The sequence below is a fragment of the Pseudomonas sp. MWU13-2862 genome (genome assembly GCF_023242495.1).
In the GTDB taxonomy this organism is placed as follows: Bacteria; Pseudomonadota; Gammaproteobacteria; order Pseudomonadales; family Pseudomonadaceae; genus Aquipseudomonas; species Aquipseudomonas gingeri_D.
Genome location: NZ_JALMEZ010000006.1, coordinates 1 through 57671, shown reverse-complemented (window position 1 = coordinate 57671; position 57671 = coordinate 1). Strand labels below are relative to the sequence as shown.

General features: G+C 61.2%; 56 protein-coding genes (1 of these 56 running past the window's edge). 20 read left to right on the top strand and 36 right to left on the bottom strand.

The annotated features are described in order from the left end of the window. From M5C56_RS12625 to M5C56_RS12565, 13 genes are all read right to left on the bottom strand, one after another. Positions 1-201, bottom strand: the 5' portion of a protein-coding gene (locus M5C56_RS12625) for an LD-carboxypeptidase (protein WP_103495816.1). Its footprint begins 756 nt before the window's first position; the window shows 201 of its 957 coding nt (coding positions 1-201); it begins with the start codon at positions 199-201; its stop codon lies off the left edge, out of view. A gap of 3 nt (positions 202-204) precedes the next feature. Continuing rightward, the gene (lipA, locus tag M5C56_RS12620) at positions 205-1230 is read right to left on the bottom strand and encodes a lipoyl synthase (protein ID WP_103495815.1); all 1026 of its coding nucleotides are present in this window, start codon (positions 1228-1230) and stop codon (positions 205-207) included. Position 1231: 1 nt separating this feature from the next. Then, positions 1232-1882, bottom strand: a complete 651-nt coding sequence (gene lipB / locus M5C56_RS12615; RefSeq protein ID WP_103495814.1) for a lipoyl(octanoyl) transferase LipB — start codon at positions 1880-1882, stop codon at positions 1232-1234. Next, positions 1882-2157: a DUF493 domain-containing protein gene (locus M5C56_RS12610; protein WP_103495864.1), complete on the bottom strand. Its 276-nt coding sequence runs from the start codon at positions 2155-2157 to the stop codon at positions 1882-1884. Before M5C56_RS12610 ends, lipB begins: the two co-directional genes overlap by 1 nt. Positions 2158-2253: 96 nt before the next feature. Further along, positions 2254-3417 carry a D-alanyl-D-alanine carboxypeptidase family protein gene (locus M5C56_RS12605; RefSeq protein ID WP_103495813.1) on the bottom strand — a complete coding sequence of 388 codons (1164 nt, stop codon included), beginning with the start codon at positions 3415-3417 and terminating at the stop codon, positions 2254-2256. 181 nt (positions 3418-3598) lie between these two features. Further along, positions 3599-4615, bottom strand: coding sequence for a septal ring lytic transglycosylase RlpA family protein (locus M5C56_RS12600; RefSeq protein WP_103495812.1), 1017 nt, complete (start codon positions 4613-4615; stop codon positions 3599-3601). Next, on the bottom strand, positions 4615-5625 hold the full coding sequence (gene mltB, locus M5C56_RS12595) for a lytic murein transglycosylase B (RefSeq protein WP_103495811.1): 1011 nt from the start codon (positions 5623-5625) through the stop codon (positions 4615-4617). The genes M5C56_RS12600 and mltB overlap by 1 nt, the downstream gene beginning before the upstream one ends. Before the next feature lie 17 nt (positions 5626-5642). Next, positions 5643-6746: a rod shape-determining protein RodA gene (gene rodA / locus M5C56_RS12590; protein WP_177099602.1), complete on the bottom strand. Its 1104-nt coding sequence runs from the start codon at positions 6744-6746 to the stop codon at positions 5643-5645. Between the two features lie 38 nt (positions 6747-6784). Beyond that, positions 6785-8671: a penicillin-binding protein 2 gene (mrdA, locus tag M5C56_RS12585; RefSeq protein ID WP_103495810.1), complete on the bottom strand. Its 1887-nt coding sequence runs from the start codon at positions 8669-8671 to the stop codon at positions 6785-6787. 9 nt (positions 8672-8680) lie between these two features. Beyond that, positions 8681-9148 carry a 23S rRNA (pseudouridine(1915)-N(3))-methyltransferase RlmH gene (rlmH, locus tag M5C56_RS12580; protein WP_040071182.1) on the bottom strand — a complete coding sequence of 156 codons (468 nt, stop codon included), beginning with the start codon at positions 9146-9148 and terminating at the stop codon, positions 8681-8683. Between the two features lie 9 nt (positions 9149-9157). Further along, positions 9158-9652 carry a ribosome silencing factor gene (rsfS, locus tag M5C56_RS12575; RefSeq protein WP_103495809.1) on the bottom strand — a complete coding sequence of 165 codons (495 nt, stop codon included), beginning with the start codon at positions 9650-9652 and terminating at the stop codon, positions 9158-9160. A gap of 70 nt (positions 9653-9722) precedes the next feature. Continuing rightward, positions 9723-10397: a nicotinate-nucleotide adenylyltransferase gene (nadD, locus tag M5C56_RS12570; protein ID WP_247263181.1), complete on the bottom strand. Its 675-nt coding sequence runs from the start codon at positions 10395-10397 to the stop codon at positions 9723-9725. Between the two features lie 16 nt (positions 10398-10413). Next, a complete protein-coding gene (locus tag M5C56_RS12565) occupies positions 10414-11685 on the bottom strand; it encodes a glutamate-5-semialdehyde dehydrogenase (RefSeq protein WP_103495807.1) in 1272 nt (423 codons plus the stop codon). Positions 11686-11866: 181 nt separating this feature from the next. Between M5C56_RS12565 and M5C56_RS12560 the strand changes: the two genes are divergently transcribed. Beyond that, the gene (locus tag M5C56_RS12560; RefSeq protein WP_103495806.1) at positions 11867-12553 is read left to right on the top strand and encodes a DNA-3-methyladenine glycosylase; all 687 of its coding nucleotides are present in this window, start codon (positions 11867-11869) and stop codon (positions 12551-12553) included. Positions 12554-12587: 34 nt separating this feature from the next. Then, on the top strand, positions 12588-13904 hold the full coding sequence (locus tag M5C56_RS12555; RefSeq protein ID WP_103495805.1) for a bifunctional DedA family/phosphatase PAP2 family protein: 1317 nt from the start codon (positions 12588-12590) through the stop codon (positions 13902-13904). On the opposite strand, the gene M5C56_RS12550 is transcribed toward M5C56_RS12555, so the two are convergent. The 5 genes from M5C56_RS12550 to M5C56_RS12530 form a co-directional block, all read right to left on the bottom strand. Next, positions 13898-14131, bottom strand: coding sequence for a cold shock domain-containing protein (locus M5C56_RS12550; RefSeq protein WP_103495804.1), 234 nt, complete (start codon positions 14129-14131; stop codon positions 13898-13900). The two genes, M5C56_RS12555 and M5C56_RS12550, sit on opposite strands and share 7 nt — an antisense overlap. 101 nt (positions 14132-14232) lie before the next feature. Further along, positions 14233-14481, bottom strand: a complete 249-nt coding sequence (locus tag M5C56_RS12545) for a cold-shock protein (protein WP_103495803.1) — start codon at positions 14479-14481, stop codon at positions 14233-14235. 184 nt (positions 14482-14665) lie between these two features. Continuing rightward, positions 14666-15256: an LON peptidase substrate-binding domain-containing protein gene (locus M5C56_RS12540; protein ID WP_103495802.1), complete on the bottom strand. Its 591-nt coding sequence runs from the start codon at positions 15254-15256 to the stop codon at positions 14666-14668. Between the two features lie 10 nt (positions 15257-15266). Next, positions 15267-15983, bottom strand: coding sequence for an LrgB family protein (locus tag M5C56_RS12535; protein ID WP_103495801.1), 717 nt, complete (start codon positions 15981-15983; stop codon positions 15267-15269). A gap of 2 nt (positions 15984-15985) precedes the next feature. Further along, positions 15986-16342, bottom strand: a complete 357-nt coding sequence (locus tag M5C56_RS12530) for a CidA/LrgA family protein (RefSeq protein WP_103495800.1) — start codon at positions 16340-16342, stop codon at positions 15986-15988. A gap of 163 nt (positions 16343-16505) precedes the next feature. Between M5C56_RS12530 and M5C56_RS12525 the strand changes: the two genes are divergently transcribed. From M5C56_RS12525 to M5C56_RS12515, 3 genes are all read left to right on the top strand, one after another. Continuing rightward, positions 16506-16961: a MaoC family dehydratase gene (locus M5C56_RS12525; protein WP_103495799.1), complete on the top strand. Its 456-nt coding sequence runs from the start codon at positions 16506-16508 to the stop codon at positions 16959-16961. Between the two features lie 102 nt (positions 16962-17063). Next, the gene (locus M5C56_RS12520) at positions 17064-18782 is read left to right on the top strand and encodes a C13 family peptidase (RefSeq protein WP_103495798.1); all 1719 of its coding nucleotides are present in this window, start codon (positions 17064-17066) and stop codon (positions 18780-18782) included. A 27-nt stretch (positions 18783-18809) separates the two neighbouring features. Then, the gene (locus M5C56_RS12515) at positions 18810-19451 is read left to right on the top strand and encodes an NAD(P)H-binding protein (RefSeq protein WP_103495797.1); all 642 of its coding nucleotides are present in this window, start codon (positions 18810-18812) and stop codon (positions 19449-19451) included. A 130-nt stretch (positions 19452-19581) separates the two neighbouring features. Here M5C56_RS12515 and M5C56_RS12510 read toward each other — a convergent pair whose 3' ends face one another. From M5C56_RS12510 to M5C56_RS12495, 4 genes are all read right to left on the bottom strand, one after another. Beyond that, positions 19582-19869, bottom strand: coding sequence for a YceK/YidQ family lipoprotein (locus tag M5C56_RS12510; protein ID WP_103495796.1), 288 nt, complete (start codon positions 19867-19869; stop codon positions 19582-19584). After that, entirely contained in the window at positions 19862-20494 is a 633-nt protein-coding gene (ubiX, locus tag M5C56_RS12505) for a flavin prenyltransferase UbiX (RefSeq protein WP_103495795.1), read from the bottom strand. Before ubiX ends, M5C56_RS12510 begins: the two co-directional genes overlap by 8 nt. Continuing rightward, a complete protein-coding gene (gene mpl / locus M5C56_RS12500; protein ID WP_247263173.1) occupies positions 20491-21840 on the bottom strand; it encodes a UDP-N-acetylmuramate:L-alanyl-gamma-D-glutamyl-meso-diaminopimelate ligase in 1350 nt (449 codons plus the stop codon). The genes ubiX and mpl overlap by 4 nt, the downstream gene beginning before the upstream one ends. Positions 21841-22051: 211 nt before the next feature. After that, positions 22052-23968, bottom strand: a complete 1917-nt coding sequence (locus M5C56_RS12495) for a sigma-54-dependent Fis family transcriptional regulator (protein ID WP_103497280.1) — start codon at positions 23966-23968, stop codon at positions 22052-22054. Between the two features lie 293 nt (positions 23969-24261). On the opposite strand from M5C56_RS12495, the gene M5C56_RS12490 reads away from it, so the two are divergent. From M5C56_RS12490 to M5C56_RS12450, 9 genes are all read left to right on the top strand, one after another. Next, entirely contained in the window at positions 24262-25782 is a 1521-nt protein-coding gene (locus M5C56_RS12490) for an aldehyde dehydrogenase family protein (protein ID WP_103497281.1), read from the top strand. A 245-nt stretch (positions 25783-26027) separates the two neighbouring features. After that, positions 26028-27398 carry an ethanolamine permease gene (gene eat / locus M5C56_RS12485; protein ID WP_152741724.1) on the top strand — a complete coding sequence of 457 codons (1371 nt, stop codon included), beginning with the start codon at positions 26028-26030 and terminating at the stop codon, positions 27396-27398. A 180-nt stretch (positions 27399-27578) separates the two neighbouring features. Continuing rightward, the gene (locus tag M5C56_RS12480) at positions 27579-28973 is read left to right on the top strand and encodes an ethanolamine ammonia-lyase subunit EutB (protein ID WP_103498206.1); all 1395 of its coding nucleotides are present in this window, start codon (positions 27579-27581) and stop codon (positions 28971-28973) included. Then, positions 28970-29800 (top strand): ethanolamine ammonia-lyase subunit EutC, encoded by an 831-nt coding sequence (gene eutC / locus M5C56_RS12475; RefSeq protein WP_103498205.1) that lies wholly within the window; start codon positions 28970-28972, stop codon positions 29798-29800. The genes M5C56_RS12480 and eutC overlap by 4 nt, the downstream gene beginning before the upstream one ends. Positions 29801-29903: 103 nt before the next feature. Beyond that, positions 29904-30362, top strand: a complete 459-nt coding sequence (locus M5C56_RS12470) for a GNAT family N-acetyltransferase (RefSeq protein ID WP_103498204.1) — start codon at positions 29904-29906, stop codon at positions 30360-30362. A gap of 284 nt (positions 30363-30646) precedes the next feature. After that, a complete protein-coding gene (locus tag M5C56_RS12465; RefSeq protein ID WP_103498203.1) occupies positions 30647-31303 on the top strand; it encodes a DedA family protein in 657 nt (218 codons plus the stop codon). A gap of 4 nt (positions 31304-31307) precedes the next feature. Further along, positions 31308-32147, top strand: coding sequence for a zinc-dependent peptidase (locus tag M5C56_RS12460; protein WP_103498202.1), 840 nt, complete (start codon positions 31308-31310; stop codon positions 32145-32147). A gap of 198 nt (positions 32148-32345) precedes the next feature. Further along, positions 32346-32873: an inorganic diphosphatase gene (ppa, locus tag M5C56_RS12455; RefSeq protein WP_100941554.1), complete on the top strand. Its 528-nt coding sequence runs from the start codon at positions 32346-32348 to the stop codon at positions 32871-32873. Between the two features lie 228 nt (positions 32874-33101). Further along, positions 33102-33857: an XRE family transcriptional regulator gene (locus tag M5C56_RS12450; protein ID WP_177099259.1), complete on the top strand. Its 756-nt coding sequence runs from the start codon at positions 33102-33104 to the stop codon at positions 33855-33857. Positions 33858-34280: 423 nt separating this feature from the next. Here the strand turns inward: M5C56_RS12450 and M5C56_RS12445 are convergent, their stop codons facing one another. The 3 genes from M5C56_RS12445 to M5C56_RS12435 form a co-directional block, all read right to left on the bottom strand. Next, a complete protein-coding gene (locus tag M5C56_RS12445; RefSeq protein ID WP_103498200.1) occupies positions 34281-35363 on the bottom strand; it encodes a hypothetical protein in 1083 nt (360 codons plus the stop codon). A 254-nt stretch (positions 35364-35617) separates the two neighbouring features. Continuing rightward, positions 35618-36067, bottom strand: a complete 450-nt coding sequence (locus M5C56_RS12440; protein WP_103498199.1) for a hypothetical protein — start codon at positions 36065-36067, stop codon at positions 35618-35620. Beyond that, complete coding sequence (locus tag M5C56_RS12435; RefSeq protein ID WP_247263174.1) at positions 36064-37590, bottom strand: hypothetical protein; 1527 nt, start codon at positions 37588-37590, stop codon at positions 36064-36066. Before M5C56_RS12435 ends, M5C56_RS12440 begins: the two co-directional genes overlap by 4 nt. A gap of 205 nt (positions 37591-37795) precedes the next feature. Between M5C56_RS12435 and M5C56_RS12430 the strand changes: the two genes are divergently transcribed. Then, entirely contained in the window at positions 37796-38950 is a 1155-nt protein-coding gene (locus M5C56_RS12430; RefSeq protein WP_103497675.1) for a GGDEF domain-containing protein, read from the top strand. On the opposite strand, the gene M5C56_RS12425 is transcribed toward M5C56_RS12430, so the two are convergent. From M5C56_RS12425 to urtA, 9 genes are all read right to left on the bottom strand, one after another. Beyond that, the gene (locus tag M5C56_RS12425) at positions 38947-39960 is read right to left on the bottom strand and encodes an AAA family ATPase (protein ID WP_247263175.1); all 1014 of its coding nucleotides are present in this window, start codon (positions 39958-39960) and stop codon (positions 38947-38949) included. The genes M5C56_RS12430 and M5C56_RS12425 overlap by 4 nt on opposite strands. Positions 39961-39963: 3 nt before the next feature. Continuing rightward, complete coding sequence (locus M5C56_RS12420; protein ID WP_103497674.1) at positions 39964-41007, bottom strand: aliphatic amidase; 1044 nt, start codon at positions 41005-41007, stop codon at positions 39964-39966. Between the two features lie 15 nt (positions 41008-41022). Then, positions 41023-41367, bottom strand: a complete 345-nt coding sequence (locus M5C56_RS12415) for a zinc ribbon domain-containing protein (protein WP_103497673.1) — start codon at positions 41365-41367, stop codon at positions 41023-41025. Positions 41368-41397: 30 nt separating this feature from the next. Beyond that, positions 41398-42627: a formamidase gene (fmdA, locus tag M5C56_RS12410; protein WP_103497672.1), complete on the bottom strand. Its 1230-nt coding sequence runs from the start codon at positions 42625-42627 to the stop codon at positions 41398-41400. 253 nt (positions 42628-42880) lie between these two features. Next, on the bottom strand, positions 42881-43570 hold the full coding sequence (gene urtE, locus M5C56_RS12405; protein ID WP_103497670.1) for an urea ABC transporter ATP-binding subunit UrtE: 690 nt from the start codon (positions 43568-43570) through the stop codon (positions 42881-42883). 10 nt (positions 43571-43580) lie between these two features. Beyond that, the gene (urtD, locus tag M5C56_RS12400) at positions 43581-44339 is read right to left on the bottom strand and encodes an urea ABC transporter ATP-binding protein UrtD (RefSeq protein WP_103497669.1); all 759 of its coding nucleotides are present in this window, start codon (positions 44337-44339) and stop codon (positions 43581-43583) included. After that, positions 44336-45523, bottom strand: coding sequence for an urea ABC transporter permease subunit UrtC (gene urtC / locus M5C56_RS12395; RefSeq protein WP_103497668.1), 1188 nt, complete (start codon positions 45521-45523; stop codon positions 44336-44338). Before urtC ends, urtD begins: the two co-directional genes overlap by 4 nt. A gap of 10 nt (positions 45524-45533) precedes the next feature. Beyond that, a complete protein-coding gene (gene urtB, locus M5C56_RS12390; RefSeq protein ID WP_177104652.1) occupies positions 45534-46451 on the bottom strand; it encodes an urea ABC transporter permease subunit UrtB in 918 nt (305 codons plus the stop codon). Positions 46452-46542: 91 nt separating this feature from the next. Then, positions 46543-47787, bottom strand: a complete 1245-nt coding sequence (urtA, locus tag M5C56_RS12385) for an urea ABC transporter substrate-binding protein (RefSeq protein ID WP_103497667.1) — start codon at positions 47785-47787, stop codon at positions 46543-46545. A 317-nt stretch (positions 47788-48104) separates the two neighbouring features. Here urtA and M5C56_RS12380 point away from each other — a divergent pair, with 317 nt between their 5' ends. Together M5C56_RS12380 and M5C56_RS12375 are read left to right on the top strand one after the other, a co-directional pair. Then, a complete protein-coding gene (locus tag M5C56_RS12380; RefSeq protein WP_103497666.1) occupies positions 48105-51482 on the top strand; it encodes an ATP-binding protein in 3378 nt (1125 codons plus the stop codon). Next, entirely contained in the window at positions 51457-52140 is a 684-nt protein-coding gene (locus tag M5C56_RS12375; protein WP_103497665.1) for a response regulator transcription factor, read from the top strand. Before M5C56_RS12380 ends, M5C56_RS12375 begins: the two co-directional genes overlap by 26 nt. A gap of 70 nt (positions 52141-52210) precedes the next feature. Here M5C56_RS12375 and M5C56_RS12370 read toward each other — a convergent pair whose 3' ends face one another. After that, entirely contained in the window at positions 52211-52651 is a 441-nt protein-coding gene (locus tag M5C56_RS12370; protein WP_103497664.1) for a hypothetical protein, read from the bottom strand. Further along, positions 52651-53979 (bottom strand): hypothetical protein, encoded by a 1329-nt coding sequence (locus tag M5C56_RS12365; protein WP_247263176.1) that lies wholly within the window; start codon positions 53977-53979, stop codon positions 52651-52653. Before M5C56_RS12365 ends, M5C56_RS12370 begins: the two co-directional genes overlap by 1 nt. A gap of 481 nt (positions 53980-54460) precedes the next feature. Between M5C56_RS12365 and M5C56_RS12360 the strand changes: the two genes are divergently transcribed. From M5C56_RS12360 to M5C56_RS12350, 3 genes are all read left to right on the top strand, one after another. After that, on the top strand, positions 54461-55915 hold the full coding sequence (locus tag M5C56_RS12360) for a hypothetical protein (RefSeq protein WP_103498963.1): 1455 nt from the start codon (positions 54461-54463) through the stop codon (positions 55913-55915). 478 nt (positions 55916-56393) lie between these two features. After that, on the top strand, positions 56394-56741 hold the full coding sequence (locus tag M5C56_RS12355; RefSeq protein WP_103498962.1) for a hypothetical protein: 348 nt from the start codon (positions 56394-56396) through the stop codon (positions 56739-56741). Positions 56742-57296: 555 nt separating this feature from the next. Further along, a complete protein-coding gene (locus M5C56_RS12350) occupies positions 57297-57644 on the top strand; it encodes a hypothetical protein (protein ID WP_218227283.1) in 348 nt (115 codons plus the stop codon). The last annotated feature ends 27 nt before the right edge of the window (positions 57645-57671 follow it).

Sequence of the window (57671 nt, the reverse complement as noted above, 5' to 3'; positions counted from 1 at the left end):
GGCCAGGTAACCGTCCCGTTGCGAGACACCCGGAAAGATCCGCAGCTCATAGCCGCGGGCCTGAACCCACGCCTGCGCCCTGAGCACGTCAAGGGCAGCAGGACCGGCCGGGGCGATCAAACCGATCACCCCGCCCTGCCGTAGCGCCGGCACCGCGCTCTGGACCTGATAGGAAGCCTGCACGGGTCGACGACGGTTCAAGGGTTACGCTCCCAGCAGTTCAGCCTTGACCAGCTTGGCCTGCTCGTCGGCATGGTAGGACGAACGCACCAACGGCCCGGAAGCCACGTTCTTGAAGCCCATCTTGTAGCCTTCCTCGGCGAACCAGGCGAAGACGTCCGGGTGCACGAAACGCTGCACCGGCAAGTGGCTGCGGGACGGCTGCAGGTACTGGCCGAGGGTCAGCATGTCGATGTCGTGCTCGCGCATGCGCTGCATGACTTCGATGACTTCCTCGTCGGTTTCGCCCAGGCCCAGCATCAAGCCGGACTTGGTCGGAATGTGCGGCATCATCTGCTTGAAGCGTTGCAGCAGGGTCAGCGACCACTGGTAGTCGGAACCCGGGCGCGCGGCCTTGTACAGGCGTGGCACGGTTTCCAGGTTGTGGTTGAACACATCCGGCGGCTCGGCGGCGGTGATTTCCAGCGCGATGTCCATGCGCCCACGGTAGTCGGGGACCAGGGTCTCGAGCTGCACGTTCGGCGACAGCTTGCGGATCTCGCGGATGCAGTCGGCGAAGTGCTGGGCACCGCCGTCACGCAGGTCGTCACGATCCACGGAGGTGATCACCACGTACTTCAGGCGCAGGTCGGCGATGGCAATGGCCAGGCTTTGCGGCTCGTTGACGTCCAGGGGCTTCGGCCGGCCGTGGCCGACGTCGCAGAACGGGCAACGACGGGTGCAGATATCACCCATGATCATGAAGGTCGCGGTACCGCCGCTGAAGCACTCGCCCAGGTTCGGGCAGGAAGCCTCTTCACAGACGCTGTGCAGCTTGTGCTTGCGCAGCAATTGCTTGATACGGTCGACTTCCGGCGAAACCGGGATGCGCACGCGGATCCAGTCGGGTTTCTTCGGCAGTTCGGTGGTCGGAATGATCTTCACCGGGATACGTGCGACTTTCTCGGCGCCACGCAGCTTGACGCCGGTTTCGACTTTCGCACGGGCCGGGCGCTCGGAAACGTCCAGCGCCGGGATCAGGGTTTGCACAGCGTCTTGCGCAGTAGTCATATCAATCGATTCCGCCCGTGAGGGTCGTCTGCTCAGCATAGTCGAGGTGTTTGACGAGCTGCGCGCGCAGCCGGGCACTTACCTCGGCAAATTCAATCGGTCCTGTGTGGTCGCGCAGCTGGGTCATCGCCAGCCCCGCATAACCGCAGGGGTTAATCCGTCGAAACGGCCCAAGGTCCATGTCGACATTCAGCGCCAGGCCATGGAACGAACAGCCGTTGCGAATCCGCAGGCCCAAGGAGGCGATCTTCGCCCCGTCGACATACACGCCGGGGGCGTCGGCCTTGGCCTCGGCGTTCACGCCATAGCCGGCCAACAGATCGATCAGGCAACGCTCCATCCGGCTGACCAGTTCGCGCACGCCAAAACCCAGGCGGCGAACATCCAGCAACAGATAGGCCACCAGTTGGCCGGGGCCATGATAAGTCACCTGGCCGCCGCGATCGACCTTGACCACCGGAATATCTCCCGGCAGCAGCACATGCTCGGCCTTGCCGGCCTGGCCCTGGGTGAACACCGACGGATGCTGCACCAGCCAGATTTCGTCCGGTGCGTCCGCGTTCTTGCGCCCATCGGTAAAACGCTGCATGGCATGCCAGACCGGCTCGTAAGGGGTCTGGCCGAGCTCGCGAAAGCCCAGCACACCGCCCATCACAGCACCATGTGCACGAAACCGGTGGCCCGCAACTCGCTGTTGATGTCGTACAGCTGGTCCTGGCCAGTGGCCACGATATGCAGCTGGATCGTGGTGTACTTGCCGTTGGTGCTCTGGCGCTCGTCCACCCGGTTATCGTTGATCGTGGCGTGTTTCTTGACGATCTCGAGGATCTTGTCCTTGTTGCCCACACCCGTGTCGCTGATGACCTTGACCGGGTAGTCGGTAACGGGGAATTCGATTTTCGGTGCTTTTACTTCAGTGTCTGTCATGACAATAACGGCCTCGTAAGCCCAGGCAACGGACATACCTCACGCCCGGGTCAGGCGCGAGGTACGCAAATCGACACTTTCTGTTAGCGGTCGACCTCAGTTGAACATGCCGTAGAAGAACATACGGATGCTGTCCCACAGGCGACGGAAGATACCACCTTCCTCGACCGCGTCCAGCGCGATCAGATCGGCGCTGTGTACCACTTTGTCGTCCAGTTTGACTTCGACTTTACCGATCACGTCACCCTTGGCAATCGGTGCGACCAGTTTCGGGTTCATGGTCATGCTGGCGGCGAGCTTCTTCAGCTGGCCTTTAGGCATGGTCATGGTCAGGTCTTCGGCCAGGCCGGCCTTGACCTGGTGGGTGGTGCCTTTCCAGACCGGTGCCTGGGCCAGTTCGGTGCCCTTCTGGTAGAAGGTCTGGGTTTCGAAGAAACGGAAACCGTAGGTCAGCAGCTTCTGGGTTTCAGAAGCACGTGCCGATTCGCTGTTGGTACCGAACACCACGGCGATCAGGCGCTGGCCGTCACGTACCGCCGAGGCCACCATGCAGTAACCGGCCTCTTCGGTGTGGCCGGTTTTCAGGCCGTCGACCGTTTTGTCGCGCCACAGCAGCAGGTTGCGGTTAGGCTGCTTGATGCCGTTCCAGAAGAACTCTTTCTGCGAGTAGATCGCGTAGTGCACCGGGTCGAGACGAATGATCGCCCGAGCCAGGACCGCCATGTCGTGAGGCGAAGAGTAGTGATCCGGGTTCGGCAAGCCGGTCGGGTTCATGAAGTGGCTGTTGGTCATGCCCAGTTCGCCAGCCGTCTTGTTCATCATGTCGGCGAACGCGTCTTCGCTGCCGGCGATGTGCTCGGACAGCGCCACGGTGGCGTCGTTGCCGGACTGGATGATGATGCCGTGCAGCAGGTCGCTGACGGTCACCTGGGAACCGACCTTGATGAACATCCGCGAGCCGCCGGTGCGCCAGGCGTTTTCGCTGACGGTCACCATATCGTTCTCGCCGATCTGCCCGCGACGGATTTCCTTGGTCGCGATGTAGGCGCTCATCAGTTTGGTCAGGCTGGCCGGGGGCAGGCGCTGGTCGCCATTGTTCTCGACCAGCACGTTGCCGCTGGCGGCATCCATGAGTACATAGGCTTTGGCGGCCAGTTGCGGCGAAGCCGGCAGGGCCATGTCATCGGCGGCCCAGGCGGCAGGCGCAACGATCAGGGGTACAAGCAGGCACAAACGTTTGGCAAAGGTGGTGATGTTCATCCGTCTCTCGAAATCGCTAATGGAAACTTGCCCTCGCGGGCAAAAATAAATCCGGCAGTTTTCCAACTGCCCCGTGTCAGGTTGCTCGCTCCACCACCCTTTCCAGGCTTTTATTATCAAACGAACCAACAACCCAGGACCCGGCCCCTGAAAAGCAGCCTAATCCACAATTGTGCCTGTGTTACTCCGACGTCACCAGACTTGGTGAACCGAGATTGGCCAGACGTACGCTGTTCTGCACTTGCTGGACCTCACCCGGCGTGCCGATCGGCCCCATCCGTACCCGATGCAGGGTCTGCTGGTTGCGCACGATCGAGCTGACGAAGACCGGCGCTTTCACCATCGAGCTTAGCTTCGACCTCAACAGTTCGGCAGCGTCCGGGTTGGCGAAGGCGCCCACCTGGAGATACTGGCCAGAGGCTGGTGCAGAACCGTTTTTTTTTGCGTCAGCCTGTACGGGCACAACGTCGGTGGCGTGTTGCTGCGGTGGCGGCGTCCACTGCTCGATCGTCCCGGTGGACGCGGTCAGGGCTGGAGCCTGGGACTGCGCCACTTGCGGTTCGTTGAGCATCAGCGGCGCCGGCCGCCCCTTCTGGGCCCACCATTCCTGCGGGTCGATGCCCTCGACCTTGACCCGCGCCGTGCCGATCTCGGCATAACCGAGCTTTTTCGCGGCGGCGTAGGACAGGTCGATGATCCGATCCGAATAGAACGGCCCGCGGTCGTTGACCCGCAAGATCACGCTGCGGTTGTTGTCCAGGTTGGTCACCCGCACATAGCTGGGCAACGGCAGGGTCTTGTGCGCGGCACTCATGCCATACAGGTCATAGACCTCGCCATTGGCGGTGTTCTGGCCATGGAACTTGGTGCCGTACCAAGACGCCGTGCCCTGGGCCACGTAGCGCTTGGAGTCGGTCAGCGGGAAATAGGTCTTGCCCAGCACCGTGTAGGGGTTGGCCTTGTACGGCCCGGTGTGCAAGGTCGGCGTGGCATCCGGGATCCGCGACACATCGACGTCCCACCACGGCGCGCCGTCTTTATGGGCACGGTTGATGTCCAGGCCCGGCTTGGCGCGGATGGCATTGGAAGAGGACGACGACTGGTAGGGCGAGCGGCTGGTCGAACAACTGACCACCAGCACCGCCAACGCGGTGTAAGCCAACAGCTTCAGTGGTTTTGGAATCGGCAAAGCCTGCATTACTTGACGCCCCGTGCTTGGACCAACAGGTCAGACAGCTGATGCACGGCCATGGCGTACATTACGCTGCGGTTATAGCGCGTGATCGCATAAAAATTCTTCAGGCCCATCCAATATTCCGGGCCATTGTCGCCGTCCAGGCGAAACGCCGTCACTGGCATATCATCGCGCAACGCATCATGACTCGACCAGCCCAGCGCCCGCAACTCCCCAACGGTCTTGACCGGCTCGAGACCCGGGCTCAGGCCCTGGTCGACCTGGTCGCCGCGCACATCCGCGCGGCTGACCACCAGTTCCCCGGCGACCCAGCCGTGGCGCTTGAAATAGCTGGCCACGCTGCCGATGGCGTCGTCGGCGTTGGTCCAGATATTGATATGGCCGGTGCCGTCGAAATCCACCGCATAGGCGCGAAAACTGCTCGGCATGAACTGCGGCAGGCCCATGGCTCCGGCGTAGGAGCCCTTGAGGCTCAGCGGGTCGAGCTGCTCTTCACGGGCCAGCAGGAGGAATTCACGCAACTCCTTGCGGAAAAAATCGGCCCGCGGCGGATAGTCGAAGCCCAGGGTCGACAAGGCGTCGATCACCCGGTAATTGCCGGTGTTACGGCCAAAAAAGGTTTCCACGCCGATGATCGAGACAATCACCTGGGCCGGCACGCCGTATTCCTGCTCGGCACGGGCCAGGGCCGCTTCATGCTGGCGCCAGAAGTCGACGCCGCGGGCCACCCGCGCCTCGGTGATAAAGATCGGCCGGTATTCCTTCCACGGCTTGACCCGTTCCGCCGGGCGGGAAATCGCGTCGAGAATGCTCTGCTTGCGTTCGACCTGACGGAACACCTCCATCAGTTGCTCACCGGCAAAGCCGTAGTCGCGGGTCATTTCCGCGACGAACTGGGCCACTTGCGGCGAACCTTCGTAGTCACCGGCCAGCGCGCCCGTTCCTGCCCCCAGACAGCCGACCAGGCCTATCCAGGGCGCACACCGAGCCGCCCAACCGCGCAATACTTGCATTGAATTGTTCACCTTGCTCAAACCTGTGCGATCCACTTGCGGTGGGTATGGATCGACATCAAAACCCCAAACGCTGACAGCAGTGTCACCAGCGAAGTTCCGCCATAGCTAATGAATGGCAACGGTACCCCCACCACCGGCAGCAGACCGCTGACCATACCGATGTTGACGAAAACATACACAAAAAACGTCATGGTCAGGCTGCCGGCCAGCAGTTTGCCGAACAGCGTCTGGGCCTGGGCGGTAATCACCAGCCCGCGCCCGATCAGCAGCAGGTAGAGCAGCAGCAAGGCGCAAATACCCACCAGGCCGAACTCTTCGCCCATCACCGCGATAATGAAATCGGTATGGCTTTCCGGCAGGAAGTCCAGGTGCGACTGGGTGCCCAGCAGCCAGCCCTTGCCGAATACACCACCGGAACCGATGGCGGCCTTGGACTGGATGATATTCCAGCCGGTGCCCAGCGGATCGCTTTCCGGGTCGAGGAAGGTCAGGATCCGCTGTTTCTGGTAGTCGTGCATGATAAAGAACCACATGCCCACCGCCACCGGTATAGCCGCCGCCAGTACGCTGATGATCCAGCGCCAGCGCAGGCCGCCCATGAACAGCACGAACGCACCGCCGGCCAGGACCAGCAGCGAGGTGCCGAGGTCGGGCTGGCGGACGATCAGGATAAACGGCACGCCGATCAGCATCAGGCTGATGGCCACGTGCTTGAGCTGCGGCGGCAGGGTGCGCTTGGACAGGTACCAGGCGATGGTCGCCGGCATCAGGATCTTCATGAATTCCGACGGTTGGAAGCGGATCACCCCGGGAATATTGATCCAGCGCGTGGCGCCCATGGCGTTGTGCCCCATGACATCCACCACCACCAGCAGCATCACCCCCAGCACGTAGGTCAGTGGCACCCAGCGCGCCATGAAGCGCGGTTCGAGCTGGGCGATGACGAACATCGAGACCAGGCCGATGCCGAAGGAGGTGGCCTGCTTGATCAGCAGGTCCCAGCTCTTGCCGCTGGCCGAATAGAGGACGAACAGGCTACCGGCCGCCAGGGTCAGCAGCAGGACCAGCAAGGGGCCATCAATGTGCATGCGTTGCAACAAGGTGGCCCGGCGGCGCATCACATCTTCACTGGAGAGGATGCGGTCGAAATTGGCGATCAAGGCATCACCTGCAAGGGGGTTGAGTCGGCATATTCGGGTTTGAGCTTGCCATCCGGGCCGAGCAACCAGGCGTCCATGACCTGGCGAACCACCGGCGCGGCGACGCCGGAACCGGACTCACCGTTCTCGACCATCACCGCCACGGCAATTTTCGGGTTGTTGGCCGGGGCGAAGCCGACGAACAGGGCGTGGTCGCGATGACGTTCCTGGACTTTCGAGCGGTCGTACTTCTCGCCCTGCTTGATCGCCACGACCTGGGCGGTCCCGCTCTTGCCGGCGATCAGGTACTGCGAACCGACGGCCGCCTTGCGCGCGGTGCCACGGGCACCGTGCATCACTTGCTGCATACCATGGCTGACCTTGTCCCAATCCGCCTGGTTACGCAGGACGATGTCCGGCATCGGGTCTTTATCCAGCGGTTTCTGGCCTTCGATGGTCTTGGCCAGGTGCGGACGGTTCCACACGCCCTTGTTCGCCACCAACGCCGTGGCCTGGGCCAGTTGCAGGGGCGTGGCCTGCATATAGCCCTGGCCGATGCCGAGGATCAGGGTTTCGCCGGGGAACCAGGCCTGGCGCCGGGTGGTGCGCTTCCATTCGCGCGAAGGCATCAGCCCCGGCGATTCCTCGAACATGTCCAGGGAGACCTTCTGGCCCAGGCCGAACTTGTTCATGTAGGTGGACAGCCGGTCGATGCCCAGCTTGTGGGCCAGGTCATAAAAGTAGGTGTCGTTGGAACGCATGATCGCCGTGTCCAGGTCCACCCAGCCATCGCCGGTGCGGTTCCAGTTGCGGTATTTGTGATCGTAATTGGGCAGTTCGTAGTAACCGGGGTCGAAAACCCGCGTCGTAGCGTTGACCACGCCGCTGTCGAGTCCGGCAATCGCCACCGCCGGCTTGATGGTCGAACCCGGCGGATAAAGGCCGCGCAGCACCCGGTTGAACAGCGGCCGATCGATGGAGTCGCGCAACTCGGCGTAGGCCTTGAAGCCGATCCCGGTGACGAACAGGTTCGGGTCGAAACTCGGTTGGCTGACCATCGCCAGCACCTCGCCGGTGGCCGGGTTCAGCGCTACCACGGCGCCACGGCGACCGCCGAGGGCTTCTTCGGCGGCTTCCTGCAACTTGATGTCCAGACTCAGGACAATGTCCTTGCCCGGCACCGGGTCGGTGCGCTTGAGCACCCGCAGGATACGCCCGCGGGCGTTGGTCTCGACTTCCTCGTAACCCACCTGGCCATGCAGCTCGGCCTCGTAGAAACGCTCGATGCCGGTCTTGCCGATATGGTGGGTGCCGCTGTAGTTCACCGGGTCCAGGGCCTTGAGCTCCGCTTCGTTGATCCGCCCCATATAGCCCACCGAGTGCGCGAAGTGCGCACCCTGGGGATAATGGCGAACCAATTGCGCGACCACCTCGACGCCCGGCAGGCGGAACTGGTTCACGGCCACCCGGGCGATCTGCTCTTCGGTCAACTCGAACAGGATCGGCACCGGCTCGAACGGCCGCCGGCCCTGGCGCACGCGTTTTTCGAAAAGAACACGATCTTCCGGGGTGAGCTGCAGGACCTCCACCAGCACGTCCAGCACCTGGCGCCAGTCCCCCGAACGCTCACGGGTCACGCTCAGGCTGAAGCTGGGCCGGTTATCCGCCACTACAAGGCCATTACGGTCGTAGATCAGGCCACGGCTGGGCGGAATCGACTGGACATGGACGCGGTTGTTTTCCGACTTGGTCGAGTGATAGTCGTACTGGATCACCTGGAGGAAATACAACCGGGCGATCAGCACGCCGATCAGCGCCACCACCACAATTGCGCCGACCACGACACGGTTACGCACCAGACGGGCGTCTTTCTCGTGGTCCTTGAGGCGAATCGGCTGGGTCATTCGGCAGGCTTATTTATGGTAAGGATGCCCGGACAGCACGGTCCAGGCGCGATACAGCTGTTCACCGATCAGGATCCGCACCAAGGGGTGCGGCAAGGTCAGCGGCGACAGCGACCAGCGCTGATCGGCCCGCGCACAGACTTCCGGCGCCAGCCCCTCGGGACCGCCGACCATGAAGTTGACCGTGCGCGAATCCAGCCGCCAGCGATCCAGCTCGACCGCCAACTGCTCGGTGCTCCACGGCTTGCCATGGACCTCCAGCGTGACGATCCGCTCGTTCGGACCGACCTTGGCCAGCATCGCTTCGCCTTCCTGACGGATAAAACGCGTCACGTCGGCGTTCTTGCCCCGGGTATTGAGCGGAATTTCCACCAGTTCCAGCGCCAGTTCGGATGGCAGACGCTTGGCATACTCGTGCCAACCCTCTTCCACCCACTTGGGCATGCGTGAACCGACAGCAATCAGGCGCAGGCGCACAACGCCACCTTATTCCTGGTCTTTGTTGAGCTTGATGAAATGCTCATGGGTGTTTTCCGGGCTGTGGTGCGCGGCGCTGGCCGAACGGCTCTGCTCGGCACCCTGCCACAAACGCTCCAGGTCATAGAACTGGCGAGCGCTGGCGGTCATCATGTGGACGATCACGTCGTCCATATCCAACAGTACCCAGTCGCTGTCACCCTTGCCTTCTTCACCCAGCGGCTTGATGCCCAGGGCCTTGACCGCTTCGCGGACCTTGTCCAGCATCGCGCCGATCTGGCGGTTGGAGGTACCGGTGGCGATGATCATGAAGTCGGTGATGCTCTGCTTTTCACGAACGTCGATCACCAGGATGTCCTGGCCCTTGACGTCTTCCAGGGCGGCTACGGCAATCTTGACCAGCTCTTCACCCTTGAGGGGCTCACCGCTGAGGACTTTCTCCGGCAGCGGAGCACTCTTGAACGTGCCTTTGCGCTTTACTTTGTTTACGTCGTTGTTGGTCATAAAAAACTCGTTTTGCTCATATGTTCGGGCGCTTCAATACACGACTATTCGTGCTTTCAAGCGCGCCGTTTCAGTTCGACGCACGGTACAGCCCGTGCGCATCGATATAGGCCAGGACCGCGTCAGGCACCAGGTAACGTACCGACTTACCGCTGGCCAGCAGTTGACGGATCTGGGTGGCCGACACCGCGAGAGGTGTCTGCCAGACGAATGTAATATGCCCGCCAGGCCCCGGCAGGGCCTTCGGGTCGCTGACCGACCGCGCGGCCAGCAGATTGCGCAAGGCATCCGGCGGTTCGCTGTCGGCATCCGGGCGTTGCAGCACCAGGATATGGCAATGCTGGAGCAATTCTTCCCAGCGGTGCCACGTGGGCAGGCCGCAAAATGCGTCCCAGCCCAACAACAAGAATAACTGGTCCTCGGCGGCCAGCTCGGCGCGCATCAGTTCCAGGGTGTCGATCGTGTAGGACGGCTTGTCCCGTTGCAGCTCGCGGTCGTCCACCACCAGCGGGCTGACGCCGGCCACCGCGCAATCGACCATGGCCAATCGATCAATGGCCGAGACCTGCGGTGTATCCCGATGGGGCGGCCGGGCACTGGGGGTCAGGCGCAACTCATCGAGGTCCATCAGCTCCGCGACTTCCAGGGCACTGCGCAAATGGCCGATGTGCACCGGGTCGAAGGTTCCGCCGAGCACGCCAATGCGCCGGGGCGGAACCTGGCGCGGGCTGACGACGGCTGGCAGACGTTTACTCACTCGCTCAGACCGCGGCCTGACCGCGCAACTGCCCGTCGCCGACCACGATGTACTTCTCGCAGGTCAGGCCTTCCAGCCCTACCGGGCCGCGGGCGTGCAGCTTATCAGTAGAAATGCCGATCTCGGCACCCAATCCGTATTCGAAGCCGTCGGCGAAGCAGGTCGGGGCATTGAGCATCACCGAACTGGAGTCGACTTCGGCCATGAAGGCCCGGGACTGCGCCAGGTTCTCGGTGACGATGGCGTCGGTATGGTGCGAGCCGTAGTGGTTGATGTGCTCGATGGCCGCGTCCAGCCCGTCGACCACCCGAATCGACAGGATCGGCGCCAGGTATTCGGTGCTCCAGTCTTCTTCGCTGGCGGCGATGGCCTCGATCACCGCCCGGGTCCGCTCGCAACCGCGCAGCTCGACGCCCTTGGTGCGCAGGCGCTCGGCCATGGCCGGGAGAAATTCGGCGGCGACCGCCTTATCCACCAGCAAGGTTTCCATGGCACCGCAGATGCCATAACGGTAGGTCTTGGCGTTGAAGGCGATGTCGCGGGCCTTCGCCAGGTCGGCGTGGGCGCTGACATACACATGGCAGATGCCGTCCAGGTGCTTGATCACCGGCACCCGCGCCTCGCGGCTGACCCGCTCGATCAGGCCCTTGCCACCGCGCGGCACGATCACGTCGACGTACTCGGGCATGCTGATCAGCGCCCCGACGGCGGCGCGGTCGGTAACTTCCACCACCTGCACCACGGCCGCCGGCAGACCGGCTTCGTCCAGGCCGCGCTGGATACAGGCGGCAATGGCGCGGTTGGAATGAATGGCCTCGGAGCCGCCGCGCAGGATGGTCGCGTTACCCGACTTGAGGCACAGGCTGGCCGCATCGATGGTCACGTTCGGCCGCGACTCGTAGATGATGCCGATCACGCCCAGGGGCACGCGCATCTTGCCGACCTGGATCCCCGAAGGCCGGTAGCTCATGTCGCGGATCGCCCCCACCGGGTCCGGCAGGCTCGCCACCTGGCGCAGGCCGACGATCATGCCGTCGATGCGTTCAGGGGTCAGGGCCAGACGTTCAACCAGAGCCGGCTCCAGGCCATTGGCACGGGCGGCGGCCAGATCGAGTTCGTTGGCGGCACTCAGCTCGGCGCGGGCAGCGTCCAGCGCGGCGGCGGCGGCCAGCAGGGCGCGGTTCTTCTGCGCGGTGCTGGCACGGCCGATCACGCGGGAAGCCTCGCGGGCAGCGCGACCCAGACGGGTCATATAGTCGAGAACGGACTCAGTCATGGCTCTTAAGGGGGACTTGGCAAAGAGGAAAGCGGCCGATTATAGCTGTCGCGTCGCCTCACGGACAGCGGTGCCGGGCGGATGGTCGAAATGGAGGACAAATAGTCGCTGTTCAGACGCGATTAAGGCATAAAACGTTATGCTTGCCCCTCGATCAGCCATCAACAGTCTCGCGCCCACGATGTCCAGCCCTACCCCTGCGCCCTTGCCGAACGCCCTGCCCGACGCCTTTTTCGACCGTGATGCGCAGCTGCTCGCCCGTGAATTGCTGGGCAAAGTCGTCCGCCACAAGGTCGGCGATCTCTGGCTGGCAGCGCGGATTATCGAGACCGAAGCCTATTACCTCGAGGAAAAAGGCAGCCATGCCTCCCTCGGCTATACAGAAAAGCGTAAGGCTTTGTTTCTGGATGGCGGACATATCTATATGTATTACTCCCGTGGCGGCGATTCACTGAACTTCAGCGCCCACGGGCCTGGCAACGCGGTGCTGATCAAATCCGCTTATCCGTGGGTCGACGAGCTCTCCGGGCCAGCCAGCCTGGCGCAGATGCTGCTGAACAATCCGGCGACCAATGGCTCCGCGCGCCCGACACAGAAGCTGTGCGCGGGGCAGACCCTGCTGTGCAAGGCCCTCGGACTCAAGGTGCCGATGTGGGACGCCAAGCGCTTCGACCCGCAAGGGCTGGTGGTCGAAGATGTCGGCACCCAGGTGGCGCAGATCATCCAGACCACCCGCCTGGGCATTCCCGGCGGGCGTGACGAACACCTGATGTACCGCTTCGTCGACGCCAGCCATGCAGCGTATTGCACACGGAACCCGCTGCGGCGTGGGCAGGTCGAAGGTCGCGATTATTTACTGCTCGGCTGAATGCTTTTATCTGGCCTGAAAAAGGAAGTCACTCATGGGCCCTTGGCTCGATAGCATCACTGGCTGGCTGACCGCCAACCCACAATGGCTGGGCCTGGCGATTGTCATCGTCGCCTGCCTCGAATGCCTGGCCATCGTCGGCAGCATTGTGCCGGGCACGGTCACGCTGTTCGCCATCGCCGTACTGGCCGGCAGCGGCGCCCTGCCCCTGGGTGAAACCCTGCTGCTGGGGTTTATCGGCGGTTTCCTCGGTGATGTGATCTCCTACACCCTGGGCCGCCGCTTCCACCAGAACATCCGGCGCCTGCCGGGACTGCGCAGTCACCCGCAGTGGATAAGCGGCGCCGAAGGCTATTTCCAACGCTACGGTATCGCCAGCCTGCTGGTGGGACGCTTTATCGGTCCATTGCGCCCGATGCTGCCGATGATCGCTGGCATGTGCGATATGCCGTTGCCGCGTTTTATCGGCGTCAGCCTGATCGCCGGTGCCGGTTGGTCGGTGGTCTACCTGCTGCCGGGCTGGGCCACCGGCGCGGCCATCCGTCTGCCCCTGCCCGAAGGGTTCTGGTCACAGGCCAGCGTGGTCGCCCTCGGGCTCGTCGCCCTGATCGGGCTGTGCATCCATTGCAGCGTGAAGCGTCATCCCCGTACCACCCTGCTGATTTCAGGCTTGAGCCTGGCGTTGCTGATTGGCCTGTTTATCGGCTACCCGCACCTCAAGGCCTTCGACCAGGGCCTGATGGCGCTGGTCCAGGAACATCGCGACCAGGCACTGGACGTGGCGGCGGTGATCGCCACCCGTCTCGGTGACTTCCGCATCCAGTTCATCGTGGCCGGTGTACTCACCGCGCTGCTGTTTCTCGCCCGCCAATGGCGCCAGGGGCTGTTTTTCGGCGCCACCCTGGCGGTGACGGCACTGGGCAATACCGCCGCCAAATACTTCTTCGCGCGGATCCGCCCGGAAGTGCTGGCCGAGCCGATCACCAGTTTCAGCATGCCCAGCGGCCATAGCTCCGGTTCGTTCGCGTTCTTCCTGATGCTCGCAGTATTGGCCGGGCGCGAACAACCGCCACGGATGCGCATGACCTGGCTATTGCTCGGCTGCCTGCCAGCGCTGGTGGTGGCGTCATCACGGGTGTATCTGGGCGCACACTGGCCCACCGACGTCCTGGCCGGCGCCCTGCTCGCCATCGCGGTGCTCGCCGCCAGCCTGAGCCTCAGCCAGCGTTTCATGCCACTACCGGCCATGCCACCCCGGGCCTGGTGGCTGATCCTGCCGGCGGCCGTGGCGATCTATGGGTTTCACGCGCTGTGGCATCTGCAGCATGAGATCGGCCGATACGCCTATTGAAACGTTCCGGACCAATCGCTTTCCACGACCTCAAGATTGATGGCATAGAACTGGCCATCCGCACCCTGGACGACGTCATAGACCACCGTGTCGCCGGCGCGCAACTTCGGCCCGCCGTCGGCAACGGATTTCACATGAAAGAAAAGCTCGCGCCCGTCCACATGTGCGGTGATCACGCCGATCCCGCCCCGGGCGGCGTCATAACGTTCTTCGCCGTGCTTATCCATGACTGTTTCTCCCAAAAAGGAAGACGCGCGCCTGAACGCCGAACGGATAAAGTCCGGTCGTCCAGAGGATGTTTGGACAGCTGTCTCTTCGTCGCAGAAGCTCAAATCACTTGAACGTCGTCCGCCTGCAGACCCTTCTGCCCTTGAACAACTCTGAACCTGACTTTCTGCCCTTCGGCGAGACTTTTAAAACCGCTTCCCGTGATGGACTTGAAATGCACGAAAAGATCCGCGGTTTTATCATCCGGCGAGATAAACCCGAACCCTTTCGCATCATTGAACCACTTGACCGTACCTTCTTTGTGTCCGGAGTGCGGCGTGTGTTCCTTGTGTTCCGTATGCTCTGACATTTCCAATATTCCCAGTCACTGAATGACGCAAAGCTCGTCCGTGGACAACATTCGTCCTGCGAGCTTTCCATATTTCTGCCGTTCAATCCTGGATCCATTGCGCCTGTCGGCGCTACTGTCATTTCTGACAGGTTTTCAGATTATTTTTATATAACGGTTATTCCATGTCATTACATGGGCCCACTCAAGCAAACAACTCGCCTTGCAATTCGTCCAATAACACCTGAATCGCATCCAGGCGCTGTTGAGGATCATCCAGTTCCAACAGGTCGATCTTGTCCAACTCGGAAAACGGCAGCAGATAGGCCAACTGATTGGCCAACGATTGCTGCCCGGTCGCTTCGGCCCCCATGTTCAGGGCCGCGACCATCGGGTGTTCGGCCAGCGCCTTGAGCAGGGCCACCAGGTCTTCGTCCTCGTCCTGCAACGGCTGCTCGGGAACCTCATCCAGCCACTCGACCTCGGCGACCGTCAGCTGATCGCGTTGCAGCTCACTGCTCAGCACGCGGAAACGCCGGCCGCCTTCGACCCGAATGCCCAGCAAGCCGTTGTCCTGCTGCTGGAAATCGCGGATCAACGCTTCACAACCGACCAGGGCAAAGCCCTCCGGCGCATCGCCGACCTCCTGCCCCTCGAGAATGCAGACCACGCCAAAACCGCTGCCCTGTTTCATGCAGCGACTGATCATGTCCAGGTACCGCGCCTCGAAAATCTGCAAATCGAGGATACAACCGGGAAACAGCACGGTGTTCAGGGGAAACAACGCCAGGCTCATAACGATTTCCTTAAACCACCAAAGTTACCGCCAACGGCAGCAAGACTGCCGTGGCCACGCCCATCAGGCTCATCGCCAGCGCCGCGAAGGCGCCGCATTCTTCACTTTCCTGCAAGGCGACCGAGGTCCCCACCGCATGGGCGGTCATGCCCAGGGCCATGCCCCGGGCTTCCGCTGCATGCACACCCAACCGCGTCAGCAACCAGGGCCCGGCAATGGCGCCGATGACCCCGGTGATCAACACGAACACCGCCGCCAGCGCCGCGACGCCACCGATCTGCTCGGCCACCAGCATGGCGATGGGTGAAGTCACCGACTTGGGCAACAGGGTCATCAGGATCATGTGATCGGCCCCGAACAGCCAGCCCAGCAACACCCCCAGGCCTGTCGCCAGTATCCCGCCAATCACCAGCGTAGTAAAAATCGGCCAGAACAACTGCCGGATCCTCCGCAGATTCAGGTACAGCGGCACGGCCAGCGCCACCGTGGCCGGCCCCAGCAGAATACCGAGAATCTCGGTGCTCTTGCGGTACTCGGCATACTCCAGGCCACAGAGCAACAGGATGGCGACCACCAGCACCATCGAGGCCAGGACCGGTTGCAGGAACACCCAGCGGGTCTTCTCGAAACCCGCCAGCACCAGTTGATAGGCGCCAAGGGTAATACCGATGCCGAACAGCGGATGATGGATCACCGACGCCCAGGCCCCCTGCCAGTCGAAGTTCATGGTTACTCTCCGCGCCGGGCGTGGCGCTTGATCAGGGCGTTCATCAATACCCCGACAAATGCCATGGAGATCAACACCGACAACACCAGTGCCCCAGCAATCGCCCAGAAGTCCGCGGCGATCTGCCTGGCATAGACCATCACGCCCACCGCCGGCGGCACCAGCAACAGCGGCAGATAACGCAACAAACTGGAGGCCGCCTCACTCAACGGCGCACTGACTTCGCCACGCACCATCAGAAACCCCAGCAGGAACAACAGGCCGATAATCGGCCCCGGCAACACCGGCACACACAAATGATTGAGGGCGGTGCCGAGCAACTGAAACAGCACCAGCCAGGTCAGGCCGCGTAACAACATCCGAACTCTCCCCTGAAGATGCCAGCATTATAAGCACGCCCATATAGCGCCATTCACCAAAGGTAGGGTGCCTTGACCGGGCACATGTCCCATGATGATCTACAGTGGATGCCAAGGGCTGCAACCCGAGGCCCGATAACTCGATAGACCAAGGAGTGTGTCAATGCCCTATGTACCTGTAGCGCAGCTCAACGATTATGTCGGCAAGGAACTCGGACATTCCGAATGGCTCACCATCGACCAGGCGCGGATCAACCTGTTCGCCGAAGCTACCGGCGACTATCAGTTCATCCATGTCGACCCGGTCAAGGCCGCGCAAACCCCGTTCGGCAGCACCATCGCCCACGGTTTCCTGTCGCTGTCGCTGATTCCAAAACTGATGGAAGACATCTTCATCATGCCCGAAGGCCTGAAGATGGCGGTCAACTACGGCCTGGACAGCGTGCGCTTCATCCAGCCGGTGAAGGTCGACTCGCGGGTGCGCCTCAAGGTCGAACTGACCGAGGTCACCGAGAAAAAACCCGGCCAATGGCTGCTCAAGGCCACTGCCACGCTGGAAATCGAAGGCCAGGAAAAACCCGCCTATATCGCTGAACCGCTGTCACTCTGCTTCGTCTGATCCGTCGTACTCACGAAACAGAGTGCACTCTGTTTCGTGCAGGACACTGGACACGCCATATTGCTACGGCATACTCGGTCCCCTAATTATCCGGATCCCGTTATGCGCCCACTCGTACCCCTTGCTTTGACCCTGCTGCTCACCGCCTGCGGTGATGGCGAATCGCTACTGCCGCCGGACGCTCGTCTGCCGGACGGCGGTCGCTATCGCGGCGAAGTGATCAATGGGCTGCTGCAAGGCCAGGGTCGCATCGACTACCCCAGCGGCAGCTGGTACGCCGGCCAGTTCGACCATGGCCAGTGGCAAGGCGACGGCGAGTGGCACGGCAGCAATGGCGAGGTCTACAAGGGTCAGTTCCAGCAGGGCCTGTTCCACGGCCAGGGCACCTTGACCGTGCACGACAGCGTCTACACCGGTGGCTTCAAGCAGGGCCGGCGCGATGGCGAAGGCACGCTCAAAGAAGCCGGCATGACCTACCGCGGCGAATTCAAGGACGACCAGTACTCGGGCCTCGGCCATCTGGAACTGGAAGACGGCAGCCAATACCAGGGCGAGTTCGCCCACGGCAAGCCCAACGGCGAGGGGCAGCGCAGCGATGCCAACGGCAACCTGTTCACCGGCCACTTCGTCAACGGTCAACTGGAAGGGGTTGGCACCTTCAACAGCGCCGACGGCGACCAGTATGCCGGCGGTTTCAAGCGCAACCAGCTCAATGGCAAGGGCCGCTACGAAAATGCCGATGGCGATGTCTGGATCGGTGAATTCAAGGACGGCGTACTCAGCGGCAAGGGCCAACTGATCGGCGTCGACGGCAGCCACTATCGCGGCGAATTCAGCGAGTGGCGCTTCAACGGCCAGGGGCATTTGACCCTGGGCGACGGCAGCGTCTATATCGGCGAGTTCGCCAGCGACACCTATAACGGTCGTGGCAGCCTGACCCTGGCCGACGGCAGTGTGCAAAGCGGCACCTGGACCAACGGCCAGCGGGTCCGCGATGCCGACGGCAAGCTGCTGCCCGACCTGCTGGAGCTTGGCCTGCTGGCCCAGGGCCCGCTGCTGGACAAAGCCCTGGCCGCCGTGCCGGCCTCTACCCCGGCGATCGAACTCTACAGCCTGGTACTGGCCGGCGACGGCAAGCAAAGCGTATTCATGCGCGAGGCCGATTACGTCAACCAGATGCTCGCCACCCGCTTCGGCGCCTATGGCCAGATCAGCCTGGTGAACCATCGCGACCACCTGGGCGATCGGCCGATGGCCACCCGCGAGAACCTGCGCCGCGCCGCCCAGACCCTGGCCGAGCGCAGCGGGCCGGAAGACCTGATCTTCATCTACCTGACCAGTCATGGCACCCATGAACACGAGTTCGTGCTGGATCAGCCACGCCTGGAACTGGCCGACCTGCCGGCCGATGAACTGGCCTCGGCGCTGGCACCGCTGAAAAACCGCGACAAGGTCATCGTGATTTCCGCTTGTTACTCCGGCGGCTTCATCCCGGCGCTCAAGGATGAAAGAACCCTGATCATGACCGCGTCCCGCGAGGACCGGGTTTCCTTCGGCTGTTCCGAGGAAGCGGATTTCACCTATTTCGGTGACGCCCTGTTCGCCCAGGCGCTGAACCAGACCGACGACCTGCAGCAAGCCTTCGCCCTGGCCAAGGCCCATGTCGCCGAGCGCGAGCAGGCGGATAATTTCGAGGCGTCGGAACCGCAGATCTGGGCCCCCAAGGGCGTGCTGGCACATTGGCAAGCGTTGCGTAAACAACAGGCACGAAAAGCGTTGCAAAGCGCTTCGCTAGACAGCAAGACTGCCAAGAGCAACTAAGCTGAACTGTATCAAGGGAGGTCTTTTATGTACTTGACGCCTCAGCATATCCTGCTCGCTGGAGCCACCGGCCTGACCGGTGAACATCTACTTGACCGCCTGCTCAACGAGCCGACGGTTACCCGTGTACTGGCACCCTCGCGCCGACCGTTGGCCGAACATCCGCACCTGGAAAATCCGGTGGGCGATCCAGCGATTTTCCTGCCGCAGTTGAGTGGCCGTGTGGACCTGGCCATCTGCTGCCTGGGCACCACCATCAAGCTGGCGGGTTCCGAGGAAGCGTTTCGCGCCGTGGACCATGACATGGTCGTGGCCTTTGGCAAGCGCGCACGGGAAATGGGCGCGCGGCACCTGATCGTGGTCAGTGCCATCGATGCCGATCCAAAATCCAAGGTGTTCTACAGCCGGGTCAAGGGCGAGATGGAACAGTCACTGCGGGCGCAGAACTGGCCGCAGCTGACCATCGCCCGTCCTTCGTTGCTGCTGGGAGAGCGGGTCGAGCCGCGCCTGGCGGAACAGTTGGCGGCGCCGCTGTCGAAACTGATTCCGGGGAAATATCGCGGTATCGAGGCCTGCCAGTTGGCGCGAGCGCTGTGGCGCCTGGCGCTGGAAGAGCAGGATGGGGTGCGGATTGTCGAGTCGGACGAATTGCGTCGGCTGGGCAAATAGCACCACCCTGCGTGAAGAGCAATGGAATGCATACCCTGTGGGAGCGGTGCTTGCCCGCGAAGACGGCGGTGAGGCCACTAAAAGCTTCGCGGGCAAGCACCGCTCCCACAGGTTAGGTTGTCACTCGGAGCTACAACCCGCCCGTCGCCTGATACCCCACGCCCAATACCGTCAACACCGACAGCGGCAACAACAGCGTATCCAGCAACGCACTGGCAGGCAGATCCACCCCGGGATAACTCGGCGCCTCTGCCCCAAAGCGGTCATAAGCGCAACAACCACCCTGCAACGCATACAGATCCAGGCGCATCCCCGAATACACTATGGGTGCTCCTGCCTTGCCGGCGTCCAGGGTCCGCGCGGTCGCACAGCCGGCCAGTTGCAGCGCCAGCAGCAGGTACAGCAGCGGCCTACTCATCACTGCTCAAATGGTGTTCGCCCCAACGCGGCAGCATGTCCTGGGGGATATTCAACAGGTTGAGAATCCGCGCCACGACAAAATCCACCAGGTCATCGATGGTCTGCGGCTGATGATAAAAGCCCGGCGACGCCGGCAGGATGGTCACGCCCATATTCGACAGCTTGAGCATATGCTCCAGATGAATGCTCGAATACGGCGCCTCGCGCGGCACCAGGATCAACTGACGGCGCTCCTTGAGAGTGACATCCGCCGCCCGTTCGATCAGGTTGTTGCAGGCCCCCGTGGCAATCGCCGACAAAGTCCCGGTGGAACAGGGCACCACCACCATCGCCGCCGGCGCGCCGGAGCCCGAGGCCACCGGCGACATCCAGTCTTCCTTGCCATACACCCGGATCTGTCCGGCCGCCGCGCCGGTATATTCCGTGAGGAAAGCCTGCATCATCTGCGGCTTGGCCGGCAGCGCCACATCGGTCTCCGTGGCCATGACCAACTGCGCGGCCTTGGAGATCAGAAAATGCACCTCGCGGTCCTCGCGCACCAGGCAGTCGAGCAGGCGCAGGCCATAGGGCGCGCCGGAAGCGCCGGTCATCGCCAAAGTGATGCGTTCCGGTCCGTTGTTCATTGCAGCGCCTCGGCCAGTTTGCCGTGCAGGCCGCCGAAGCCGCCGTTGCTCATGATCACCACGTGGGTGCCGGGTTTGGCCTGGCTTTTCACCCGTTCGATAATGCCTTCCAGGGAATCGCTGACGATGGACGGCACCGAGCACAGCGCCGCGGTGGCACCCAGGTCCCAACCGAGATTGGCCGGCGCATACCAGATCACCTGATCGGCCTGGACCACGCTGTCCGGCAAACCGTCGCGGTGGGCACCGAGTTTCATCGAGTTGGAGCGCGGCTCGATAATCGCGATCAGGGGCGCATCGCCGATTTTCTTGCGCAGGCCATCCAGGGTGGTGGCGATGGCCGTCGGGTGGTGGGCGAAGTCGTCGTAGATCGTCACGCCGTGGACCTCGGCGACCTTTTCCATCCGCCGCTTCACGCTCTTGAACGCGCTGAGGGCGGCAATACCCATGGCCGGCACCACACCGACATGCCGCGCCGCCGCCAGGGTGGCCAGGGCATTGGCAACGTTGTGCTGGCCGGTCAGGTCCCACTCGACCGTGCCTTGGGCCACGCCTTCGAACATCACTTCAAAGCGCGAGCCGTCTTCACTGAGCAGCTTGACCTGCCACTGACCGCCGGCGCCGGTGGTCTGCACCGGGGTCCAGCAGCCCATTTCGATCACGCGCTGCAAGGCCGGCTCGGTGGTCGGATGGATCACCAGGCCTTCGCTCGGGATGGTCCGCACCAGATGGTGGAATTGCCGCTCGATCGCCGCCAGGTCCGGAAAAATATCCGCGTGATCGAACTCCAGGTTGTTCAGGATCGCAGTGCGCGGGCGGTAGTGGACGAACTTGGAGCGCTTGTCGAAAAAGGCGCTGTCGTACTCATCGGCTTCGATCACGAAGAATGGCGTGCTGCCCAGGCGGGCCGATACCGAAAAGTTCTGCGGCACGCCGCCGATCAGGAACCCCGGGCTCATGCCGGCGTGCTCCAGCACCCAGGCGAGCATGCTGCTGGTGGTGGTCTTGCCGTGGGTGCCGGCCACGGCCAGGACCCAGCGGCCTTGCAGCACATGGTCCGCCAGCCACTGCGGGCCGGACACATAGGGCAGGCCCTTGTTCAAGACGTATTCGACCGCCGGATTGCCACGGGACATGGCATTGCCGATCACCACCAGGTCCGGGGCCGGATCGAGTTGTGCCGGATCGTAGCCCTGGGTCAGCTCGATGCCCTGGGCCTGGAGCTGGGTACTCATGGGCGGATAGACGTTGGCATCGGAACCGGTGACGTGATGGCCCAGTTCCTTGGCCAGCACGGCCATCGAACCCATGAACGTACCGCAGATACCCAGAATATGAATGTGCATAGTCGACCTCGTAAAACGTGGTCGCAGGTTAGCCCAGGGCGGAGGAAATCGCACCTGGTGTTTCTGGCTCAAGGACGCCTTCGCTGGCAAGCCAGGCTCCTACAGTTATGCGCCATACGCACCATGGCGTTACAACACAAATCCTGTAGGAGCAGGGCTTGCCCGCGAAGGCGTCAGTACAGGCACACTTGTACTAGAGACCAAAGCAGGCCTAGCGAGCGATCCCGTGCTTGCGCAGCTTGCGATACAGGGTGTTGCGGCTGACCCCCAGTTGCTCGGCTGTATGGGTCATGTGCCAGCGCTGCTGTTCCAGGGCATTGAGCAGGGCCAGGCGCTCGGCGTCTTCGAGGGGATGTCCGCACGGCTCATCAACCGCCACCGCGACCAGACTCGGCCGCGCCTGACGGATCAGCACCGGCAGGTCCTCAAGCCCGATCCGACCGTCCTCGCACAACGCCGCCAGCGTGCGCAACACCGTACGCATCTGCCGCACATTGCCTGGCCACTCGAATGCCAGCAACGCCTGACGCGCGGCGGCGTCAATCAATACGGGTTGATCGCCAGCCTCCTCCGCCAGCAGGAAATCCAGCAACTGCGATTTATCGCAGCGCTCGCGCAGCGCCGGCAAGGCAACTTCCAGCCCATTGAGCCGGTAGTACAGATCCTCGCGGAAACTGCCATCGCCGACCCGCTCCATCAGGTTACGGTGCGTGGCGCTGATAATCCGTACATTGACCGCCTCCGGCTCGCCGCCGATGGGTACCACCTGGCGATCCTCCAGCACCCGCAGCAAGCGGGTCTGCAAGGCCAACGGCATATCGCCAATCTCATCGAGAAACAGCGTGCCACCATCGGCCTGCTGCAGCTTGCCGCGCATGCCCTCCTTGCGCGCGCCGGTAAAACTGCCGCCGCGATAACCGAACAGTTCACTTTCGATCAGACTCTCGGGAATCGCCGCGCAGTTGAGGGCGACAAAGGCTTTCTCGGCACGCTGGCTGGCCTGGTGCACCGCCTTGGCGAAGGCCTCCTTGCCCGAACCGGTTTCGCCATTGATCAGCAAGGGCACATCGCGCTCGAAGACCCGTAGCGCCCGACGAAAATCCGTCTGCAAGGCCGGATCGCCCAGGCAGATGTTGGACGGCTTCGGCCGCTCCAGTGGTGCCGGGGTCGGCGCCAGCACCTTGGGCACGCTGCGTGGCTGACCGCGCAACACCGCGAACAGGGCACGGCCGTCACGGGTACGCAGTGGCCAACTGGCACTGGCCTGGGCACTGGCACGACCAAGCAGTTCATCCAGCGAGCAATCGAAGAACGCCTCCACCGGCTGGCCCAACAAACCGCTGCGCCCCTGCCCCAGCAGGTTCAGGGCACTCTGGTTGACGGCACTGATCCGACCTTCGCCGTCGAACGCCAACAACCCTTCGCTGAACAGCCCCACCGACTCGGCCTGCAAATGAAAACGCAGCAGCCAATGGTTGTCGTAATGCCGAAGGAAATAGCAGCTCTCGATCATCTTCGCCGAGAGATTGACCAGCGCCATGGTGTGGAACTGGCTCTGGCGCGACACGTCCGGACGGGCTGAGGACACGTCGAGCACCGCCATCAATTCGCCATGGGGATCGAAGACCGGGCTGGCGGAGCAGGTCAGGCCGGTGTGGCGACCACGAAAATGTTCATCCTGATGAATGGTCAGGGACTGGCGCTCCACCAGGCAGGTGCCGATGCCGTTGGTGCCTTCGCAGGCCTCGCTCCAGTCGGCGCCGAGCCAGAGGCCGGCGCGCTCGAAGATCTTGCGTTCGGCGGGCGCGGTGACACAGTTGAGGATCACCCCGCGGGCATCGGTGAGCAGCACCGCGTGGCCGGCACCGGAGAGCTGCTGGTGCAGGCTGGTCATTTCATTACCGGCAATCTGCAGGACCTGACGCAGGTGCTCGCGGCTTTCCAGCAGGCGACCGTGTTCAAGCACGGTGGGCGCGATGCTCAGCGAGGGGTCGAGGTGATAGTCCTCCAGGCAACGCAGCCAGGAGCGGGCAATGGACGGATCACTGCCGGGACCGCCCGGGTGGGCCTTGCCCTGGGTCACGGTCAGCACCTGCTGGGCATGGCGACTCAGATGGTTGTTCTGCATTTCTTATTATTCTCCCGACCTGTAGGTGCGGATGGATGACCAGCATCCTCCAGCGCCACGAGCAATGCAATCACCCCGCGACCGCCGAGTCACAGGCTGTGCCAATCACGGTACAAACTGTCACCCTGGCTGTGTCATCCCTGTTGCAACACCCCCGCCATCTGCCACCGGAGACACCCGGCAACCGCTCTGGAACCCGGACCTCGACGCACTGGCCCGACCTTTGCTCTACGCTTATGAAGCGCTCAAGCGCGTACTCCCTTATAAGCACAATAGCCAAGGAGACACACACCATGCGTTACGCCCACCCTGGTACTGCCGGCGCCATCGTTACGTTCAAGTCCAAGTACGGCAACTACATCAATGGCGAATTCGTCGCGCCTGTCGACGGCCAGTATTTCACCAACACCTCCCCGGTCAATGGCAAGGCCATTGCCGAATTCCCCCGTTCCAACGCCAAGGATATCGACAAGGCCCTTGACGCCGCCCATGCCGCCGCCGATGCCTGGGGCGCCACCTCGGTCCAGGCGCGCTCGCTGGCCCTGCTGAAAATCGCCGACCGTATCGAACAGAACCTCGAACTGCTGGCCATCACCGAAAGCTGGGACAACGGCAAGGCCGTGCGCGAAACCCTCAACGCCGACATCCCTCTGGCCGCTGACCATTTCCGTTACTTCGCCGGTTGCCTGCGGGCCCAGGAAGGCAGCGCCGCGGAAATCGACGGCAACACCGTGGCCTATCACATCCATGAACCGCTGGGCGTGGTCGGGCAGATCATCCCGTGGAACTTCCCGATCCTGATGGCCGCCTGGAAACTCGCTCCGGCCCTGGCCGCCGGCAACTGCGTGGTACTCAAGCCGGCCGAGCAGACTCCGCTGGGCATCACCGTGCTGATGGAACTGATCGGCGACCTGCTGCCACCTGGCGTGCTGAACGTGGTGCAAGGGTTCGGCAAAGAAGCCGGCGAAGCCCTGGCCACCAGCAAGCGCATCGCCAAGATCGCCTTTACCGGCTCGACTCCGGTCGGCTCGCACATCATGAAATGCGCGGCCGAGAACATCATCCCGTCCACCGTGGAGCTGGGCGGCAAGTCGCCGAACATCTTCTTCGCCGACATCATGAAAGCCGAGCCGAGCTTTATCGAAAAGGCCGCCGAAGGCCTTGTCCTGGCCTTCTTCAACCAGGGCGAAGTCTGTACCTGCCCGTCCCGCGCCCTGATTGAAGAGTCGATCTACGACGAGTTCATGCAAGTGGTGATGAAGAAAGTCGAGCAGATCAAACGGGGCGACCCGCTGGACACCGACACCATGGTCGGCGCCCAGGCTTCCGAGCAGCAGTTCGACAAGATCCTCTCCTACCTGGAAATCGCCAAGCAGGAAGGCGCGCAGTTGCTGACCGGCGGCCAGGTGCAGAAACTCGAGGGCGATCTGGCCACCGGCTATTACATCCAGCCGACCCTGCTCAAGGGCACCAACAAGATGCGCGTGTTCCAGGAAGAAATCTTTGGCCCGGTGGTGAGCATCACCACCTTCAAGGACGAAGCCGAAGCCCTGGCGATTGCCAACGACACCGAGTTCGGTCTCGGTGCGGGCCTGTGGACCCGTGATATCAACCGCGCCTACCGCGTGGGCCGGGCGATCAAGGCCGGTCGCGTCTGGACCAACTGCTACCACCTGTACCCGGCGCATGCGGCGTTCGGCGGCTACAAGAAGTCCGGCGTGGGTCGCGAAACCCACAAAATGATGCTCGATCATTACCAGCAGACCAAGAACCTGCTGGTGAGCTATGACATCAATCCACTTGGGTTCTTCTAAACCCTGAGGCCGCCTTCGCGGGCAAGCCAGGCTCCTACAGGTTTCGTGTTGTACGCCCTCTCGGGTACGACACTACATTGTAGGAGCAGGGCTTGTCGGGGCGCCGAACCGCCGCGAAGAGGCCGTCACTGACACCCTGAAAATAACGCCTGGCCGCTCTGGCACGGGCTTTGCGTGCACACTGTACCGAAAATCGATACCCGCAAGTCCAACACCCAAACAATAAAAATGACAAGCGAGGACTTATGACAACCCAAACCGAACTCAAACCCACCCTCGGCACCCTGCACCTCTGGGGCATCGCCGTGGGCCTGGTGATCTCCGGCGAATACTTCGGCTGGAGCTATGGCTGGGGGACCGCCGGCACCATGGGCTTCCTCGTCACCACCCTGCTGGTGGCGACCATGTACACCTGCTTCATCTTCAGCTTCACCGAACTGACCACCGCGATTCCCCATGCCGGCGGGCCTTTTGCCTACAGCCGCCGGGCCTTCGGTGAACGTGGTGGGCTGATCGCAGGGATCGCCACCCTGATCGAATTTGTCTTCGCCCCGCCGGCCATTGCCATGGCCATCGGCGCCTACCTCAATGTCCAGTACCCGGACCTAGACCCGCGCCTGGCCGCCGTCGGCGCCTACGTGGTGTTCATGGGCCTGAATATCCTCGGCGTCAGCATCGCCGCCACCTTCGAACTGGTGGTGACGGTGCTCGCGGTGGCCGAGTTGCTGGTGTTCATGGGCGTGGTCGCGCCGGGCTTCAGCTTCAGCAATTTCGTGCTCAACGGCTGGTCCGGCTCAACCAACTTCAGCATCGATTCGATCCCCGGCATCTTCGCCGCGATCCCCTTCGCGATCTGGTTCTTCCTCGCCATCGAAGGCGCGGCCATGGCCGCCGAAGAGGCCAAGGACCCCAAGCGCACCATTCCCAAGGCCTATGTCGGCGGCATTCTGACCCTGGTGTTCCTGGCCCTCGGCGTGATGGTGATGGCCGGCGGCGTCGGCGACTGGCGCCAGCTGTCGAACATCAACGACCCGTTGCCCCAGGCGATGAAAGCCGTGGTCGGCAATAACTCCAGCTGGATGCATATGCTGGTGTGGATCGGCCTGTTCGGCCTGGTGGCCAGCTTCCACGGGATCATCCTCGGTTACTCACGGCAGTTCTTCGCCCTGGCCCGGGCCGGTTACCTGCCACGCTCGCTGGCCAAGCTGTCGCGCTTCCAGACCCCGCACCGGGCCATCCTGGCCGGCGGCGTGATCGGCATCGCGGCGATCTACAGCGACGGGCTGGTCAACCTGCAAGGCATGAGCCTGACGGCGGCGATGATCACCATGTCGGTATTCGGTGCCATTGTGATGTACATCATCAGTATGCTGAGCCTGTTCAAGCTGCGTAAAACCGAGCCAAACCTGGAGCGCAGCTTCCGCGCGCCGGGCTACCCGATCATCCCGGGTATCGCGCTGGTCCTGGCGGTGGTGTGCCTGATCGCGATGGCCTGGTTCAACACCCTGATCGGCCTGATTTTCCTCGGTTTCATGGCGGTGGGCTTCATCTACTTCCAGCTGACCGCCAGCCAGCGCTCGGACGCACCGGCGGACGCTATGCTCACAGGTAACTGATTGCACCAGCACGGGGCGCCCTGCGCCCCGGCGCTGTACATATGAACACCGCTGAACTGTAGGAACCGGCTTGCTGGCGATGAGGCCAGTAAGACATGCATAGCCTGGTCGGCTGCCATCGCCAGCAAGCCGTCTCCTACAAGGAAGGGTTATCGTTAAAGTTCAGGAGGACACCGCCCCATGGCCACATTCGCCCATTCCGTCGGCGCCCAGACCTACCGCTTCGACAGCCTCAAGGATGTCATGGCCAAGGCCAGCCCCGCCCGCTCCGGTGATTTCCTGGCCGGGGTCGCCGCCCTCAATGACGGCGAACGGGTCGCGGCCCAGATGGCCCTGGCCAATATTCCCCTCAAGCATTTCCTCGAGGAAATGCTGATCCCCTATGAATCCGATGAAGTCACCCGGCTGATCGTCGACACCCACGACAAACAGGCCTTCGCCGTCGTCAGCCACCTGACCGTCGGCGGACTGCGCGACTGGCTACTCAGCGACGCCGCCGACGAACAGAGCCTGCGCGCCCTGGCCCCGGGCCTGACCCCGGAAATGGCCGCCGCCGTGTCGAAGATCATGCGCGTCCAGGACCTGGTGCTGGTGGCGCAAAAAATCCGCGTGGTGACCCAATTCCGCGGCACCCTGGGCCTGCGCGGTCGCCTGTCGACCCGCCTGCAACCCAACCACCCCACCGACGATCCGGCCGGCATTGCCGCCAGCGTCCTCGACGGCCTGCTCTACGGCAACGGCGACGCCATGATCGGCATCAACCCGGCCACCGACAGCCTGAGCTCGATCTGCGACCTGCTGAATATGCTCGACGCGGTCATCAAACGTTACGAAATCCCCACCCAGGCCTGCGTGCTGACCCACGTCACCACCTCCATCGAGGCGATCAACCGTGGCGTGCCCCTGGACCTGGTGTTCCAGTCGATTGCCGGCACCGAAGCGGCCAACGCCAGTTTCGGCATCAGCCTGAGCGTCCTGCAGGAAGGCTACGACGCCGGCCTGAGCCTGAATCGCGGCACCCTCGGGCAAAACCTGATGTATTTCGAAACCGGCCAGGGCAGCGCGCTGTCGGCCAACGCCCACTTCGGCGTCGACCAGCAGACCTGCGAAACCCGCGCCTACGCCGTGGCCCGGCATTTCAAACCCTTCCTGGTCAACACCGTGGTCGGCTTTATCGGCCCGGAATACCTCTATAACGGCAAGCAGATCATCCGCGCCGGCCTCGAAGACCACTTCTGCGGCAAACTGCTGGGCGTGCCCATGGGCTGCGACATCTGCTATACCAACCACGCCGAAGCCGACCAGGACGACATGGACACTCTGCTGACCCTGCTGGGGGTGGCCGGGATCAACTTCATCATGGGTATTCCCGGCTCCGACGACATCATGCTCAACTACCAGACCACCTCGTTCCACGACGCCTTGTATGCCCGCCAGACCCTGGGCCTCAAGCCCGCGCCGGAGTTCGAACAGTGGCTGGCGAAGATGGGCATCTTTACCCAGGCCGACGGCAAGGTGCACTTTGGCAACAGCCTGCCCCCGGCGTTTCGCCAGGCACTGGCGCAGCTCGGATGAACAACATGGCCAACGAGATCGACAACGACAATCCCTGGCTGCAACTGCGTCGCCTGACCCCGGCGCGTATCGCCCTGGGACGTACCGGCACCAGCCTGCCCACCCACGCACAACTGGATTTCCAGTTCGCCCACGCCCAGGCCCGCGACGCCGTGCACCTGCCGTTCGACCACGCCGGCTTGAGCGCCCAACTCGCCGAGCGTGGGCGGGAAACCCTGCTGCTGCACAGTGCTGCCGACGACCGCCACAGCTACCTGCAACGCCCGGATCTGGGTCGCAAGCTCAACAGCGCGTCAGCCCAACAGCTACGCGAGCATGCCCTGGCCCATCCCGGCGGTATCGACCTGGCCATTGTCGTGGCCGACGGTCTCTCGGCGCTGGCGGTGCATCGGCATACCCTGCCCTTCCTCAACCGCCTGGAGGAGCAGATCCGGGCCGAAGGCTGGTCGACGTCACCAGTGATCCTGGTGGAACAGGGACGAGTCGCGGTGGCTGACGAAATCGGCGAATTGCTCGGTGCGAAAATGACCGTGATCCTGATCGGCGAACGCCCCGGTCTGAGTTCGCCGGACAGCCTGGGTTTGTATTTCACCTATAATCCAAAAGTCGGCCTGACCGACGCCTACCGCAACTGCATCTCCAACGTGCGTCTGGAGGGCATGAGTTACGGCATGGCCGCGCACAAACTGCTGTACCTGATGAAAGAAGCCTGCCGCCGACAATTATCGGGGGTCAATCTCAAGGACGAGGCTCAAGTGCAAACGCTGGAGAGTGATTCGGATGTCCATTCAAACGGCAACTTCCTACTGGGCCCGCCCCAAGACTGACCGTCATCCGGATTGCGCTTTTCCCGCGCTTTGGGCAGCATCGACACCACGGCTGCCCGAGTGAACCGTTTGCCGTCATATCCACGAAGTTGAGGCCTGATCTATGCGGATTACTCAAGCGACCCTGGAACATCTGGACCTGCTGACGCCCCTGTTCGTCAAATACCGTGAATTCTACGGCGCACTGCCCTTCCCTGATTCCTCCCGCAGTTTCCTGGAAAAACGCCTGCGCCGCAAAGAGTCGGTGATTTACCTGGCGTTGGCCGACGATGACGACAAGAAGCTGCTCGGTTTCTGCCAGCTGTACCCAAGCTTTTCTTCGCTCTCACTCAAGCGCGTGTGGATCCTCAACGATATCTACGTCGCCGAGGACGCCCGTCGCCAGCTGGTGGCCGACAACCTGATGCGCACGGCGAAGAAAATGGCCCGTGACACCCATGCCGTTCGTCTGCGCGTGTCCACCAGCAGCAACAACCTGGTGGCGCAGAAAACCTACGAATCCATTGGTTTTCGCGAAGACAGCGAATTCAAGAACTACGTGCTGCCGATCGACGAAAAGTGATCATCGCACGCGCTCTGTAGGAGCTGGCTTGCCAGCGATAGCGGTAGTGAATACCACATCGCCATCACTGGCAGTCGAGCGTCGACCGGCGCTCTCACTGACTCGTGCATAACCTTCGCCCGACATCCCCCGCTACAAACTCAGCAGGCAGAAATCTCCCCAACTCTTATAATCCCGCTTTCTCACGGAATGTACGAAAAAACTACATTCCTTGTAGTTAACTACGCTTATCTATTTTCCTTGCACGGGTCCGCCGAGTCGGACCGTCCACACAGGTGCCACCCATGGATTTCAACCCGATCGACATAGTCCTGCATCTCGATGTCTACCTCGACATGCTGGTGAACAACTACGGGCCCTGGATCTACGCCATCCTGTTCCTGGTGATCTTCTGCGAAACCGGCCTGGTGGTGATGCCGTTCCTGCCGGGCGATTCGCTGCTGTTCATCGCCGGCGCGGTGGCCGCGGGCGGTGGCATGGACCCGGTACTGCTGGCCGGCCTGCTGATGCTGGCGGCGATTCTCGGCGACAGCACCAACTACATCATCGGTCGAACGGCGGGCGAGAAGCTCTTCAGCAACCCGAACTCGAAGATCTTCCGCCGCGACTATCTGCAGAAGACCCACGACTTCTATGATCGCCATGGCGGCAAGACCGTGACCCTGGCGCGCTTCCTGCCGATCCTGCGGACCTTCGCACCGTTCGTCGCCGGCGTTGGCAAAATGCCTTACCCGCGTTTCTTCATGTTCAGCATCCTCGGCACCATTTTCTGGGTCGGCGGCCTGGTCACCCTGGGTTATTTCTTCGGCAACGTACCGTTCATCAAGAAAAACCTGTCGCTGCTGGTCGTTGGCATCATCCTGCTGTCGCTGCTGCCGATGATCATCGGCGTGGTCCGCAGCCGCTTCGGCAACGCCGCGTCCAAAGCCGGCACCCACTGATCCCGTGTGGTCGCTGAGTGCCTGGCGTCGCCGGCGAACCCTGGCCCGCCACCCCGTTGCCGATGAAACCTGGCAACGGGTCCGCGAACACCTGAGCTTCCTCGACGGCCTGAGCGACGCCGAGGATCGCTGGCTGCGGGAACACAGCGTGCTGTTCCTCGACGACAAGCACCTGAGCGCCTTGCCGGGCGTCGAGCTGAACCAGGAACGCCGCCTGCTGCTGGCGGCCCAGGCACAACTGCCCCTGTTGCACTTGGGGGACTTGAACTGGTACCAGGGCTTCCATGAAATCGTCCTCTACCCGGACGACTTCCTCAGCCCTCAGCGCCATCGTGACGCCAGCGGCGTGGAGCACGAATGGGATGCCGAGCACAGCGGCGAAGCCTGGCAACAGGGCCCGATCATCCTGGCGTGGCCCGGCGTACAGGCCAGCGGCGGCTGGGAAGGCTACAACCTGGTGATCCACGAACTGGCGCACAAGCTCGATATGCTCAGCGGCAGCGCCAACGGCCTGCCACCGTTGCACGGCGACATGCGCGTAGGCGAATGGGCCAAGGTCATGCAACACGCCTACGACGACCTCAATCGCCAGTTGGACCGCAACCCCGACGCCGATACCGCGATTGATCCTTATGCCGCGGAAAACCCGGCGGAATTCTTCGCGGTGACCAGCGAATATTTCTTCAGTGCCCCGGATATCCTGGCCACGGCCTACCCGCAGGTGTACGAGCAATTGCGCGCGTTCTACCGCCAGGACCCGCTGGCGCGGCTGCAGCATCTGCAAGCCCACGACCCACGCTACCAGCCCGAAGCACAAGGCCCGAGCGCCACTCCCCACCTCTAGGAGCCGGCTTGCCGGCGATAGCGGTCGTCAGCACACCACAGGACTTCAGGACCTCACACTACCCAGCAGCCCCCGACCAAGGTGGTATTCCACACGTCCCGCCGCCCGTGGCATCGGCCCCGGAATATGCCTATAATCCCCGCCACTTTTTGGTCAAACCGGCCAAGTTTTCTGATCAACCAACGGGGGCATCGCCCAATGAGCTACAGCAAGATTCCGGCTGGCAAAGACCTGCCGAACGACATCTACGTCGCGATCGAGATTCCGGCCAACCACGCGCCGATCAAATACGAAATCGACAAAGACAGCGATTGCCTGTTCGTTGACCGTTTCATGGCCACCCCGATGTTCTACCCGGCCAACTACGGTTTCATCCCCAATACCCTGGCTGACGACGGCGACCCCCTCGACGTGCTGGTCGTGACCCCGTACCCGGTCACCCCAGGCTCGGTCATCCGTGCCCGTCCGGTCGGCATCCTGCACATGACCGACGACGGCGGCGGCGACGCCAAGGTCCTCGCGGTCCCACACGACAAACTGTCCCAGCTGTACGTCGACGTGAAGGAATACACCGACCTGCCACCGCTGCTGCTGGAGCAGATCAAGCACTTCTTCGAGAACTACAAGGATCTCGAAAAAGGCAAGTGGGTGAAGATCGAAGGCTGGGGCGATGCCGAAGCCGCCCGCGCCGAAATCATGAAGTCGGTCGCCGCTTACAAGGGCTGATCCGCCGCGCCCTGGCGCGAACTGAAAAACCCCGGCTTGCCGGGGTTTTTTTGTGCCTGTTTACCAATAAACAAACAAGAGTTTTAATGAATAAACACAACGACTCAGATTCAGCTATTTGAGTGTAGGAATTCTGAACAAACCCAATCAGTTCGTGTGCTGGCCGGGACAATTTTTGAACACCTCGTTTATTTAAACAGGTGTAGCACGCCAGTAAACTCCGTGTTCATGAATACATCAGGCGATCGCTTAAGGGCCCTCCTGCGGGAGTGCCACCTATCTGCTTCGGACTTCGCTGCCAACCGGCAAGTGACGCCGCAGCACGTCAATAACTGGTTCAAGCGCGGCATTCCCATGGCGCGACTGGACGAGATAGCCGAGTTGTTGTGCGTCAATAGCCGCTGGCTGCGCAACGGCGACGGACCCAAGCACCCCGGCAGCTCGAGCAACGAAGCTCAGGATGAAGAAGCGCAGCCTCTCCATGGCAAGGAGCCCTACTCGGCCCGTGACGAGCTGGCAGCAACCGAGCGCAACGATGTGCAAGTGCCGTTGTACAAGGAGACGCCAACGGCCCCCGGATCAAGCCTGACCCAGGTTGCGATCATCCCTGGGCGCAAGGTACGCCTGCCCTATCGCATCCTGCAGGCCATGGGTGTCGAGCCGGACCAGGCCATCTGCGCGCCCATGACCGGCAACAGCATGGCGGAAAAGATCCAGGACGGTTCCACCATTGCCATCGACCGCAGCCTGACCCAGGTGGTGGACGGCGAAATCTACGCGCTGGAGCACGACGGCATGTTGCGGGTGAAGTATGTCTATCGCCTGCCGGCGGGGGCTTTGCGGCTGCGCAGCCATAACAGCGCCGAGTACCCGGACGAAGTGTTCACGGCGGAACAGATCGACGAGCAGAATATCCGGGTACTGGGTTGGGTGTTCTGGTGGTCGACATTGAACAAGCGACGGCCGCCGGTGCCCTCAAAATAGGGGACAAGACATCTCTTATCTGAAAACGACAGCTCTGGCGTGTGGTTTTCGCTGGGAATCTGTCGTAAATGCCGGTATCCTGCGCGGCACATTTGGGCAGCGTCCTGCTTCCAGCAGGCCACATTGCCCACGACACGGCGCGAGACAACTGCGTGGTGTCCCACAACCAGATTTGCTCTGGATGTACATTTTGAAGGCGAGCGAGGCTTACCAAAAATAAGCCAAACCCGTCCCCGAGAAGCCGGCCACAAGCCGGCTTTTTAATGCCTGTTTGAAAAGTGTCTTTATCTTTTTAATCCGCTGAAAGCTGGCAGGATCAAAGATTTCGGATCTGGTCAGCTCTGTGGTCCCCGCGGAATGTGTGCAGCAGCCTGCTGCACACATTCCGCGCCCGGTCATGCAGCGCCAAAAGCACTTGTCCTGCTAGCTGCCCGGCGCGAACACCGCCACGCAACCATTACAGCCTCCGTCCTTCGCACTGAGCGGCAGGAAGACGTGGTTATTTTTCTCGCTGACCGCGACCGAATGCGGATTGCCGCCGGGCAGCTTTATGCGTTGGACGATCGTATTGGATTTTGCGTCGATAACACCGAGCTCCGGGCCGTCCGGCATGCCGCGCGAAGCGGTGTAATACTGCTTGAGCTTCGGATTGTAGGTGACCATGTCGGCGGAACCGAGGCCTGGAATGACCTTGACCACCGAACCGTCGGTCTTCATCACGACGAATACCGGCGGCAGACCGCTGCCCTTGCCGCCAGCGTCGCAACCTAACAGCAGGTTTGCACCTGGTCCTTGCACCAGGCCGTTGGGATGGCAGTCATTGACTGGCAGCAATTTCTCGAGCTTGCCGCTGGCCGGGTTGATGACCGCGACGGCACCCTTGGCCTTATCCTTCTTCAACTCTGGAATCGAAACATAGAACCTTTTTGTCACCGCATCGTAGACGGGCTGCTCGATCCCGTCCGTGGCGTCCTCAAGGGAAATCCTGGCCATGATTTTGTGTTCGGGCCTGGTCGAAATCAGCGTCAGGAACGGCGGCTCGTCGGCATTGTTGGCGACAAGCACAACGTGGGCCTTCGGATCGTAGGCCATCTCGTCAACCCGGAATTTTCCGCCGGTGGAAAGGCTATCCGTGACTTTTTTCGTCTTGAGGTCGATGACCTTCACAGTGCTGTCGCCGTCGCTGGCCCACACCTCGCCACCAACCACGACGACGCCGTTCGGGCCGGACACACTACTGGTCTTTAATTGTCCTGCGAATCCGCCGGGCAACCGGTCGACCATCTTGCCGCTGGCGCCATCGAACACGTCGATAGCCTTGTTGCTTCTATCGGCCAGATAATAACGGTTGGTCGCCTGATCGACATAGCTGATGTCGAAGCCGTTGAGAGGCTCGCCTGGAACCGCCAATGTGCCGATCTGTTTCAGTTCAGCCGCGCTGACCGAAGCAGCGAGACTCAATCCCAATATTGCAGTCGCGCAACCCAACAATTTTCGCGGCATCATGTGTTTTCTCCTGAAAGTCTTCGGGTACTGTTGTTTTTATTCGCATCCATAAACCACCCCGACCCACTAGGGCGCCTGACTTTTCACATTCATTCAGAGATACACGGTCCTGACAGTAACTATTCCGCCTATGGCACTTTGACCTCAGAACAGATGCCGACCCACCAGACAACCTCGACCGCCGGGTCAATCTCGGTTATCCGTATTCATAGTGTCAACATTTGAAGTGCACATGAGTGCAGATGATGTGATTTTTAGGAAATGTTCCCACTTGTGCCACCTGCGACACTCAGCCCCTGCACCAACCCTAGCGCCTGAGTAATTTCCGGTCTGTCGCTCCAAAGTGTCCAGCAGGTACTATCGAATGCTTCAATAGCTAAAACATAAGTCTCTGGCACTATTTCGAAGCCAGAGGGTTTAATAATTTCAGCGACCGTATTGACTGCGACCACAAGACAGTTGAACGTTTGCTCCATCGATTGTGAGAACTCAAGCAATTGCCCCCACGTCATGATGCCTCCTCTCTCCTGAGAGAGTAGAAAAGCCTCATACTCATCCATAGAAAGGCCATCAGGTGCACAACCCACACCTTGAAACTCGAGAACTGACCACACCCAATCATTATCAGGAATGACCGCCAGCAAATCGCTTAGCAACAGGACTGTTCCATCCGCCCGGAAAGACGCCAAGGTGACTGAGTTCATTGCGGATACTCCAGTGGTCTTGCGGGCCCGTGCTGGGGCGTCCCCCCCGTGGGATTTGGGATGAAATCATGCTGATGCGGACTCGTATGCTCTTTGGGGCGTCCGTGATCCGTAAAGTCTATATCTCGCTTGGGCTCCAGTTTGCCATCTTTGTTCAAATGCCACTCTCTGGCTTGCCTGTATTCATCTTTTCTTCCTCTTCTATTTGCAAGCTGGGTGTGGGGCTCTTCGGCATCGGGAACGGGCCTACCATGCTTGTCGTTTACTAATTTCCTATCTGGCCGGTATAAAGTGGCCGGATCAATTTCCTTAGGCCATTCAAGCCTGACAATCTGCGCCCCAGCGCCCTTCCCTTCTGCCCGTCCCGCCTTTTTGATTCTAGCGTTCTTGAGGCCTTGACCAAGCCGTTTCAGCCCAGAGCCCAGACGTTGCGTCAATGCCAGGTTACGCATCGACACCGTACCTTTCGCCGCCAGACCAGCACCACCGCTGTACATGACCAACAGCCCGATCAGCACTATCTCGAAGACCACCGCACCACCGAACTCGGCGATTTCTTCGCGGTTCTGGGCTTTTACATAGTCAACGGCAAATCGCGCCAGCAGGTCCCGGCTCGGCCCGTCCTCCATCACGAAGCACGCCGTTTCGTAGCTTTCGGCCAGTTGTTCACGGGTGATCTTGCTTGGGTCGAAGCCCAGCGCCTCAATCAGTTCACGATGCTGCGCCTGGGAAAAGTTGTCGCGAAAGGAAGCGATCCAACTGCCACCATTGGAAGCGTCGGCGTTCCAGACGGACACCACGACATTGGAAAAGGTAACGAAGGGATTGATCAGGTCGCCATATTCCTTGGCGCTCTTGACCAATCCCCAAGCGCCATAAAGCGCGCCCTTGCCAATCGCCAAATGGGTATGGAATGCATTGGTGACAACACCACGCTCATCCTGGATAGCCTGCAACGCCGCCGCTTCGGCACGCTCTGCTTCGAGAATCGCCTCCAGCGCGGCCTGCACCTCGGCGCGGCTGAGGACCACCAGATCTTCGGTGTCGACCTCCGCCAGCATCTGCGCCTGATAAGCTCCATCGGGAATACTGCCGACAAACCGACTGTACTCATCCAACCGAGTCCGAATGGGCTCGCCGCTGGCCGGGGTCAGCACGCAAGGCAAATCACACCCCAAGCCTTCGCCGTTATCCCAGATGAACTTCAAACCGACATGGCAGGTGCTGGTCGGAATCTGGCGCTCAATGGTCCGCTTTGCCTGGCTGTAGAAGTCGCCGTTATAAGGCTCTGGAGGCGGCACGCGACGCTCAGTATTACGCGACGGCAAAGGAAAGCACGGGCCCGGCGTGGGTGAGTAATTGCCCCTGGAACCGTAATGGCCCACGGTTAACGAGATCCCTGTTTCAACAGTCGTTCGCTCCTTCGAGAAGGACCGAGAAAAACAGAAAATCAGCTGCTCGGCCCAGTTACCGAAGCTTACGGTCGAGGCCGAAAGGAAGTGACCGCATTGGATGCCAGACAACTCAACGCCATCTGTAGGACCCTGGTCAACAGCCCCCTTCAACAAGCAGGCAACCCCACGGAGATCCCGCTACAATCCCGCCGAGTGATTGCCAAGATGCTCGCTCACGTGCCAAGTCCTGCTTTCCAACTCGCGGTGTGCCCTGGCACCCACCGCCGCCGTCCCGGGCGCCCCCCGGTCGCCGGCTGAACAGGGTTGCCCGAACATGACACTGCTGCACATCCCCACCCTGCTGCTGGTCTCGGTCTTCATCTTCTGCCTGATGGGGCTGCTGAGCCTGCACGCCTGGCTGCGGGAAACCCGCGAACGCTGCCTCGCCTACCTGGGCAGCATGATGTTGCTGGCATCCCTCGGCATCCTGCTGGTGAGCTTGCGTGGCTTGGGCGTCGACTTTGTACCGCTGGTGGTGGGCAACGTGGTGCTGCTGCTGAGCGCAGCGATGAACTGGACGGCCATGCGCGTGTTTGCCGGGCGCGCGCCCTCGGTCCCAGGCATGCTCGCTGGCGCGCTGACTTGGCTCGCGCTGTGCACGGTGCCAACCTTCCTGGAGTCACTGCCATTGCGGGTGGCCGCCTATTCGGTGCTGACGGTCGGCTACGGCGTGCTGACCTTGCTGGAGTTCTGGCGTAGTCGCCACAGCCTCGAAGCCTCCTACCTGCCCGCGCTGACACTGACAGCACTGAATACTCTGTTCTACTGCGTGCGGACCTTTACTGACGCCGGCATGGGCCTGGACCAGGCCCTCGCGGGTAGCGGCGAAGGCGTGCCGTTTTTCTCCTTCATGCTGTTCGAGTCCATGCTCTACGTGGTCGGGATCGGCTACGTCACCCTGGCCATGGTCAAGGAGCGCGCCGAGCGCCAGCTCAAGGCGGCGGCCTATAGCGATCCCCTGACCGGCGTCGGCAACCGGCGGTCGTTCATGTTCAAGAGTGAAAAGCTGCTGGCCGACTGCGGGCGTCAGGGCACGGCGGCGGCGCTGCTGCTCTGCGACCTGGACCACTTCAAGCGTCTGAACGACACCTTCGGCCATGCCGTGGGCGACCAGGCACTGATCGCCTTCGGCCGGGTAACGACACAGATCCTGCGCCCGGCGGATGTATTCGGGCGTATTGGCGGCGAAGAGTTTGCCTGTGTGCTGGGCGATAGCGACAAAGCCCGCGCGATGGAAGTGGCGGAGCGGATCAGGGCCGGCTTTGCCGGGCTGACGCTGCTGGAACCCGGCTTTCTCAGCGTGAGTATCGGGCTGGTCACCACGGGGGAATCCGGGTACGAACTCTCGCGGTTGCTGTCGGTGGCGGATGAGGCACTTTACGCAGCCAAGGGTAAGGGCCGCAATCGAGTAGAGATCGCAGAAAGCTAGCCCTGCGGCAACACCACCAACCGCTGCCCCTGCACCGTCGCCGTCATCTGCCCGGCGTCGGCACAGGCCAGCAGGCAATCGGCAATCGCCGGTTCCAACTCGACCCGCACCCTGCGCACCAGGGCGCGGGCGCCGAAGCGCGGATCGTGATCGAGTCCCAGCCAGGCACGGGCCAACTCGTCCACCAACAGCTGGCGCCGCGGCCCCAGGCGCTGATTGAGCTTGCTCAGTTCGATATCCAACAATGCGTCGAGCCAGCGACCCTCGATGCGTTCGAACACCAGGATACGATCGATCCGATTGAGAAACTCCGGTTCGAAACGGTTGTGCAACGCCCGCTCCAGCAGCCGTGATTCAGCCTCTGCGAACCAACCCAGCAAACGTCTCCAGCCCCCACTCAAACGCTGCCGTCGAGCGTTGGCCTGCCGTGCGCCGATGTTGCTGGTCATGAAGATCAGGCTGTTACGAAAATCCAAAGTACGGCTGCCGCCCGCCAGGGTCAGCCTGCCACTTTCCAGAATCCCCAGCAGGCTGCGCAACACCTCGTCGCTGGCCTTTTCCAGCTCATCGAACAGGACGATGCCCGGACGACTGTAAGTGCCCTCGATCAACTCACTGTCGAACAGGCTGACGCCTTCCTTGCTGCCCACATAACCCGGCGGCGCACCGGTCAGCGCCGCCGCGTAATGTTCCTGGGCCAAGGTCTGCATATCGATACGGCACATCGCATCGCTACGACCATGAATGGCCAGGGCCAGCAGGCGCACGATCTCGGTCTTGCCGACACCCGTCGGGCCCATGAACAGGTTGACCCCAAGCGGCCGATCGCGGTCGCCGATGTCCGCCTTGAGCACCTTGAGCTGTGCCTCGACCGCCGCCAGTGCCGCGTCCTGGCCGACGATGCGCTTACGCAGCAGCGCCATCACCTGCTGCGGTTCGAAGGTGAACCGCGAGGTCAGCGGACGCACCTCGGGCTGCCCTGATGCGGGGACCTGCTGGATCGACGACATGCTTCAGCCCGCGGTCTTTTCTTTACCGCCGTGGGGCAATTGCCCCACCGGGCAGTCCGCCACGCCCACCGTGCGCCGGGTGATGTTCTCCACATTCTCCCGGGCCTTCTCGGCATCCAGGACCCAGGTGCGATAGAACTCGAACGGACACTCAGCGATGCCCTTGTCGCCATCGCCGGAATCGTAGATGCCGGTGTAGCCACGGTGCAGCAACTTGAACAGATGGTTCTGCGACTGGTCGTTGGCTCGCGCATCGCGGATCTGTGAGATCGACAACTGGGCGTACTGAATACCCATTTCCTCTTCGCCACACTCACCCAGGGTACGGCCGTCGAAGCCGATGATCGCCGAGTGCCCGAAGTACGAATACACCCCGTCGAAACCGGCGGCGTTGGCCACCGCGACATAGCAGTTATTGGCCCAGGCCATGCTCTTGGACATCTGCACCTGCTGCTCCTTGGCCGGGTACATATAGCCCTGGCAACGGACGATCAGCTCCGCGCCCTTCATCGCACAATCGCGCCAGATCTCCGGGTAGTTGCCGTCGTCGCAGATGATCAGGCTGATCTTCATGCCTTTGGGGCCGTCGCAGACATAGGTGCGGTCGCCGGGGTACCAGCCTTCGATAGGACACCAGGGAATGCACTTGCGATAGCGCTGGACGATCTGCCCCTGATTGTCGATCAGCACCAGGGTGTTGTAAGGCGCCTTGTGCGGATGCTCCTCGTGGCGTTCGCCGGTCAGGGAAAACACACCCCAGGTATTGGCCTCGCGACAGGCCGCGGAAAAGATCGCGGTCTCTTCGCCGGGAATGGTCGCGGCGGTGGCCATCATCTCGTCATGGTCATAGAGAATGCCCATGGTGCTGTACTCGGGGAACACCACCAGGTCCATCCCGGGCAGCCCCTGCTTCATGCCCTTGATCACCTCGGCGATCTTGCGGGCATTGTCGATGACCTCGGCCTTGCTGTGCAGGCGCGGCATCTTGTAGTTCACGACAGCAACACCCACGGTATCCGGGCTGCTGGAAATGTCGCCATGGCGCATGGAGAAAAACCTCTGTCAGTGACTGATCATCCAGGGCCGTGGCCCGGTCTTGCTCTTGAGTCCCAGGGGATTGGCCTTGGTCGGCACCACCGGTTTGCTTGGCGCGCAGCAACCGCAACCCTTGGGATGACGCCGCTGCTGGTACTCGGCGACGGTCTGCGGCGCATGGGCGCTACGTTCGTTGGTGGCGATGGCCTGGCGCTGACTGCTCGACAGACAGTTCAAGGCCGGCGCCGAAAGCTGCAAGCCACCGCCAGCGCCGCCGCAATAGGGGCACTGGCAAGGTTCATGGCGCTGGTTCATGGGCCGCAGCATGGTGAAGGGGCCGCAGGCCTGGCACTGGTATTCGTAAGTCGGCATGGTTCGCACTCCCGGAATCTTGATGACGCCTTACAGATCGTGGGCGATAGGCAGGTCGATGCTGCCATCCAGGTGCTTGATCGGGCCGTTGGCGTTGGGGTTGATATCGAAATCGAAGATCTCGGTCGGCAGCCACAAGGTCGCGCAGGCATTGGGGATATCCACCACGCCACTGATATGTCCCTGCACCGGTGCCGATCCCAACAGGGCATAACCCTGGGCCGGGGAGTAACCGAACTTGGTCAGGTAATTGATCGCATTGAGGCAGGCCTGGCGGTAGGCGACGTTGACGTCCAGGTAGTGCTGCTGGCCGCTCTCGTCCACCGAGATGCCTTCGAAAATCAGGTAGTTCTTGTAGTTCGGGGTGATGGGGCTTGGCTTGAACACCGGGTTCTTGATCCCGTACTTGGCCATGCCGCCTTTGATCAACTCGACCTTCATGTGTACCCAGCCGGCCATCTCGATGGCGCCACAAAAGGTGATCTCGCCGTCGCCCTGGCTGAAGTGCAGATCGCCCACCGACAAACCGGCGCCGTTGACGTAGACAGGGAAGAAGATCTTCGACCCACGGGACAGGTCCTTGATATCGCAGTTACCGCCATGCTCGCGCGGCGGCACGGTGCGGGCGCCGGTGGCGGCGGCGTCATCGCGGGCCTGGCCCTTGAGTCGGCCCATATGTGCGGTGGCGGCCAGCGGCGCGTTGGCCAGGGGCGGCACGCGGGTCGGGTTGGTGTCGATCAGTTCCTGCTCGCGGCGGTTCCAGTCGGCGAGCATCACCGGGTCGGGCAGGCAACCGATCAGGCCGGGGTGGATCAAGCCGGCGAAGTTGACACCGGGAATGTGCCGCGAGCTGGTGAACATGCCTTTGAAATCCCAGATGGCTTTCTGCGCACTGGGGAAATGATCGGTGAGGAAGCCGCCGCCGTTCTGCCGGGAAAAGAAACCGTTGAAGCCCCACTGCGATTCGGCCTTGGCGCCGATATCCATCAGGTCGACCACCAGCAGGTCGCCAGGTTCGGCGCCGTGCACGCCGACCGGGCCGGAGAGGTAGTGCACGGTGGACAGGTCGATATCGCGCACGTCGGAAGCATCGTCGTTGTTCTTGATCGCCCCGGCGGTCCAGTCGTAGGTTTCGAGAATGAAGTCATCCCCCGGCTTGACCCAGCAGGCCATCGGAATGTCCGGATGCCAGCGGTTGTGGATCTGCTCGTTCTCGGTGGCGGGCTGGTTGAGGTCGACTTTGATCAAGGTATCGGTCATGGCAAAGCTCCTGGACAGTAGGGATGTACAGCGTTGCTGGCAGTCTCGAATGGCGACGCGAATCGGCCAATACGTCGGATGACGTAGCCCCTCGCAACACCGCAATCTGTAGGAGCTGGCTTGCTGGCGATAGCGGCCGAACAGGCGATGCAAGGCTCAAGGGCCTCATCGCCAGCAAGCTGGCTCCTACAGGGGACCGCGTTGACCGGGGTTTCGAGTCCGGGTCAAAGCGGTGCCTACAGAGGGTAGATGTCTATACGGAGAGGTAACGGCTGATCGTCACCTCGTCGACCTTGTCGCGGGTTTCCTCGATAACAAAGCGCCCCTTCTCGATCACCAGAAAGCGGTCGGCGATTTCCAGGGTGAAGGACAGCACCTGCTCGGAAACCACGATGGTCAAATCCCGCAGGGTGCGGATTTCCTTCAGGGTCCGGGCGATGTCCTTGATGATCGACGGCTGGATGCCTTCGGTGGGTTCATCCAGCAACAACACCTTGGGATTGGTCGCCAGCGCCCGGGCAATCGCCAGTTGCTGCTGTTGCCCGCCCGAGAGGTTGCCGCCCTTGCGCGAACGCATGTCGTGGAGCACCGGGAACAACGCATAGAGGTCTTCCGGCACCTGGCCTCGGGCCGAAGCCGGCAAGCCGGTCTGGATATTTTCCAGCACCGTCATGCTGGGAAAGATCATCCGCCCCTGGGGCACATAGGCGATGCCGTGCTCGACCCGCTCGTGGGTCTCAAGGCTGGAAACCTCACGACCATCGACACTGACCTGCCCGCCCCACTGCGGAAGAATGCCCATCAGGCTCTTGAACAGCGTGGTCTTACCCATGCCGTTGCGCCCCATCACGGCGACGATTTCCTGCTTGGCCACGGCCAGGTCGAGGTCATGGAGAATCTGGCTCTGGCCGTAGCCACAGGACAGTTTGTTGATGTTGAACATACCTGCTTCCTCAATGGCCCAGATAGACTTCGATGACTTTCGGGTTGTTCTGCACCGACTCCATGCTGCCCTCGGCCAGCACCTTGCCCTGGTGCAGCACCGTGACCTTGTGGGCAATGCTCTTGACGAATTCCATATCGTGCTCGATCACCAGCACCGAACGGCCCTGGCTGATGCGCTTGAGCAACTCGGCGGTCTGCACGCGCTCGTTGACGCTCATCCCTGCGACGGGTTCGTCGAGCATCAGCAGGTCGGGGTTCTGCATCAGCAGCATGCCGATCTCCAGCCACTGCTTCTGGCCGTGGGACAGCAGGTCGGCCTGTTGCTCCAGCATATCGCCGAGAAAGATCTCCCGGGCCACCTCTTCCACCCGCGCAATCACCGCCGCGCTGCGCTTGAAGAACAAGGCGCTGAACACCTTGCGCCCGGCCGGATAGGACATCTCCAGGTTCTCGAACACCGTGAGGTTTTCGTAGATCGACGGGTTCTGGAATTTGCGCCCGACACCGGCACGGACGATGTTGTACTCGTGCATCCTGGTCAGCTCTTTTCCGTCGAACTGGATGCTGCCGCTGGTGGCGCGGGTCTTGCCGCAGATCAGGTCGAGCACCGTGGTCTTGCCCGCGCCATTGGGTCCGATCACCACCCGTACTTCATTGCGGTCGATATACAGGTTGAGGTTGTCCACCGCCTTGAAACCATCGAAGGACACCGTCAGCCCCTCGATGGCCAACACCGGTTTGTTCATCTGAAAACCGATGGCGGTCATGGCTGTGTCTCCAGGGAAGGACGTTCAGGGGCTGGGGCTTTCGGTTCGACACGCACGGCCTGCGGCAAGGACGCAGCCACCGGTTGCGAACGCGGAGAACGCCGCAACAATCGAGCAAGCGCCTGGCGACCATGACTGTCCCAGAGCCCGGCCAGCCCATTGGGGAAGTACATGACCACGGCAATGAACAGCCCGCCCATCAGGTACAGCCACAGCTCGGGAAAGGACTCGGAGAAATAGGTCTTGCCGTAGTTCACCAGCAGGGCCCCATACACCGCGCCGAGCAGCGACATCCGCCCGCCGACCGCGGTAAAGATCACCATCTCGATGGACGGCACGATGCCGACGAACGTGGGTGACATAAAGCCCACCTGCAAGGCGAACATGGCGCCGCCAATGGCCGAGAAGCCGGCGGCGATACAGAACACAAAAATCTTGAAGGTCGCCACGTCATAACCGGAGAAACGCACCCGCTCCTCCTTGTCGCGCATCGCCATCAGCAAGCGCCCCAGCTTGGAAGCGAGGACAAAACGGCCGATAAAAATGCAGCCGAACAGCAGCGCCGCATTGATGAAGTACAACACCAGCTTGGCGCTGTCGGTGCGCAGGTCCCAGCCGAGCAGCGTCTTGAGATCGGTGATGCCATTGACCCCACCGCTCAGGCCCTGCTGGCCGACAATCAGCACTGTGAGAATCAGCGCAATGGCCTGAGTCACGATGGAGAAATACACATCCCCGACCCGTCGCTTGAACAGTGCAATGCCGATGATGAAGGCCAGCAACACCGGCACCACAATCACCGCCAGCAGCGTGAAACTGAAACTGTGAAACGGCACCCAGAGCCAGGGCAGTTCGGTGATCTGGTTCCAGTCCATAAAGTCCGGAATGCCCGGCGTGGTCTGGATCTTGGTGCTGACCGGATCGGAGGCTTCCAGTTTGAGAAACATCGCCATGCAGTAGCCGCCGACACCGAAAAACACACCCTGCCCGAGACTGAGAATGCCGCCATACCCCCAGCACAACACCAGGCCGACGGCAACGAAGGCATAGGTCAGATACTTGCCCACCATGTTCAACCGGAAGGCATCCAGGGTCAGCGGAAACACCACGAAAATCAGCAGCGCCAACAGCGCCACGCCGAGCAGGTTCGGCTTGCCCGCCAGCATCTTGTCTAGAACGTTCATCGGCTCGCCTCTACTTGCGCACTTTGATGGAGAACAGCCCTTGGGGGCGCAGCATCAGGATCAGGATGACCCCGGACAGGGTCAGCACCTTGGCCATCGAACCGCTGAGGAAAAACTCCGAGATCGATTGGGTCTGGGCAATCACGAACGCCGACGCGATGGTGCCGAACAGGCTTTGCGCACCGCCGAAGACCACCACCAGGAAGGTGTCGACGATGTACTGCGAGCCGGCGGTGGGTCCGGTGGAACCGATGGTGGTGAAGGCCGCGCCAGCCACCCCGGCGACACCGCAACCCAGGGCAAAGGTCATGCGGTCGACCTTGCGGGTATTGATGCCCACGGCCCGGCTCATCAACCGGTTCTGCACCGTGGCGCGCACATGCAGGCCCCAGCGCGAACGATAGAGCAGGACAAAAATGCCTGCCGTCAGCAGCAAGGTCAGGGCCATCATGAACAGGCCGTTGCGCGGAATCTCGATGGAGTCCGTGAGGTTGAACGACCCCATCAGCCACTCCGGTGGCGTGGCGCTGACTTCACGGGCGCCGAACACCGAGCGGAAGGTCTGCTGCATGACCAGGGACAGGCCCCAGGTTGCCAGCAGCGTGTCCAGCGGCCGCTTGTAGAGTCGGCTGATCATCGCCCACTCCACCAGCCAGCCGATGGCGCCGGCGATCAGAAACGACAACGCGATGGCGAAGAAAAAATAGTAGGGTTGGAACGCCGGGGCGAAATGGCTGGTCAGGCTCGAACAGACATAGGTGGTGTAGGCACCGATGGTGAGGAACTCGCCGTGGGCCATATTGATGACCCCCATTTGCCCGAAGATGATCGCCAGCCCCAGCGCCATCAACAACAGCACGCAGAACACGGACAAACCGTTGAACCCCTGCATGGCCGCGATGGCACCAAATTCCGATAGCCATTCCATGATGATGGTCTCCTGCGGTGGAAGTAAAAAACCGCATCCCCGGCAAACCAGCCCCTGTAGGAGCCGGCTTGCCGGCGATAGGGCCCGAACGTTATTGGTAACCTTTAGGGAACGGATTCGGCTCGATCAGACCCGACTCGTAGACCACCTTGAACTGACCATTGGACTGCACTTCACCGATGCGGGTCTTGCTCCACAGGTGATGGTTGTCGTGCACTTTCACGTAGCCTTCAGGTGCGGTTTTCAGCTCGATGCCTGGCGAGGCAGCGACCACTTTGTCAACGTCGAAACTGCCGGCCTTCTCCACTGCTGCTTTCCACAACCACGGGCCGAGATAAGCCGCCTGGGTCACATCGCCAATCACCGCATCCTTGCCGTACTTGGCCTTGAAGGCTTCGACGAAGGCTTTGTTGTTGGGGTTGTCCAGGCTCTGGAAGTACTTCATCGAGGCATAGAAACCGGCCATGTTCTCGCCGCCGATGCCCAGCAGTTCGTCTTCGGTTACCGACAGGGTGAGCAGGGTCTGCTTGGTCGAGTTGACGCCCGCCGCATTCAGTTGCTTGTAGAACGCCACGTTGGAACCACCGACCACTGCGGCGAACACCACATCAGGTTTCTTCAGCTTGACCTTGTTGATCAGCGAACCGAACTGGGTGTTGCCCAGCGGGTAGTAGTCTTCGCCGACCACGGTGCCGTGCAGCACGTTTTCAATATGCTTGCGGGCGATCTTCATCGAGGTGCGCGGCCAGATATAGTCCGAGCCCACCAGGTAGAAGGTCTTGGCGCCCTTGGTCTTGGCGATCCAGTCGAGACTGGCGAGGATTTGCTGGGTGGCTTCCTGGCCGGTGTAGATCACGTTCTTCGACTGCTCCAGCCCCTCATAGAAAGTCGGGTAGTAGAGCAGGCCGTTTTCCTTCTCGAAGATCGGCAGCACGGCCTTGCGCGAAGCCGAGGTCCAGCAGCCGAACACCGTCGCCACCTTGTCGTTGACCAGCAGCTTCTTGGCCTTCTCGGCGAAGGTCGGCCAGTCGGAGGCGCCGTCTTCCTGGATCACCTTGATCTGCCGACCGAGGATGCCGCCCGAAGCGTTGATCTGCTCGATGGCCAGGCGTTCGGCCTGGATCGAACCGGTTTCGGAAATCGCCATGGTGCCGGTGGCCGAGTGCAACTGGCCGACGGTGACTTCAGTCGGGGTCACGGCCAGGCCGGTGGTGTTGGCCTCGTCCGCCATCACCCCCTGGCTGAATACACTGGCGGCCAGTAACGACAGGGCCGCTGCTCCCAGCGCCAGACGGCGCGGCAACAGACCTTGGGGGCGGATCAATCGTGGTTCCATGCTGCTACTCCTCTGCGGTGGCGCTGCGGTTCGCCTGAGAGGGCGGCCAGCAACGGTGATGGCATCAGCATGGCGGCGAGGAGCGGCGGCCGGTATACGCAGCCTGACGTAAAGGCATACGTCATTTGACGTAGGGAAATTCGCACCAAGCTGGCGCAGGCTAGCGCCCCAGGCCCGTGCCACCTGACCGCCTCACGCGCAGGCACGCGCACGGGTAACCGCTGGTGCGGCCCGCCAGCCTGGGGCATGAAAATTGCTCAATTTTTCACCACTACAACGCCAGGCACGGAGCGCCTTGACAGCAGGAGTCTTTCACCGTGCTACCACCCGGCACCCAGCGCATCGCCAAGATCCGTCGCGACTACAACAGCTGGGTCGCCGACGAGACCATGGAGGACTACGCCCTGCGCTACACGCCGAAGTCCTTTCGCAAGTGGTCGGAACTGCGCATTGCCAACACCGCCCTGGGCGCGGTGTCGTTCCTCGCCCTGGAGGCGATCGGCGGAGTGCTGGCCCTGAGTTATGGGTTCACCAACACCTTCTGGGCGATTCTCGCGGTGAGCCTGGTGATCTTCTTCACCGGCCTGCCCATCAGCTACTACGCCGCCCGCTACGGCGTCGACATGGACCTGCTGACCCGCGGCGCCGGCTTCGGCTATATCGGTTCGACCATCACCTCGCTGATCTACGCCAGCTTCACCTTCCTGTTCTTCGCCCTGGAAGCGGCGATCATGGCGTTGGCCCTGGAGCTGTATTTCCATATCCCGCTGGCCTTCGCCTATGTGATCTGCTCCGTGCTGGTGATCCCGCTGGTGGCCTACGGGGTGACGCTGATCAGCCGCCTGCAACTCTGGACCCAACCGCTGTGGCTGGTGTTGCTGGTGCTGCCCTACCTGTTCGTGCTGGTGAAAAATCCCCAGGCCTTCAGCGACTGGACCAGCTTCCTCGGTCGCAGCTCCAGCGGTGGTGACTTCAATCTGCTGGAGTTTTGCGCGGCCTGTACCGTGGCTCTTTCGCTGGTGACGCAGATCGGCGAACAGGTCGACTACCTGCGCTTCCTGCCGGAGAAAACCTCGGCCAACCGCAAACGCTGGTGGGCCGCCCTGCTCTGCGCCGGCCCCGGCTGGATCATCCCCGGTGCCCTGAAAATGGCCGCCGGGGCCTTCCTGGCCTTTCTCGCCCTGCAACACGAAATCCCCATGGAGCGTGCCGCCGAACCGACGCAGATGTACCTGGTGGCCTTCAGTTATGTGTTCTCCTCGCCGGAATGGGCCCTGGGCGCCATGGTGCTGTTCGTCTTTGTCTCGCAGATGAAGATCAACCTGACCAATGCCTACGCCGGCTCCCTGGCCTGGTCGAACTTCTTCGCCCGGGTCACCCACAGTCATCCCGGCCGTGTGGTGTGGCTGGTGTTCAATGTGGCGATTGCGCTGATGCTGATGGAGTTGGGGGTGTTCGATGTCATCGACCAGGTGCTCGGCCTCTACGCCAATATCGCTACCGCCTGGATTGGTTCGGTGGTCGCCGACTTGGTGATCAACAAGCCGCTGGGGCTGTCGCCGAAACATATCGAATTCAAACGCGCGCACCTCTACGACATCAACCCGGTGGGCGTCGGCTCGATGGTGATTGCCTCGTTGCTGTCGATCCTCGCCCACTTCGGACTGTTCGGTGCCCTGGCCCAGGCCGCGCCGCCCTTTGTCGCCCTCGGTACGGCACTGATCATGGTCCCGTTGCTGGCCTGGGCCACCGGCAGCCGCTATTACATCGCCCGCACCAGCGACCCGTTGCTGCTGCGGCCGGTGCAGCCGAGTACGCAGGTCACCTGTGGTCTGTGCAGCAATCCATTCGAAGTCGCGGACATGGCGTTCTGTCCGGCCTACAGCACGCCTATCTGCTCGTTGTGCTGTTCGCTGGATGCGCGTTGCGGTGATCGTTGCAAACCCCAGGGGCGACTGTCCGCACAGTTCGAATCGCTGCTGCGATGGTTATTGCCCAGCACCATGGTCCCGCGCCTGCACACCCGGTTGATGCATTACCTCGGTCTATTGCTGGTACTGATCCTGATGCTCAGCGGCGCCCTGGCGCTGATTTACGGCCAGGCTTCCCAGGGGCTGCCTCATTCGGCGACCTTGTACCAGGCGTTTTTCAAGGCCTTCCTGACGCTCTCGATGTTGGCCGCGATCCTCGCCTGGTGGATCGTCCTGACCCGGGAAAGCCGCCATGTGGCCCAGGAAGAATCGACTCGCCAGACGCAATTACTGATGCAGGAAATCGCCGCCCACCGAGTCACCGACCAGGCCCTGCAGGATGCCAAGGAAGCCTCCGAGGCAGCCAATGCGGCCAAGAGTCGCTATATCACCGGGCTGTCCCATGAACTGCGCACGCCGCTCAACAGCATCCTCGGTTTTACCCAGAACCTGCAGCGCGACGCGGCCATGCCGGAACAGCACCAGGATGCCCTGGCGACCATTCTGCGCAGTGGTTCGCACCTGCTGTCACTGATCGACGGACTGCTCGATGTGGCCAAGATCGAGGCCGGCAAACTGCGCCTGGAACTGACGGAAATTCCTTTCCCGGAACTGATCCATGACCTGGAACTGATGTTCACTCCTCAGGCCCAGGAAAAGGGTCTGCGCTTTCGCCTGGAACTGATCGGCAAGATGCCGGCGGTGGTGCGTGGCGATGAAAAACGTGTGCGACAGATCCTGATCAACCTGCTGGGCAATGCGGTCAACTTCACCGACAGCGGCGAGGTTTGCCTGCGGGTCAGCTACATGCGCGAAACCGCGAACTTCGAGATTATCGACACCGGTATCGGCATTGATCCCGAGCATATCGAGCGGATCTTCCAGCCGTTCGAACGCGGCGACCTGATGCGCCAGGACAAGGGCGTCGGCCTGGGCCTGACCATCACCCGCATGCTCACCTCGCTGATGGGCGGCGAATTGCAGGTCAGGAGCCAGCAGGACAAGGGCACCTGCTTCCAGGTGCGGCTGTTTCTTTCCCAGGTGCGGGCGCCCCGAGCCGTGGTCCATGTCGAGCACGACATCATCGGCTACCAGGGACCACGACGCCGGGTGCTGGTGGTGGACGATCATGTGGACCATCGCAAGGTGCTCAACGGCATGCTCACGCCGCTGGGCTTCGAAGTGGTGCAGGCCAGCAACGGCCAGGAAGCGATTCGTCAGGTGGCGTTGCTGGGGCCGGACCTGATTCTGATGGACCTGTCGATGCCGACCATGGATGGCTGGGAAACCAGCCGCCTGATCCGCCGCAATGCGCTGTCCACGGTGCCAATCATCGTGATCTCGGCCAATGCCTTCAGCGACGAGCGCAACCTGGCCAGCGCCTGCAATGACTACCTGGCCAAACCGGTGCGCACGCCGGAGTTGCTGGAGAGGATTCAGAAGCAACTTGATCTGCATTGGGTGCGGCGTGAAAAGCCGGCGCCGGCGGCACTCCCCGAACCCTGGGTCTTGCCTTCACACCCTGACCTTGTTGCCCTCGGCGAGCTCAGCGCCATCGGCTATGTCCGTGGCTTGCAGGAAAAGCTCGACAGCATCCAGGCTGAAGCGCCGGACACAGCGGCTTTTATCGGGTCGATCCGCAAACTGCTGAAGAACTTTCGCCTGGACGAAATCAACCGCACCCTCAAGGAGGCAGAAGATGAATGCACTGACCACAGTCGCTGAACCCGGTGTCGTGCTGATTGTGGATGACACGCCGGATAACCTCGCGCTGCTGTCCGATGCGCTTAACGATGCCGGTTATATGGTGCTGGTGGCGCTGGATGGGTTGAGTGCGTTGAACCGGATTGAGCGGCGGCGCCCGGACCTGATCTTGCTCGATGCAATGATGCCGGGGCTGGATGGGTTTGAGACCTGTCGGCGGATCAAGGCGCAGCCGGAGAGTGCTGATATTCCGGTGCTGTTTATGACCGCGCTGACGGAGAGTCGGCATGTGGTTCAGGGGTTTGAGGTGGGTGGCAGTGATTATGTGACCAAGCCGATTCAGATAGCCGAAGTACTGGCTCGGGTGGCGGCGCATTTGCGCACCTCGCGCACGTTGTTGTCGGCACGTGCGGCGTCACAGCCAGTGGCGGCCTTGAGTTTGAATGATGAACCGGCCAGCCAGGTGTTGTCGGCGCGTTTTCAGCTAACGGGACGTGAGGTGGAAGTGCTGCGCTGGGTGGCCTGTGGAAAAACCAATCGCGATATCGGCACCATCCTGGACTTGAGCCCGCGTACGGTGAACAAGCATCTGGAGCACGTGTATATCAAGCTGGGGGTGGAGACGAGGACAGCGGCGACTTCGGTGGTGCTGTCGGCGATGACGGAGCATCGGCGATAGGCTGAGGTAATTCCATGCTCAGGCTAACAGGAGTGTCGCTCATGCCTTTTTCTCTCGTGTTGAAACCGCTTTAATTACTGTCTTTATTCAACAATCTAACGTTTGGAAGCTGCCTCACCGCTCGAATAATTTCAGGGTTGTCGCTCCAAAGTTTCCAGTTGGTACTATCGAATGCTTCAATCGCCAAGACATAGGTTTCTGGCACTATTTCAAAACCAGCAGGCTTGATGATTTCGGTAGTCGTATTGACTGCAATCACAAGGCAGTTGAACGTTTGCTCCATCGGCAGCGCAAACTCAAGCAATTGCTCCCATGCCATGATGTCTCCTTTCTCCTGAGAGCGGAGAAAATCCTCATACTCATCCATAGACAGGTCATTAGGTGCACAGCCCACCCCTTGAAACTCAAGAACCGACCACACCCAATCATTATCAGGAATGACCTCCAGCAAATCTTTTAGTAACAGGACTGTTCCATCCGTTCGGAAGGATGCCAAGGTGACTGAGTACATCACGGATACTCCAGTGGTTTTGCAGGCCCATGCTTTGGTGTCCCACCCGTAGGATTTGGGGTGAAATCATGCTGATGCGGATTCGTATGCTCTTTGGGGCGCCCGTGATCGGTAAAGTCGATATCACGCGTGGGCTCCAACTTGCCATCCTTGTTCAGATTCCACTCCCGGGCTTGTCTGTACTCATCTTTTCTTCCTCTTCTATTTGCAAGCTGGGTGTGGGGCTCGGGAACATCGGGAACGGGCCTACCATGCTTGTCATTCACTAGTTTCCTATCTGGCCGGTACAAAGTCGCCGGATCAATTTCCTTAGGCCATTCAACTCTGACGATCTGCGCGCCAGCGCCGTTCCCTTCGGCCCTTCCCGCCTTTTTGATTCTAGCGTTCTTGAGGCCTTGGCCAAGCCGTTTCAGTCCAGTTCCCAGACGTTGAGTCAATGCCAGGTTTCGCACCGACGCCGCGCCTTTCGCCGCCAAACCAGCACCACCGCTGTACATGACCAACAGCGCAATCAGCACAATCTCAAAGACCACTGCACCGCTGAGCTCGGCGATCTCTTCGCGGTTCTGGGCTTTTACATAGTCGACGGCAAATCGCGCCAGCAAGTCCCGGCTCGGCCCGTCCTCCATCACGAAGCACGCCGTTTCGTAGCTTTCGGCCAGTTGTTCACGGGTGATTTTGCTTGGGTCGAAACCCAGCGCCTCAACCAGTTCGCGATGCTGCTCCTGGGAAAAACTGTCGCGAAAAGAGACGATCCAACTACCGCCATTGGAGGCGTCAGCGTTCCAAGCCGCCACCACAACATTGGAAAAACTAACGAAGGGGCTGATCAGATCGCCATATTCCTTAAGGCTTTTGACCAATCCCCACGCGGCATAAAGCGCGCCCTTGCCTATCGCCAGGTGGGTATGGAACGCGTTGGCGACAAAGCTGCGCTCATCCTGGATGGCCTGCAGCGCCGCCGCTTCGGCACGCTCCGCCTCAAGGATCGCGGCCAACGCGGCCTGCACCTCGGCACGGCTGCGGACCAGCATCTCTTCAGTGTCCACTTCCGCCAGCATCTGCGCCTGATAAGGCCCATCGGGAATACTGCCGACAAACCGGCTGTACTCATCCAACCGAGTCCGAATGGGCTCGCCACTGGCCGGAGTCAGCACGCAAGGCAGATCACAACCCAAACCCTCCCCGTTATCCCAGATGAACTTCAAACCGACATGACAGGTGCTGATCGGAGCCTCGCGCTCAATGGTCCGCCTTGGCTGGCTGTAGAAGTCGCCGTTATAGGCCGGTGGCGGTGGTGCGCGGCGCTCAATATTGCGCGTCGGCAAAGGAATGCACGGGCCGGGCGTGGGCGAGTAATTGCCCCTGGAATCGTAATGACCCACGGTTAACGAGAGCCCTGTTTCAACGGTCGTTCACTCCTTGAGAGGGACCGACGAAAACAGAGAAATCAGCTATTCGGTCCAGTTGCCGAAGCTTACGGTCGAGGCCAAAAGGAAGTGACCGCATTGAATGCCAGACAACTCAACGCCATCTGTAGGATTTTGGCCCGCGGACCCATTCAACAAACAGCCCCCTCGGAGATACCGCTACGCTCCCGCCGAGTGATTGCCAAGGTGATCGCTCACGGGATATCTGCCCACCTTTCGATCTTGATCATTTTCGTGACCGAACACCTAGGTGAGTTGGCTGCCCTTTTTTTTACACCAGCCTCTGGACACATGACCGACATCACTGGCTAATACCTCCATCAATCCTTTCGGCTCACTCACTTCGGACTCGTCAATAGTGCTGAACCGCAACGCTCTGATGGCCCAACTCTCTGCCACACCCGATGACATTGCCGCGCGTGCTTCGCTTTATCGTGCTCTGCTCGACAGCGGAGAGGCCTCACTGGATGGTCTACGAGTAGCCGCCGGCCTGCGCGATCCGGCTGCTATCGCTGTTGTCGCGCAGTTGAACGCCACCGCGCATACCAATCGCCCCAAGACATTGTTGTCGCAGCTTCGTGGACTGCCCGTAGACCATGTCGAGCTGGAGAATGCCGAGCCTGACTGGCTTGATGCCCTGGCTGGGCTGCCACTGCGTACGCTGGTACTCAACAGCCCGAAATTCAGCTTCGATCAGACTGTATCGCAACGTTTGCCAGCCGTTGCCCTCGAGACATTGGAAATCAGTGGCTTTTCGCGCGATGACAACGCCAGCAGCCTCCCGTCACTCGAACGGTTGCGCCGACTGAAGTTGAAAACCTACGGCGAAGACTTCGACGACCGTTTCCTCCACCAACTCGGCAGTGGCGCGCTGCAGGAGTTGTCGTTGAACCGTTGTGATGAGGTCACCGACGACGGCCTGCTCGGACTGTCACGACTCAAGTTGCGCTCACTCACATTCGAACGCGCAGGGGAACTCACTTCACGTGGAATGCAGCACTTGGGTCATCATCCACTCGAGCAACTATCGCTAGGTTGGAATGGCGCAATCCTGAAGGACCCTTCCTGGCTCCGCGGCCTGACCGCATTGCGCTCGCTGAGCCTCGATTACTGTTACGCAACCGACGCCATGCTCCACGCCATCCAGGGCCTGCCGATCGAACGGCTTTCGCTGCAATCTTCGTATATCGGCGAGGACGACATTGCCGAACTGGAAGGCATGCCACTCGCCGATCTGGATCTTAAATCTTCACAGCAAATGATCGAGCGGCTCGATGTGCTGCACGCGTTTCCACTGAAGCGCCTGGGGCTCTCCGATGTGCAAGGCATCGACGCGCATACGTTGCGCGATCTGCGCGGTTTGGAGCTGGAATCGCTGGACCTTTCATTGAACGACATCACCGGGGAGGAACTGAAGCAACTGGCGGGTCTGCCGCTGAAGCGGCTTAATCTCAGTTTTTGTCACGGCATTGACGGCAAGGCTTTGCGAATGCTCGTCGAATTGGGATTGCCGTTGGAGCAACTGGAGATAAGCGGTCTGGATCTGCGCGACGCCGACTTGGCCTGCCTGCGCGATCTGCCGCTGCGGCGCCTCGGGTTGTATGAAAGTCCTTGGCTCACTGACGTCGGAGTCGCCCACCTGGCGCATTTGCCACTGCGAGATCTGACACTCGCGGCGGGTCCGGGGGAATCGCAGCTCACTTCAGCCGTGGTGTCCGTGTTGGAGCAGTTGCCGCTACAAAAATTGTGGTTGCCGAACAGCTCAGGGATCAGCGCAGAAGGATGGGATCGCTTGGCCAGATTGCCGGCCCATGTGACTGGGCCTGGTATTTGACAGGCAGTGGAAATCCATATGCCCACTGAGCCCTATCAGTCCTAAGTACCTGGAAAATCGGGGGCCCAGCCGGAGAGTTCTTGCTCCCGGCCAACTACCCTTTCAGCTTTTTAACACCGTTAAATCAGCGGCGCTTTTCAGTGATCTTGCAGTGCCAGCAAGACAACTCGCTTTCCTTTGAATGAAGTTTCCTAGAAAATCCTGACCGCTTGCGCCTGCCAATTTCGATGACTAGTCTTCAGCCCGTCACTGCCTATTCAGTGATCGGGTTTAGTCGCCCGGGATAGATTGGCGCACAGCGCCCCCTTGGAATGAGGCGTTTTTTACTGCCTGCATTTTATGGTGGCTGTGCGCAGGGCACCCTCGTGGTGCGCCGGTTTCTCCAATCTTCCGGTCGACTAACCTGTGCACAGCTGCCACCCACAATCGTTTAGTCGCGAAGGCGTGGTGGCTCCAACCGCTAGATTGGAGATTTACCATGTACAAGGTCACACCCAACCCACCGGGAACCTCCGGTATCGAAAGCATTGACCCCCAAGCCGCTGATCGCGCCTTGGCGTACTACATACTGCCTCAGGGCGGCGGTCCAAAACGCCCTGATATCGCAGGAACACCAGGCGAGCCCACTGGCCCGCAAAGCCGAGAAGAAGCCCTCGTCAGCGCCAGCTCAATCCTGGACTCCGCTGCCGCCACCGCCTATGAAAATGCCGACAACCTCACGGGTGCGAACCGCAAGGTCGCGATGGGTGTCGTGCATCTAATCGAACTGGCTCAACGGCAAGTGAATTCAGTGATTGAGGAGCAGCCAGCTGGAGCAACAAGCTGACAGAAAGCAGCGCGACATAAAGGGGAGCTTGCTCCCCTTTTCGCTGACTAAATATTCTCAGTCCAAATGGCCCAGTTCAATTCGCGACGCAGCGCGTCGTATTTTGGAAACGCCAAGAAGACACCACGCATATGGTGCAGATGTGCGACGTCAAAACATTTGCCGAACTCAGCGCTCAGCGCCTTTTAGTCCCCTGTAAATCAGCTGTGCTTTTTCAGTGATCTCGCAGTGCCAGCAAGACAACTCGCTTTCCTTTGACTGAAGTTTCCTAGAAAATCCTGACCACTTGTGCATGCCAATTTCGCTGGCTAGTCTTCAGTCCGTCACTGCATATCAGTGATCGGGTTTGGTAGCCCGGTATAGATTGGCGCACAGCGCCCCCTTGGAACCAGGCGTTTTTTATTGCCTGCATTTTATGGTGGCTGTGCGCAGGGCACCTTCGGGCGCGCCGGTTTCTCCAATCTTCCGGTCTACCAACCTGTGTACAGCCGCCACCCTCAAATCGTTTGGTAGCGATACTGGTGACGGCTCCATCCGTGAGATTGGAGATTTGCCATGTACAAGGTCACACCCAGCCCACCGGGAACCTCCGGTATCGAAAGCATTGATCCCCAAGCCGCTGATCGCGCTTTGGCGTACTACATACTGCCTCAGGGTGGCGGTCCAAAACGCCCTGGTATCGCAGGAACACAAGGCAAGCCCCCGGTCCCACAAAGCCGCGAAGAAGCCCTCGTCAACGCGAGCTCAATACTGGACTCCGCTGCCGCCACTGCTTATGAAAATGCAGACAATCTCAGCGGTGCGAATCGCAAAGTAGCGATGGGTGTCGTGCATCTGATCGAGTTGGCTCAACGGCAGGTGGATTCAGTGATAGATGAACAGCCAACGGAAATGACAACCTAACGGAAGCGAGTGCAGTTCGAAGGGGAG

Bases quoted from the DNA above. Each gene is read 5' to 3' on its own strand.
- lipA (WP_103495815.1), bottom strand. From the start codon at position 1,230: ATGACTACTGCGCAAGACGCTGTGCAAACCCTGATCCCGGCGCTGGAC.
- lipB (WP_103495814.1), bottom strand. From the start codon at position 1,882: ATGGGCGGTGTGCTGGGCTTTCGCGAGCTCGGCCAGACCCCTTACGAG.
- M5C56_RS12610 (WP_103495864.1), bottom strand. From the start codon at position 2,157: ATGACAGACACTGAAGTAAAAGCACCGAAAATCGAATTCCCCGTTACC.
- M5C56_RS12605 (WP_103495813.1), bottom strand. From the start codon at position 3,417: ATGAACATCACCACCTTTGCCAAACGTTTGTGCCTGCTTGTACCCCTG.
- M5C56_RS12600 (WP_103495812.1), bottom strand. From the start codon at position 4,615: ATGCAGGCTTTGCCGATTCCAAAACCACTGAAGCTGTTGGCTTACACC.
- mltB (WP_103495811.1), bottom strand. From the start codon at position 5,625: ATGCAAGTATTGCGCGGTTGGGCGGCTCGGTGTGCGCCCTGGATAGGC.
- rodA (WP_177099602.1), bottom strand. From the start codon at position 6,746: ATGCGCCGCCGGGCCACCTTGTTGCAACGCATGCACATTGATGGCCCC.
- mrdA (WP_103495810.1), bottom strand. From the start codon at position 8,671: ATGACCCAGCCGATTCGCCTCAAGGACCACGAGAAAGACGCCCGTCTG.
- rsfS (WP_103495809.1), bottom strand. From the start codon at position 9,652: ATGACCAACAACGACGTAAACAAAGTAAAGCGCAAAGGCACGTTCAAG.
- M5C56_RS12565 (WP_103495807.1), bottom strand. From the start codon at position 11,685: ATGACTGAGTCCGTTCTCGACTATATGACCCGTCTGGGTCGCGCTGCC.
- M5C56_RS12560 (WP_103495806.1), top strand. From the start codon at position 11,867: ATGTCCAGCCCTACCCCTGCGCCCTTGCCGAACGCCCTGCCCGACGCC.
- M5C56_RS12555 (WP_103495805.1), top strand. From the start codon at position 12,588: ATGGGCCCTTGGCTCGATAGCATCACTGGCTGGCTGACCGCCAACCCA.
- M5C56_RS12550 (WP_103495804.1), bottom strand. From the start codon at position 14,131: ATGGATAAGCACGGCGAAGAACGTTATGACGCCGCCCGGGGCGGGATC.
- M5C56_RS12545 (WP_103495803.1), bottom strand. From the start codon at position 14,481: ATGTCAGAGCATACGGAACACAAGGAACACACGCCGCACTCCGGACAC.
- M5C56_RS12540 (WP_103495802.1), bottom strand. From the start codon at position 15,256: ATGAGCCTGGCGTTGTTTCCCCTGAACACCGTGCTGTTTCCCGGTTGT.
- M5C56_RS12535 (WP_103495801.1), bottom strand. From the start codon at position 15,983: ATGAACTTCGACTGGCAGGGGGCCTGGGCGTCGGTGATCCATCATCCG.
- M5C56_RS12530 (WP_103495800.1), bottom strand. From the start codon at position 16,342: ATGTTGTTACGCGGCCTGACCTGGCTGGTGCTGTTTCAGTTGCTCGGC.
- M5C56_RS12525 (WP_103495799.1), top strand. From the start codon at position 16,506: ATGCCCTATGTACCTGTAGCGCAGCTCAACGATTATGTCGGCAAGGAA.
- M5C56_RS12520 (WP_103495798.1), top strand. From the start codon at position 17,064: ATGCGCCCACTCGTACCCCTTGCTTTGACCCTGCTGCTCACCGCCTGC.
- M5C56_RS12515 (WP_103495797.1), top strand. From the start codon at position 18,810: ATGTACTTGACGCCTCAGCATATCCTGCTCGCTGGAGCCACCGGCCTG.
- M5C56_RS12510 (WP_103495796.1), bottom strand. From the start codon at position 19,869: ATGAGTAGGCCGCTGCTGTACCTGCTGCTGGCGCTGCAACTGGCCGGC.
- ubiX (WP_103495795.1), bottom strand. From the start codon at position 20,494: ATGAACAACGGACCGGAACGCATCACTTTGGCGATGACCGGCGCTTCC.
- mpl (WP_247263173.1), bottom strand. From the start codon at position 21,840: ATGCACATTCATATTCTGGGTATCTGCGGTACGTTCATGGGTTCGATG.
- M5C56_RS12495 (WP_103497280.1), bottom strand. From the start codon at position 23,968: ATGCAGAACAACCATCTGAGTCGCCATGCCCAGCAGGTGCTGACCGTG.
- M5C56_RS12490 (WP_103497281.1), top strand. From the start codon at position 24,262: ATGCGTTACGCCCACCCTGGTACTGCCGGCGCCATCGTTACGTTCAAG.
- eat (WP_152741724.1), top strand. From the start codon at position 26,028: ATGACAACCCAAACCGAACTCAAACCCACCCTCGGCACCCTGCACCTC.
- M5C56_RS12480 (WP_103498206.1), top strand. From the start codon at position 27,579: ATGGCCACATTCGCCCATTCCGTCGGCGCCCAGACCTACCGCTTCGAC.
- eutC (WP_103498205.1), top strand. From the start codon at position 28,970: ATGAACAACATGGCCAACGAGATCGACAACGACAATCCCTGGCTGCAA.
- M5C56_RS12470 (WP_103498204.1), top strand. From the start codon at position 29,904: ATGCGGATTACTCAAGCGACCCTGGAACATCTGGACCTGCTGACGCCC.
- M5C56_RS12465 (WP_103498203.1), top strand. From the start codon at position 30,647: ATGGATTTCAACCCGATCGACATAGTCCTGCATCTCGATGTCTACCTC.
- ppa (WP_100941554.1), top strand. From the start codon at position 32,346: ATGAGCTACAGCAAGATTCCGGCTGGCAAAGACCTGCCGAACGACATC.
- M5C56_RS12450 (WP_177099259.1), top strand. From the start codon at position 33,102: ATGAATACATCAGGCGATCGCTTAAGGGCCCTCCTGCGGGAGTGCCAC.
- M5C56_RS12445 (WP_103498200.1), bottom strand. From the start codon at position 35,363: ATGATGCCGCGAAAATTGTTGGGTTGCGCGACTGCAATATTGGGATTG.
- M5C56_RS12440 (WP_103498199.1), bottom strand. From the start codon at position 36,067: ATGAACTCAGTCACCTTGGCGTCTTTCCGGGCGGATGGAACAGTCCTG.
- M5C56_RS12430 (WP_103497675.1), top strand. From the start codon at position 37,796: ATGACACTGCTGCACATCCCCACCCTGCTGCTGGTCTCGGTCTTCATC.
- M5C56_RS12425 (WP_247263175.1), bottom strand. From the start codon at position 39,960: ATGTCGTCGATCCAGCAGGTCCCCGCATCAGGGCAGCCCGAGGTGCGT.
- M5C56_RS12420 (WP_103497674.1), bottom strand. From the start codon at position 41,007: ATGCGCCATGGCGACATTTCCAGCAGCCCGGATACCGTGGGTGTTGCT.
- M5C56_RS12415 (WP_103497673.1), bottom strand. From the start codon at position 41,367: ATGCCGACTTACGAATACCAGTGCCAGGCCTGCGGCCCCTTCACCATG.
- fmdA (WP_103497672.1), bottom strand. From the start codon at position 42,627: ATGACCGATACCTTGATCAAAGTCGACCTCAACCAGCCCGCCACCGAG.
- urtE (WP_103497670.1), bottom strand. From the start codon at position 43,570: ATGTTCAACATCAACAAACTGTCCTGTGGCTACGGCCAGAGCCAGATT.
- urtD (WP_103497669.1), bottom strand. From the start codon at position 44,339: ATGACCGCCATCGGTTTTCAGATGAACAAACCGGTGTTGGCCATCGAG.
- urtC (WP_103497668.1), bottom strand. From the start codon at position 45,523: ATGAACGTTCTAGACAAGATGCTGGCGGGCAAGCCGAACCTGCTCGGC.
- urtB (WP_177104652.1), bottom strand. From the start codon at position 46,451: ATGGAATGGCTATCGGAATTTGGTGCCATCGCGGCCATGCAGGGGTTC.
- urtA (WP_103497667.1), bottom strand. From the start codon at position 47,787: ATGGAACCACGATTGATCCGCCCCCAAGGTCTGTTGCCGCGCCGTCTG.
- M5C56_RS12375 (WP_103497665.1), top strand. From the start codon at position 51,457: ATGAATGCACTGACCACAGTCGCTGAACCCGGTGTCGTGCTGATTGTG.
- M5C56_RS12370 (WP_103497664.1), bottom strand. From the start codon at position 52,651: ATGTACTCAGTCACCTTGGCATCCTTCCGAACGGATGGAACAGTCCTG.
- M5C56_RS12360 (WP_103498963.1), top strand. From the start codon at position 54,461: ATGGCCCAACTCTCTGCCACACCCGATGACATTGCCGCGCGTGCTTCG.
- M5C56_RS12355 (WP_103498962.1), top strand. From the start codon at position 56,394: ATGTACAAGGTCACACCCAACCCACCGGGAACCTCCGGTATCGAAAGC.
- M5C56_RS12350 (WP_218227283.1), top strand. From the start codon at position 57,297: ATGTACAAGGTCACACCCAGCCCACCGGGAACCTCCGGTATCGAAAGC.